Here is a 57671-nt window from a genome sequence, read left to right as displayed (position 1 = left end):
TTTTGAGCTTGAAATTTTACCAAGGCTTTTAAATCAAGTTTATTATCTTGAACAAATTCTTTAAATTCTTTTTTAGCAAATTCTAAAATTTCTCCATCTATTTCATAATTTTTAGCACAAATTCCAGGTAAAATAAAAAGATGAAATTTATTCTTATCTAAATGTGAATTTTGCATAGTAATTTGATCAACGCATTCTTTTAGGATATTTTCAAAGCTTCCTTTTCTACCTGAATGCAAAGCTGCTATAATGCCACTTTCATGATATAAGATCAAAGGCAGACAATCCGCACTTAAGACACAAAGAGCAGTATTTTTTTCTTTACTTATAAGTCCATCACAACTGAGATTTTTTAAATTTTCATCATAAATGATAACTTTATGAGAGTGAATTTGATCCATAAAAACACATTTTTCAATATCTTTAAAACCTAAATGAGAAAATAAATTCTCATTATGAATTTTAGCCCTAAAAACATTATAATCCTTATCAAAAGCACAAAAAATACCGACTTTATCATTTTCTAATAAAGATAAGAAATTCTTTCCACTTCTTCCCATGATAATCCTTTGTTTTTACCTTGCAATTGTGCATAAATATAACGAGCAAGCAAATCGCTTTCTATATTTATTTTTCTACCTACTTGATAGTCCTTAAAAAGCGTTTCTTTAAAAGTAATAGGAATAATAGTAAGCCTAATACCATTTTTTAAAATTTCATTGATAGTAAGGCTTACCCCATCAACAGCTATACTTCCTTTTTCTGCCATAAATTTCATAGCTTCTTTAGGTAAAGTTATATGAAAATCCACTCCATTTTCATCCTTTTGAATCTTTTCAAGTATACCAATAAAATCAATATGCCCTTGCATAAGATGTCCATCGATTCTATCGCCATATCTTAAAGCAGGTTCTATATGAACTTTATCTTTTAAATTCTCTATAGCTATATGAGTGCGACTTTCGCGAGAAAGTTCCACTTCAAAACCTCCCTCATAAAGTTTTGTCACACTCAAACAAGCTCCATTTACAGCTATACTATCGCCAAGATTTGGACGATGCTTAGCTGTTAAACTTAAAGTATTGTTTTGATAAGATTGAACTTTGGCAATTTCTCTTATGAGTCCATTAAACATTTTTTACCTTAGAAAATCTTATTTAATAATTTATTTACCGCTTTATCCACTTTATTGCCTGTATTTTTAGCACCATCACTCACGCCGCCACCTACTACATTTTTAATAGAATTTAAAACACTTCCTGCATTTAAATTTACTTTAGGATTTTCTGTAGTTCCTGTAATACTTCCTTTAAAATTAGCTCTATCGAGTTTAATATCAAAAGGCAAATTTAAAGCTCCACTTTTAGAATTTAAAGCTCCTGATTGTACTAAAATATAAGAACGATCTGCTTGCATATTAAGATCAAGCTTGATATTTTCTTTTTTAATCAAAGCTTTAGCATTAGCAGTACGATAAACATCATCTGTAATATCTTTTAATGTTAAAATTTTTAAAGCATTGGTAATAAGATTTGGTTTTAATTTACCCTCTTTCATATCCAAATTAACCTCGCCTTCTTCGCTTAAAAGATTGTAATTTGCCTTCATGTCCGCCTTACCTTGATAAATATCCATAAAATCCAAACCCTGAGCTAGACTACTTAAATCCACTCCGTTTAAATCAGCAAGCAAAAGGTTATCTTTAAATGTGCTTTGAAGTTTTCCTTCAAATAAATTTGGACTATTTACAACAAAATTTAAACTCTTATCAAAACCTACCTTTCCATTAAATTCTGCCTTACCTTTAAGTTTTCTATCTAACAAAAAGCCTAGTTTTGAAAAATCATTTATCTTTAAATTAAAATCCGAATTTAAAAGCATCTTACTTATATCAAAACTTCCTTGTAGTTTTGTAAGATCAGCTAAAGATGAATTTAAAACAGAATCAAATTGAGCGATATTGTTTTTAAAATTAATTTTGGTATTTAAATCATAACTTGTATTGTTTGGAAAATTTTTATTTAAAATTTTACTTAAAGTTGCAGCATTTAAAATGCCTTTAGCCTCTAAATTTGCTTTACCATTAAGGTTGTTAAAATCGATATTATCTAAATTAACTTTTGCATTAACAACCCCACTGGCATAATTTGGCATACCTGCTATAACAAAAAGTTTAGATAAATCAAGTTTATCAATGTTCAAATCAAGTTTTTTACCATTTGAATCAGCTTTGATTACGCCATCTGCCAAATTTGCATTTGCATTTAAATTTTGTATTTGAGTACCTATAATATGAGCTTTTGCATTAAGATCTGCCTTACCTTGTAATTTTTGTCCCGCTATAGCACTAAACTGAGACAAATCATCAATAAAAGCATTTAAATCTGTATTTAACTCACTATTTTTTAAATTATAAGTTCCTTGAAGTTTTTTGATATTAAGTAAATTTGAAGCAAGTAAAGCATTGTAAGAAATATTACTATTTTTTGCATTTGCTTTAGCATCAAGACTAAAAATTGTATTTGGAAGTTCTATTTTAGCAATTTTTTTAAGCTCATTGGTGTTAATCTTTGCATTGTTTATTTTTGCCTCAAGATCGAAATTAGAAAAATCCAAATCCGCATTTAAAAGTTTAGCATTTAAATTTCCAGAAACTAAGGCTCCATATCCTGCAAGAGCTAATAATTTTTCCAAACTTGCTTCATTAATATCTGCAAAAATTTTATTATTTTTCAAACTTGCCTTTACCTCTCCACCAAGTCCGATAACTTGAGCATTTAAACTTGATAAGGCATTATTTACAACACTTGTTTCGCCTATCACGCCCAAACTACCATTTAATCTAGTTTTTGTAAGTTTTTCAAGCTTTGCAAGAGAAGGAATATTTAAATTAAAATCAGTACTTAAAATATTCTTACTCATATCATAAAGAGTTTTTTGGGTTTGTAAGTTAAGATAATCATTGTAAATTTTACTTACAGCATAAATCTTATCTTCTTTAACATTGGCTAAAATTTCTGCTTTAGGATTAGAATTTAAAGGCAAGTCTAAAGAAAAATCTTTTTTTATCGCCTCGTAGTTTATATAGCTTGTATCAAGTTTTATGATAATATTTCCATCAGGTTTTAAATTCTGTGCTGAAATTTTTGCCTGAGCATTTAAAAAACCTTTAGCATAACTAGGATAAGATAAAAGATGAAGTATTTCTTCTATCTTAAGATTTTTTGCATCTAAATTTAAAGCGATAGGGCTGTAATTATACATTCTCGCATTTAAAAATACATTTGAACCTAGTAAGTAACCCCTTCCATCTAAAGTAAAATCACTTGCCTTGCCTTGAATTTTACCGCCAAAAGAAAGGTTTTGATTTAAATTTAAACCTAAATTTTTAGCATAATTTTGCTTTAAAGAAATAAGATAGTCAAGATCAAATCCAAGCTTAAAAGGACTCAAAGCTCCCTTGAGATTGAAATCTGCCATATTTGCAATATTTGCTTGCAGTTCAAGACTTGAAAAACGCAAATTAAAACGCGTGATATTTACATCTAATCCCGCATTTTCTTTAATCTTTTTTTGTACTATATTTGCCACTATATTATTACCAAAACTTGTAAAAAGTATGGTACAAAGAGCGATTAAAAGCACAACAACAAAAGCTACAATGCCATAAAAAATCTTTTTCATTTTTATCCTTTAGTTTATTTTATAAAATAACTTTAGTCTATAAAACTAAACTTTTATAAATATTTTAATTTAAAGTATTGACAAAATTCATTTTTTATAGTATGATATTATCACTCTAAATTAAAGAGTGCTAAAATCAATATTTTTAAGGATGGACAAAAATGAATTTTCAACCTTTAGGAAAGCGTGTTCTAGTTAAACGCGTAGAAGAAACTAAAACAACAGCCTCAGGCATAATTATACCAGATAATGCTAAAGAAAAGCCTTTAATGGGTGAAGTAGTAGCAGTAAGTAAAGAAATCACTGATATTGCAAATGGTGATAAAATCGTGTTTGCTAAATACGGTGGAACAGAAATTAAACTTGATAATAATGAATATTTAGTTTTAAATTTAGATGATATCTTAGGAATTTTAAAATAATTTATAAAAAAGGATAAAAAATGGCAAAAGAAATTATTTTTTCAGATGAAGCAAGAAATAAACTTTACGAGGGCGTTAAAAAACTTAATGACGCAGTAAAAGTAACTATGGGGCCAAGAGGACGCAATGTTTTAATCCAAAAAAGCTTTGGTGCTCCAAGCATTACTAAAGATGGCGTAAGTGTTGCTAAAGAAGTAGAGCTTAAAGATAGTCTTGAAAATATGGGTGCTTCACTCGTAAGAGAAGTAGCGAGTAAAACAGCTGATCAAGCAGGCGATGGAACAACTACTGCAACGGTTTTAGCTCATGCAATTTTCAAAGAAGGTTTAAGAAATATCACAGCAGGTGCAAATCCTATCGAGGTAAAACGCGGTATGGATAAAGCTTGCGAAGCTATAGTAGCAGAACTTAAAAAACTTTCTCGCGAAGTAAAAGATAAAAAAGAAATTGCACAAGTTGCTACAATCTCAGCCAACTCTGATGAAAAAATCGGAAATTTAATCGCTGATGCTATGGAAAAAGTGGGCAAAGATGGTGTTATCACTGTTGAAGAGGCAAAATCAATCAATGATGAATTAAATGTAGTTGAAGGTATGCAATTTGACAGAGGTTATTTAAGCCCTTATTTTATCACTAATGCAGAAAAAATGACAGTAGAGCTTTCAAGCCCTTATATCCTGCTTTTTGATAAAAAAATTGCAAATTTAAAAGATTTATTACCGGTTTTAGAACAAATTCAAAAAACAGGCAAACCACTTTTAATTATCGCTGAAGATATTGAAGGCGAAGCGCTTGCAACTTTGGTTGTAAATAAACTTCGCGGTGTTCTTAATATTTCAGCAGTAAAAGCTCCAGGTTTTGGCGATAGAAGAAAAGCTATGCTTGAAGATATAGCGATTTTAACAGGTGGAGAAGTGATTTCTGAAGAACTTGGAAGAACTCTTGAAAGTGCGACTATACAAGATCTTGGACAAGCTTCTAGTGTAATCATCGATAAAGACAATACAACCATAGTAAATGGTGCAGGCGAAAAAGCAAATATCGATGCAAGAGTCAATCAAATCAAAGCACAAATTGCTGAAACAACTTCAGATTATGACAGAGAAAAATTACAAGAAAGACTTGCAAAATTAAGTGGTGGTGTTGCAGTTATTAAAGTAGGTGCAGCAACTGAAACTGAAATGAAAGAGAAAAAAGATCGTGTTGATGATGCTTTAAGCGCTACTAAAGCAGCAGTTGAAGAAGGTATAGTAATCGGTGGTGGTGCAGCGCTTATCAAAGCAAAAGCTAAAATCAAACTTGATCTACAGGGTGATGAAGCAATTGGCGCAGCTATCGTTGAAAGAGCTTTAAGAGCACCTTTAAGACAAATTGCTGAAAATGCAGGATTTGATGCAGGTGTGGTTGTAAATAGCGTAGAAAATGCTAAAGATGAAAACACAGGATTTGATGCTGCAAAAGGTGAATATGTTAATATGCTTGAAAGTGGAATTATCGATCCTGTTAAAGTAGAAAGAGTAGCTTTACTCAATGCAGTTTCTGTAGCTAGTATGCTTTTAACCACAGAAGCAACAATTAGTGAAATTAAAGAAGATAAGCCTACTATGCCAGATATGAGCGGTATGGGAGGAATGGGTGGCATGGGCGGAATGATGTAATATCTGCTCTAACCTCTTATCAGCAAGGATTTTCCTTGCTGATTACCAATTTAATTTAAAAACACTCCCTTGATTTTCTACAGATTCGCAAATAATCTTAATATCATTATCATCACAAACTTTTTTTACCAAAGAAAGCCCTATACCAAATCCTCCTTGATCGGTATTAAATCTTGTATATCTATCAAAAATATGATTTAAATTTGACTTTGAAATTCCACAACCTGTATCCGCAATACTTAAAAAATTGGCTTTTAAAATTATAGAAATTACTCCACCTTTTTTATTGTATTTAATAGCATTGCTTATAAGATTATCAATCAATTTAGAAATTTGACTTTTAGGAGCAAAAATATTTGCTTGATTTAAATCAAGCTTTAGTGTAATTTTTTTTTGCTCAAAAAATACTTTAAAATATTCCAATCTTTCTTCAAGTAGTATTCTTAAATCAAATTTTTGTTTTTCTGTTTCTAAGGTATTAGGGAAATTATAAAAAACAAGATCAGAGTACACTTGAGACAAACTTTTTGCAGCAAGCTTAATCCTTGTAAATTTAGTATTATCTCCTAAATTTTGATGCTCAAGTTGTTCTATACTCATCAAAATAACACTTAATGGGGTATTGAGTTCATGAGTTGAATCTTTAATAAAACGATTTAGTGTGCTGATTTTATCCTCCAAAGGCTTTAGAGCAATTTTTACTAAAATATAAGATATTAAACCCAATATGCAAAAAGCCATAATAGCAAAACCAAAAACTTTCGTTCTAATCCAAAAAAGATCTTTGCCAACATCTTCACCCTGTATTAAAATTTGCAAACCATCGTTAGTATTTACTTCTTCATTGCTAGCATGTCTTAAAAAATAATGATCTGCACTCATAGGAGCAAGGAAAAAAACCTTATTATCACAAATACCTCTACCTTTAAGCTCTATCTTTGCCTTTCTTAAATCAAAATCTATATTACTAAAAACAATCTTTTTAGCATCAAATATAGCAAATTTTAGTGCTGTGCTTTGAGCAATATTTTTTGCACTTATATCTATAGGGGTAAAACGAGAATTTAAGATGCTTATAACAATGTTTCTATGATTTTCTCTCAAAGTGGCACCCTTCAAAACAACTAATTCTTCATATAATTTTTGATACCATAATGCAAAAAAAATAGTTAAAAAAATACCTGTAGTTGTTAGGTAGATTAATAAAATTTGCCTAATGACTTTTTTAGCCATAGCAATATCCCCTGCCTCTTTGATTTATAATTTTTTCTTTTCCTAAAATTTTACGTAAATTTTTTACATAAGCTCTTAAACTTAGCTCACTAGGCTCCTCATCATAATCCCAGAGTTCTTCAAAAATTCTCTCTGTGCTTAAAAAGTTGTTTTTATTTTTAAGTAATAAAGACAAAAGCTTAATTTCTTTACTCGGTAAAGTCAAGGCTTTATTATTATGGTAAAGAATTTGTGTAGTAAATTCAAATCTAAATCCATCTCCTAAATCTTCAAAATCTTCATTTTTATGTGAAAAAGCTCTTTTAAGCAAAGCTTTAACCCTGATAGATAACTCGGCAAGTTCAAAAGGTTTTTTTATATAATCATCACAACCTGCGTCAAAGCCTTGTTTTAAATCGTTTGTTGTGTTTAAAGAAGTCATGAAAATTGCTGGAGTTTGCTTTCCGCTTTTTCTTAATTCTTTAAGTAATGAAAATCCATCTCCTAAAGGAACTTTTACATCTAAAATCCAAAGATCAAAATATCTTTCATAAGCCATATCTAAAGCTTCTCGTGCATTATCGCATAAAAATACTTCATATCCTTCATCGTTTAAAAACTCTTCAATGATCTCACTCAAGCTCAAATCATCTTCTAAAAGTAAAATTTTAGCAGCCATAATTTAAATCTTTCTAACTTCAAATCTCTTAAATATATATCATTGTATCAAAATTCTTATCAATTATTTAATAAAATTTCATTTTTATTTAATTTATTTTTATCTATAATCCTTTCATACAAATAAATTTTTCCTTAAGGAGTTAAAATGCTTCCAAAATGGGATAACAGCTATAGTGTGCACAATGCTAAAATTGATGAGCAGCATAAAAAGCTTTTTAAACTTGCTACAAAAGTTGAAGTTGTATCAGATAGATCTGTAAGTAAAAATGAAGTCAAAGAACTTTTGGCTGAATTTTTTAATTATATGAAAGATCACTTTAATGATGAAGAAAAATACATGCAGCTAATAGGCTATCCAAATTTAGAAGAACATCGAAAAATACATAAAGAAATCATCCAAACCATGATTAATTTAATCAAAAATATCAAATCAACCAATGATCTTAAAGAAAAACTTTATATAGTGGCTAAAAAGTGGCTTTTAGAACACATACTATATGAAGACATGAAAGTTGAAAAATGGAGAAGTTCTTCTTTGTCTACAGATGATGGTGGCGATGTTAGCTTTGAAGCAGCAGAAGATGAAGATAATGAGTATCCACAATTTTATCTTTATACCTGTAATTGTCCTGGTAAAATTCACGATGTTCCTTATAGCATTCATCAAAAAATAGAATTACAAGGTCATAAATTTACTTGTAAAACTTGTAAACAAGCTATAAAATTTTACAAAAAATATTCTTAAGGAGGATAAAATGAAACGCAATGTAAAAACTTATTCTTTTAGAATGCCTTTAGAGCTTAAGGAGCGTTTGGATAATTTAAGTAAAAATCTTTCTAAACCAAAATCAACCATAGTAAAAGAAGCTATAGAGGCTTATCTTAATGAAGTTGAAGATTTTTCTTTTGCTGTTAATGCCCTAGAAGAACTTAAAGATGGGGATTATCAAAAGGCGAGTAAAAAAATAGATAAAATTGTCAAAAATCTTAAACAAACAAAATAAAAACTTTATCACAATTTTTTGTGATAAAGACTTATTATTTTTTTATATTAAAATACATTTATGAATATTAAAAATGGAGTTAAAAAAGTGGCTCCGGATGTAGGATTCGAACCTACGACCAATCGGTTAACAGCCGACTACTCTACCGCTGAGCTAATCCGGAATATTTAAAAGTAAAATGTGATTATAGTGAAATTAAAAAACTTTGTCAAGGATTTTTTCACAAAAATGCATTTTTTATGTAAAAAAATTAATTTACTCCTTAACAATAACACTTTTTAAATTTCTAAAATAAAACAAATTTACCCCATCTTCATATAAATAATCAAGCTTCATTCCATGTGTTTCTAAAATAGTATTTACAATATAAAGCCCTAATCCAAAACTTGATTTTTGTTTTGATCCTTGAGTAAAAGCTTGAGTATAGTATTCTAAAGTATTGTTAAGCTCAGGACCACGATTTTTAAAACAAATATAATCATCTATAATATCAATTTGCACAAACCCATCTTCAGAATGTTTAATACCATTATCTATCATATTTTTAATCGCCGTAGTAAAAAGTTTAAAATCCACATTTACAAAAAAACTTTCTTCCATAAAAATACGTATATTGCTATCATCTCGCATTGCAATTTCTTTGGCTTCATCTAAAACATCTAAAATATTGTATTTTTTTCTATTTATAAAAGCAGCCCCTGAAGTAATTTGCTCAATAGCAGCAAATTCATTAATTAAAATTTCAAGTCTAGTAAAAACCCCATTTAAGCGCTCTTTATATTTATTATCTTCTATCATTTCTAAAGTTAAGAGCCCTTTAGTAATAGGAGTTTTGAGTTCATGCATAATATTTCTTAAAAAAAACTGACGAGATTGGTTTAACTTTCGAATTTGAACAATGGCTTGATAAAAAGCTTCACTTACTTGTGAAATTTCATCCACCCCAGTGCTTACATCTTCTATATCACCAAGCTTTCCTTGGGCAAATTTATCAATTTGTTTTTTAAGTCTTTTAAGTGGTTTTAATTTTTTAAATATATAAATATAAAGCAATACAAGAATACAAATCACAGCTACAGCTATAGCTTTGATAATAAAATACCTATAGGTTTGATAATCTTGATCCTTATAAAGATAAACCTTTCCATCATAAATAATATTTAAATACACCTGTCTATTATAAGAAATAATCTCGATTAAGCCATTGTTAACCTCAACCCTAGCTAAAACATCACCTCTAAAAAGAATTTTACGGATCTGCTTTGCTTCTGTTATCTCATCCATTTTATTATAATTTTTTGTCTGCTCTTCAAATTCTTTTTCACTGATAACTCCTGCAAAATTTAAGAGCCTTGCATTAGCTATCAAAGAATATTTTGTGTTTAATTCTCTAGTATAATTTTGCTGATCATATTCTATAAGCCACAAAAAGCCAAGTATAACACTAACCCCAGCAAAAATAAAAATAAAAGTTATAGTATAAAAAATCGAAGATTTATTCATTGAGTAAGCTTATAACCTATTCCACGTATAGAGTGAATATATTTTGGAGTTTTTGGATCATCTCCCATCTTTTGACGAATTCTACTGATAATAACATCTATACTTTTATTACTAGAATCCTCACTAATAGAAGAACAATTATAAACAAGCTCTTCACGACTTACCACTCCACCCTCTTTTTTAATCAAATAGCTTAAAATATCAAATTCAGCATTAGTTAAAGTAAGCTCTTGTCCTTTCATGGTAATAATATGCTTATATTGATCATAAACAAGATCTTTTACACTTTTTGCTATGGCGCTTTTTGTATTTGAAATACGTCTTAAATGACTTTTAATGCGTGCTTGTAATTCTTTTGGATTATAAGGTTTTGGTAGGTAATCATCTGCTCCAAGCTCTAAAGCATTAACCTTATCTGTAATATCATGTCTTGCGCTTGAAACAATAATAGGTGTATCATACTTTTTACGAATCTCTTCACACACTTCAAGCCCATCAAGCCCTGGCAAAGAAAGGTCTAAAATGATAAGCTGATATTCTTTTAATGCAAGCTTAGAAAGACCTATATAAGGCTCATGAGCTATATCAACTTTCATATCAAATTTTTCCAAATATTCAGCTGTAATTTCTGCTAATTCTAAATCGTCTTCTATCATAAGAATATTTGTCATAGTTTTCCTTTATTTTAAACTTAATTTTAATTTTAAACTAAAATTTATAACAAAAGGAAAATCCTTCCGTTATTTTTATTTAAGCACAAGCAAAGTCGCAAAACCATTGCGATATACCCAAACTTTGGTAAATTCTTTTTTATTAACTTGTTTTAAAGCTTGTTCTAAATCTTTTAAATTTTTAATTTCACTTTGTCCAACACCTATGATAATATCACCCTCTTGGAAACCAGAATTTTTTCCTTTGCTCTTTTCTTTAACACTATCAACCAAAACACCATTAACATCTTTTGGAATTTGCAAACGATCCTTAAGTCTTGGATCTAAATTTCTCAAACTCAAACCATCAATCAAATCACTTTGTACGCCTTTAGGATTTTCTTTTTCACCTTTAAGAGTAAAACTTGTTTGCTTATTTACTCCATCTCTTTCGTAACTTAATGAAATTTTTTGACCAATCTCTAAAGTTCCTATATAATTTTTAAGATCAATAGGACTTTTTATAACCTTATCATTAACTTTAGTAACTAAATCTCCACGCTTAATCCCTGCTTCATCAGCACTTGAACCTTTTTGAACATCAGTGATTAAAGCTCCTTCTTGATTTTTGTAAGCTTTTTTAGTATCACCTTGCAAAGCTGAAATAGTCACACCTAAAAATCCTCTATCGATCTTGCCTTTTTCAATAAGTTTTTTAGCTATATCCTTTACCATATTTGAAGGTATAGCAAAACCTATACCGTTATTTCCACCTCCACGAGAAAGAATAGCTGAATTAATACCTACTAAATATCCACGACTATCTACCAAAGCTCCGCCTGAATTTCCTGGATTGATAGAAGTATCTGTTTGTATAAAATTTTCATATTGATTTAAACCTATATTGTCTTTGTTTAAAGCAGATATTATCCCACTTGTAACACTAAAACCAACTCCAAAAGGATTTCCAAGTGCAAAAACAACATCTCCTTCCATTAAATCATCAGAATTTGTAAAAGTAATAGCTGAAAGATTATTAGCCTCTATTTTTATAACAGCCAAATCTGTTTTTGGATCTTTGCCTATAAGTTTTGCTTTATATTCTGTGTCGCTTCCTGGCAAATTCACTGTAATCGTATCAGCATCATCTACAACGTGATTATTTGTTACTATATAACCATCTTTTGAAATAATCACTCCCGATCCCAAAGAACTTACCACTTCTTTATCATTCTTTCCTTTTCTTTGAGGAAAATCAAAATCAAAAAATTGTTTAAAATAAGGATCATTAAAAAAATCATCCAAAGGACTTGGACGATTCGATCTTGTAATAGTTTTTGAGGTGGAAATATTAACCACTGATTTTTTTGCATCTTTAATAGAATCATGATAAGAAAGCACTGCATTTCCAGCAGCAGGATTCACACGATTAGCCGTTGTAGTTGATTCGTTAAAATTAATACTTGCAGCAAATAAAGCACTTGCTAAACTTAATGATAAAAAAATCTTTTTCATCTCATTTCCTTTTGTCTTTAAAAATAAATCATCTCGTAAAATATTTTACTGTCTTCATAGTATAAAACCGAAAATTTACAAAATTGTAAATAAAACCTTGAGTGATAAAAATTTATAAAACTTGATTGACTTAGGCTAAAGTTTATGTTATAATTTAATCCTTTATATAATCAAGTAAAAATTTTTAAGGAAATATAACATGAATAGTTTATACGAAACTCTTGAAGTTAGCAAAAACGCTAGTGCAGATGAAATAAAAAAAGCTTACCGTCGCCTAGCTAGAAAATATCATCCTGATATCAACAAAGAAAAAGGCGCGGAAGAAAAATTTAAAGAAATTAATGCTGCTTATGAAATTTTAAGTGACGAAAAAAAACGAGCTCAGTATGACCAATACGGCGATTCTATGTTTGGTGGACAAAGTTTTCATGATTTTTCAAGAAATACTGGTGGGGTAAATTTAGACGATATTTTAAAAGATCTCTTTGGAGGAGGCTTTGGTGGACGCTCAAGAGGGGATTTTAACGGCTTTTCTTCAAAAGGCTTTAGCAGTGGTTTTGGAGGATTTGGAGGTTTTGAAGAAGAAAATTTAGACAGTAATCTAGAGCTTCATATTCCTTTCGAAAAAGCTGTTAAAGGCGGGGAACATAGTTTTAATTTTCAAGGCGAAACCATTAAATTTAAAATTCCACACGGTATAAAAGAAGGCGAGAAACTAAGAATTCGCTCTAAAGGAAAACAAAGCAGAAATGGAGCTAGAGGCGATTTAATCATTATTGTAAAAATAGAAGAAAGTCCTATTTACACAAGAGAAGATGATGATTTATATCAAAAGGTTGATATTTCTTTAAAAACTGCACTTTTTGGTGGAAAAATAAATATAAAAACACTCAAAGAAGGCAAGGAAGAAGCGACAATTAACATAACGCCTAATTCAAAAAATAATCAAAAAATTCGTTTAAAAGGTTATGGAGTGCAAAATAGAAAAAGTGATATTTATGGGGATATGTATTTGATTTTAAATGTTGTTTTGCCAAATTTAGATACTCTTGATGAAAAATTTATAAAACTCTTAAAAGAAAAATTACCTTAAAAAAAGGAATAAAATATGGAACACCATTATGATGAACCTGTATATTTAATCAGTGTTGTAGCTAAAGTTTTAAGCATACATCCACAAACCTTAAGGCAATACGAAAGAGAAGGATTGATAGAGCCAAGTAGAACCGATGGCAAAATAAGACTTTATTCTCAAAGAGATATTGACCGTATTAAACTTATATTGCGTTTAACAAGAGATATGGGAATCAATCTTGCTGGGGTAGATGTTATCTTAAAATTGAAAAACCAACTTCACGAATTTGAAAATTTAATTGATGAACTACGCTTAGAATTAAGCAAACAACAAGATAAAGAAGCGGCTAGTAAAGCCGTTGTCAAGCATAAAAATAGCTTTGATTTGATTTTTTATAAGAAAAAATAAAAAATAATGGATAATTTTTTAGAAATTTTTTTAATCACCGTTGCTATAGCTATAGTTTTAAATGTCATATTTAAAAAATTTGAAATTCCAACTATCATTGGATATATAGCTGCTGGAGAAATCATTTCTGAAATTTATCATTTAAGTGGCAAAGGCGAAATCACCCATATAGCCGAATTTGGTATAGTGTTTTTAATGTTTACCATAGGGCTTGAATTTTCTTTTAAGCATTTAATGGCAATGAAACAAGAAGTTTTTTTAAACGGCTCTTTGCAGATGCTTACTTGTGGCTTTGTTTTTATGCTACTTGCTATAGGAATTTTAGGACTTGGAGATAAAAGTGCTACCATAGTAGGCTTTGCACTAGCACTTTCTTCAACCGCAGTGGTACTTAAAATTTTAAATGATAATGGCGATATAAATGAGCAATATGGCAGAAAAGCATTGGGAATTTTGCTTTTTCAAGATATAGCTGTTATTCCTTTGCTTTTGCTTGTAGATATTTTTTCATCCAACAATCAAAACATAGAAAAACTCCTTTTTACCACTTTAATTTCAGCACTTATTTTAATCACTTTATTATTTTTCATAGGTAAATATCTAGTGGATAGAATTTTTAGACTCATTATCCATACTTCTTCTCAGGAAATTTTTATTAGTACTGTTTTATTTATGGTTATTGGAGCAAGTTTTTTAGCAAATTATTTTGGATTTTCTTATTCTTTGGGTGCTTTTATAGCAGGTGCTTTGATAGCAGAAACAAAATATAAACACAAAATAGAAGCAGACTTAATCCCATTTAGAGATTTGCTTTTAGGGCTTTTTTTCATAACTGTAGGCATGCAAATTCAACTTGATGTAGTGGCGCAAAATTGGTTTTTAATCATAGTTTTAACCCTTCTTGTAATGGCTTTAAAATTTGGCATAGTTTTTGGCTTTTTATTTCTTTACACCAAAAAAAGAGTAGCGCTTAAAACAGCTTTTGCCATAGCTCAAATTGGCGAATTCGCCCTAGCAATTTTTTCTCTTTTACAAGCAAAAAATATGCTTGATACCAAAACTTCACAAATTTTAATTGTTGTTTCTATTTTAACCATGATTATCACGCCTTTTATTTTAAACAATATAAGAAAAATTACCAATGTTGTAGAAGATATAGCACTTAATACCAACGCTGTGCAAAATATTGACAGCAATATCAAGCTTAAAAATCATCTTGTTGTTTTTGGCTATGGACGCTTAGGACAAGAAGTCGTACAAAAAATCAAAAACACAGGCGTACCTTATCTTGTTTTAGAAAGTGATTTAAATTTAGTAGAACTTGGAGTTAGTCGGGGTGAAAATGTCGTTTTTGCCAATGCTGCTCAAGAAGAAACCTTAAAAATTGCCAATATAGAAGAATGTGCCGTAGCTATTATCACAGTTACAAATGAAGCTAAACTTGAAATTTTATGTCAAGTGCTAGCTAATTATCCAAAACCTATAGATACTATCATTCATGTAAATGGAACTTTGAAAAAGATGCTTTTTTCTAGCATAGATGAAAATATACGCATCATTCGCTCTGAAAAAGTAATCGCTAGAAATTTAGTTCAAGAAGCACTAGAATGCCGCATTCATAAAAATACCTAAGGAAGAATTTTGACAAAAAATGAAGAAAAAGCCTTACGCGTAAAATACCTAAGAAATCTTGAAAAATTTTTCAATGGTGCTATATCTGCACTTAAAAAAGAAGATTTTGATAAAACTAAATTTGAAGAAAGAATGTTAAAAAATGCTAAATTTTTTGAAAAAAATCCCGCGGTAAATCTTAACTCAACCTATGCAAAAAATCTTGAATTTTTTGTCAATGCTTGTTTAGATTTTTCCAAAGAAAAAAACGAGCTTTTAAATCTTGCCAATGCTTTAGATAAGCAAAAAAAACAAGGTGAGAAAAAAGAAAAACATAAAAATTATTTAAAGGATTATGAATGATTAATGTATTTTTTGATATGGATGGAACTTTAATCGATAGTGCAAATGCCATTTCTTGTGCAGTCAATGAAATAAGACAGGATTTAAACCTAGCCCCACTTTCAAGAGAAATCATTATGCAAACCATCAATACTCCCAATATTGACTGGGCAAAAGAACTTTACAATATAGAAAATTTCCATCATTCTAGTTTTAAAGAAGGCTATGAAAAATATTTTGTCAAGCACTATGAACAAAGCGTGGTGCTTTTTGAAGGAGTAAAAGAACTTTTAGAATTTTTAAAAAGCAAAAATTGTTTTTTAGCTATTGCTACTAACGCCCCGCAAAGCTCACTTTCAAACATACTTAAAAAACACGATATCATTCCTTATTTTGATAAAATTTTAGGCGTAAGTTTAGGCATAGAACCCAAACCTCATCCTATGATGCTAGAGCTTTTAAAAAGCGAGGCTCCATATAAAACAAGCGTTTTTATAGGAGATAGTCAAAAAGATAAAGAATGTGCTAAAAATGCTAATTTGCCTTATTTTCATGCCAAATGGTATCAAAAAAATTTAAAAGAAAATGAATTTAGCAACGCTAGTGAACTTAAAGGCTTTTTGCAAAAGTATTTATAAGTTTTTTAATGAAATTTTAGTTAAAATTAGAAATAAATTTTAAAAAGAGTAAATTATGAGTGAATTATTAATAGAAATTGGTACAGAAGAATTACCTGCTATTCCTTTGCTAAAAGAATTAGCTAATATAGAAAAAAAATGGAGCAATGTTTTAGAAGAATACCGCTTGGTAAGTGATTTTAAATTTTATTATACTCCGCGTCGTTTAGTTTTTTTTCATGAAAATTTTGCAGACAAACAAGAAGATAGCTTTGCTGAATTTATAGGAGCACCTAAAAATGTTGCTTATAAAGATGGAGTTTTAACTCCTGCGGGACAAAGCTTCCTGCAAAAAGCAAGGATCAGTGAAAATGAACTCTCTTTTAAAGAAATCAAAGGCAAGGAAGTTTTGTACCATCAAAAAGCTATTAAAGGTTTGCAAAGTCAAGAAATTTTAGGAGAAATGGTAGAAAAATTTCTAAAAAGTCTTAGTTTTGGCAAAAGTATGCGCTGGGGTGCAAATTCTTTTGAATTCATCCGTGCGATCCGTTCTATAGCTTGCATTTTAAATGATGAACTTGTTAATTTTCAAAGCTATGGAGTAAAAAGTACTAAAAAAACTTTCATTCACAGAAGCGTAAGTTATGATTTGCAAGATTTTAACAATGCAAAAGAATATTTTGAACTACTAGAAAAAAACTATATCATCCTTGATCCAATCAAAAGAAAGGAAAAAATACTTGAGCAATTTAAACTCATAGAAAGTCAAAAAAATATACAAATTGGAGAAGATGAAGAGCTTTTAGCTGAAGTAGTTGCTATCACAGAATATCCTAATGCACTTTTAGGAAGTTTTGAAGAAGAATTTTTAGAAATTCCTAGCGAAGTAATCATCACTTCAATGAGAGAAAATCAACGTTATTTTGCAGTTTTTAACGATAAAGGCTTAAGTAATCATTTTATAGTAGTAAGTAATGCAGTATGTAAGGATTATTCAAAAATCATACATGGAAATGAAAGAGTTTTGCGTGCAAGACTTAGCGATGCAATGTTTTTTTATCAAAATGATTTACAAAATGGCTTAAAACCTGAAAAACTTGCCAAAATGACCTATCTTGAAGGTTTAGGCACAATGCAAGATAAAAGTTTAAGAGAGATTAAAATTGCTGAAATTTTATGTCAAATGCTCCATAATGATAAAATCGAAAATATCAGCACAGCACTAAAATACGCCAAAGCAGACTTAGCCACACAAATGGTTTATGAATTTACTGATTTGCAAGGCATTATGGGAAGTTATTATGCGCAAAAAATGGGCTTAGATTATCAAATTTGCTTAGCCATCAAAGAACAATATCTTCCTAATTCCGAACAAGCTCCACTTCCAAGTACAGAATTTTCAAGCATAGTAGCCCTTGCAAACAAGCTTGATACCCTTATAGGACTTTTTAGCATAGGAAAAATTCCAAGCGGAACAAAGGATCCTTATGCCTTAAGAAGAGCTGCCAATGGGATCATTAAAATTGCTTTAAATTTAAATAAAGAATTTGATATCCAAATTTTATTAGAAAAACTTTCAAATCATTATAAAAGCTTTGATATGCAAATTTTAAAAGATTTTATTTTTGAAAGACTTTATACTTTTTATACAGTCAATGCTTCTTTTGTAAAAGCGGTTTTAAGCTCACACAATACAGATCTTATCCATATCAATCAAAGCGTAAATGCTCTTATAAAACTTAGCAAAAAAGATAATTTTAATGAAAATTTTGCAACCTTTAAAAGACTAGCCAATATCGCCACTAAAAATCCTCATAAAGTTGATGAAAGTCTTTTTGTTCAAGAAGCAGAAAGTAAACTTTACAAAGCTTTTCAAGAAAAAACTAAAGCCAACTCTTTACAAGAAAAACTTGAAAATCTTTTTGCACTTAAGCCTTTTATTGATGAGTTTTTTAATCAAGTGATGATTAATGCTGAAGATGAAAAACTTAAAAATAATCGCCAAGCTTTGGTTTATGAAATTTATGCGGAGTTTTTAAAAATCGCCGATCTTAAAGAGTTAAGCCTATGAAAGCCTTATGGCTTTTTTTAAGCCTTACTCTTTGGCTTTTTGGAGCTCAAAATTTAGAACTCATCAAAGGTCAAGCTTTATTTTTGGAGCTAGATAAGAAAGATTTTTTATCTTTAAAAAATAATGGTAAAAATATTCCCACTTTTACACATCCTAAAAATCAAGAAAAAGTTCTAGCTATTTTTTCCTTACCTTACAAAAATCCCCCGCAAAATACAAAACTTATCGCATTTTATAAAGATAAAAAAGAAGAAATTTTCATAAAAACTTTAGAAGGTAATTATAAAAGTGAAAAATTGCAAGTTGAAAACAAAAAGATTTTTCCACCAAAAACCATACAAGAACGCATCACTAAAGAATTAAAAGAAGCCAATGCGATTTATAGTTCTTATACTCCAAAAGCTTTATTTAACGGTGCTTTTAATATACCTTTAAATTCTTTTATCACAAGTGATTTTGGCAAAGCAAGAACTTTTAATGAAAAAGTAGCAAGTTATCATAGCGGAACGGACTTTAGAGCTGCCACAGGAACACCTATTTATGCAGCCAACTCAGGCATAGTAAAAATTGCAAAAGATCGTTATTTCGCAGGAAATTCAGTAGTCATTGATCATGGTTTTGGAATTTATTCACAATATTATCATCTTTCTAAAATCGATGTTAAAATAGGACAAAAGATAAAAAAAGGTGAATTTATAGGACTTAGCGGGGCTACAGGTAGGGTAAGTGGGCCGCATTTGCATTTTGGAATTTTAGCTGGAGGCAAACAAGTTGATCCTTTGGATTTTGTATCCAAATTTAATGCTATTTTTCAATGAAATTTAGTGACTTTTTCCATGCTTGGCTCCATGAAAGCTATTATAAAAATGCTGTAAGTATAGGAAAAAACGGAGATTTTTTTACTGCTGTAAGCGTAGGAAATCTTTTTGGCACACTTTTAGCCAAGCATTTTTTAAATTTAATAGATAAAAAAATTTTACAACTCCCTTTAGAACTTGTAGAAATAGGCGCTAATGAAGGATATTTAAGTCGTGATTTTTTAGCCGCTTTGCTTGAATTAAGACCTGAAATTTTTTCTCAAATTTCTTTTTTCGTCATAGAACCGCATGAAAAATTAAGAACTTTACAAAAAAAGACTTTAGAAGGAGTGGAATTTACTCACAAAAATAGTCTTAAAGAATGCCATTTTAAGAACGCTTTTTTCTTTTGCAATGAACTTTTTGATAGTTTTGCTTGCGAACTTATAGATCATGATAAAATGGCATTTGTAGAAAATTTTAAACTTATTTTTAAAAATATGGATGAAAATTTAATCACAAAATGCAAAGCTTTAAATCTTAAAAAAGGTGAACTCAGTTTAGAGCTTGAAAATTTTTTTAAAGATTTAAACCAAACTTGTGAGAGATTTATATTTGCGGGATTTGACTATGGAACTTTAAATCCACAAAGTTTTAGCTTAAGAATCTATCAAAAGCACGAAGTTTTTAGCCCTTTTAAAGTATCTTTAAAAAATTTTTTCTGCAAAAGCGATCTAACTTATAATGTCAATTTTACTCATCTTCAAAAACTCATCAAAGAATATGATTTTAAACCTTTAGCTTTTAAAAAACAAAGTCTTGCTTTAATGGATTTTGGTTTTGAAGATTTATTAGAATACACAAAAAATAAAAACATTAAAACTTACGAAAGTTTTTTATCTCAAGCTAAAATTTTATTTTTTAATTTTGATGAAAAATTTCATTTTTTCGAATTTCAAAAAAACTAAAATTTTATATTTTTCATACTCGCTAAACAAACCCCCTCCCTTAAACCCTCATCAATGACTAGAAGTTTATGTTTATCAAACAAAGCATAAAACAGCAAACAACCTGCACTCAAATAATTTTTTCTCATCGCGCCTACTTCTTTTATAGCCTTTTTTTCTTCCATATGAAAAAGTTTAATAGCATAATTTAAAAAATCCTTATGGTAAAGTTTTTTACCATTTACTTTAGTTGCTTCATACTTTTCATAGCTTATATTTTGTTTTAATGCGCTAAGTGTGGTAGGAACTCCGGAATTTAAAACCACCGTTTTAGCCCCTAAAGAACGAAGTTCCTTTTTAATCATAGCCACCTCATCAAAAGCCCTAAAAGCTAGATGCTTTAAATAGGGATTTGCAATTAAAAAATGAATTTTAAGTTTTTTATCTTTAATATTTATGATAAATTTAGGATATTTTTTTATTAATTTTTTATAAGAAATACAAGATTTATAATAAGAATGGTAATTTTTTTCATAAAAACTAATAATACCAAAATCAAAACTTTTAAAACTTTTTCCAAAAGAAAGCTCACAAGAAGCCCCTCCTAAATCACAATACGCAAACTCTCCCCAAATTTTAAGCCTTCTTAAACCTGATTGCATACCTAAAACACTGATCTTAGCTTCACTTTTGGCATCTATAAGCTTAAAATCAATCCCAAATTCTTTTTTTAAATGGGCAAAAATTTCATTTGTATTGCTTGCCTTTCTAAAAGCTGCAGTCGCTACAGCTCTCGCTTTGCTTAAATCTTGCTCTTTAGCTAAAATACTCAAAGTATTTTTTAATCTTTGTATGGCTTCTTTAGAAATTTCTCCACTTTGATTTAGATTTTTCGCTGCCCCAATAACAAATTCATATTCTTTTAATTTATTTAATTTTTCATCCATTTGTACTGCTCTTAAAGTATTTGAACCAAGATCTATACCTAACATGACTTTCCTTATTTGATTTTATAGTATAATAGCAAAAAAGTTCTAAAGGAAAAATATGCTTTTAGGTGTAAATATCGATCATATTGCAGTGTTAAGACAAGCTAGAATGGTAAATGATCCTGATCTTTTAGAAGCTGCTTTTATAGTAGCTAGACACGGAGATCAAATCACTTTGCATGTAAGAGAAGATCGCCGTCATGCTCAGGATTTTGACTTGGAAAATATTATAAAATTTTGCAAAAGCCCTATCAATTTAGAATGTGCTTTAAATGATGAAATTTTAAATTTAGCTCTTAAACTCAAACCTCACCGCGTTACTTTAGTGCCTGAAAAAAGAGAAGAGCTTACTACAGAAGGGGGGCTTTGTTTAAATCATGCTAAATTAAGACAAAGCATAGAAAAACTTCAAAATGCAAACATTGAAGTTTCACTTTTTATTAATCCTAGTTTAGAAGATATAGAAAAATCAAAAATTTTAAAAGCCCAATTCATAGAGCTTCATACAGGACATTATGCGAATTTGCACAACGCACTTTTTAGTAATATTTCTCATACTGCTTTTGCCTTAAAAGAACTCAATCAAGATAAAAAAACCTTGCAAGCTCAATTTGAAAAAGAATTACAAAATTTAGAACTCTGTGCCAAAAAAGGCCTAGAACTTGGCTTAAAAGTAGCCGCGGGACATGGTTTAAATTACAAAAATGTAAAACCCGTAGTAAAAATTAAAGAAATTTGCGAGCTAAATATAGGACAAAGCATTGTAGCAAGATCTGTATTTACAGGACTTCAAAACGCTATTTTGGAAATGAAAGAACTTATTAAAAGATGAAAAAACTAGCCATTAGTATAGGCGATATAAACGGCATAGGACTTGAAATTTTAGTGCGTTCTCATGAAGAACTAAGCAAAATCTGCACACCTTTTTATTTTATCCACGAAAGCTTGCTTGATAAAGCTTCAAAACTTTTAAATTTAAAACTTTTTAATGCAAAAATCGTAGCTTTTAAAGATGGAAAAGACTATGAGTTTAATTTTGTAAAAAAAGAAAATTCTCTTGAAATTTACTCTTTCTACCTTCCTTTAGGCTTTAAAGTGGATGAAAATTTTGAAATCAAAGCCGGAGAAATAGATACAAAAAGTGGACTTTATGGTTTTTTAAGTTTTAAGGCGGCAAGTTATTTTGTCTATGAAAAACACGCCCATGCCTTGCTTACTCTACCTATACACAAAAAAGCTTGGGAAGATGCAGGACTTAAATACAAAGGACACACCGATGCTTTAAGGGATTTTTTTAAAAAAAATGCCATTATGATGTTAGGTTGCAAAGAACTTTTTGTAGGGCTTTTTAGCGAACATATACCTTTAGCTAAGGTGAGTAAAAAAATCACTTTTAAAAATTTAAGTATCTTTTTAAAAGATTTTTACAAAGAAACACATTTTAAAAAAATGGGGCTTTTAGGTTTTAATCCTCACGCTGGAGATTATGGAGTTATAGGTGGAGAAGAAGAAAAGATCATGGAAAAAGCTATAGCCTTTGTTAATGCCTTTTTACACTCTAAAAAAGATGAAAAATTTTTCAAAAAAGCCTTAAAAGATGAAAATTTACAAAAAGAATTGCTTTTAAATTTTAAAGGCAGGGGCGTTTATCTACCCTATCCTTTAGTGGCTGATACAGCTTTTACTAAGACTGGTTTAAAAAACTGCAATCGTTTAGTGGCTATGTATCACGATCTTGCCCTTGCTCCTTTAAAGGCCTTGTATTTTGATAAAAGCATCAATGTAAGTTTAAATTTACCTATCATACGCGTTAGCGTTGATCATGGCACGGCCTTTGATAAGGCCTATAAAAATGCTAAAATCAACACTAAAAGTTATTTTGAAGCGGCTAAATTTGCAATCAATTTACATTCTAAAGCTTAAATTTAGCCCTAGAATCAATCAAATCTTCTTTAGCTAAGCTGTCTATAAAATCTTGCAAATCTTTATTGGTATTTAAACTTTGAGTGAGTAAATTTTCATATTTATCAACTTTATTTTTAAAAATTTGCTCTAAAACTTCTTTAGTCTTTGTATCTTTTTTTGCTCTTTGCATAAGTTCTAATAAAACCTTAATATAAGCTTCTTGCATGCAATCACTTGCATTGAGTAAAGATAAAATAGGATTTTCCCCTGCTTTTGTATTTTGCATATTTTTTATACAAATTTTTCTTTCTTTAAGCATCTTTTTTGAAATGGCTTTAAAATCTTTTTTCATCTTTTTATCTGCTTTTTTTGAAATATTTTGATATAAACTACTATAGATGTTATCTACTAAAGCAAGTTTTTTATTATCAAATTCATTACGCACACCAATTTTATTGCATATCATAAGTTCATCATCACTTTTGCCATCATATTTGATTTTAGAGCAATCAAAACTAGGTTTTACTTCATCTTTATAAATAAGCTCATCAAAACTCAAAGCCCCTAAACTCGCCAAACTTAAACCAAGCAATAAAATAATTTTTTTCATTATTTACCTTTAAAATTTTTATTTTATTTTAACAAAAATATTTTGAATTTTTTAAGGAAATTAAGCCTTTATTTTATTATAATGCGTTTTTATTTTTTATAAGGAACTTAAAATGCAAAATTACAAAAAAGCTCTTTTTGCACTAGCTCTTAGTGCTTTTTGTATGGGCGTAACTGAATTTGTTATGGCAGGAGTTTTGGTTGATGTTGAAGCGTATTTTAGCGTAGATGCAAAAACCGCGGGCTATCTTACAACCTTATATGCTATAGGTGTTGTTATAGGTGCTCCTCTTATCACCATACCTTTAAGTCGTTTTCATAGACATACACAACTTTTAATCAATCTTGGAATTTTTGCTTTAGCAAATTTCATCATCTTTTTTAGCCAAAATTTCTATCTTACTGCTTTTGCACGCTTTATAGCAGGAACACAACATGGGGTATTTTTTGTCATTGCCACCTTAGCTGTAAGTGCTATAACTCCAGATGATAAAAAATCAAGTGCTCTAGCTATAATGGTCACAGGGCTTACTGTAGCCTTAGTTACTGGAGTGCCGCTTGGAACTTTTATAGGGCATTATTTTGGCTTTAAATTTATCTTTTTACTCATTTTTATCATTACAAGTCTAGCATTTTTTGGAGTATGGCATATGATGCCCAAAAATTTACATCCTAGCCCAACCAGTCTTAAAAATCTAATCCCTGCTTTTTCTCATCAAAATTTGTTAAAAACTTATACTATAACCATTTGTAGTTGTGGGGCTCAATTTGTTCTTTATACTTATTTGCAAAAAATACTTGTAGAAATAAGCGGTTTTAAAGTCCAAGATACAGCTTATATCTTGCTTTTATATGGAATTTGTGCAATTTGTGGGAATTTATGGGGCGGAAAAATAGTAGATAAAAAAGGTGCTATTTTTTCTTTGCGTCTTATTTTAAGCATACAAGTTCTAGTATTTTTAAGTGTATTTCTCACCATGCATTCTAAAATTTTAATCATTTTTAGCGTAGCTTTGATAGGATTTTTTGCCTTTTCAACCATACCTGCACTAAAAATGCTTAGCATTACTAAAGCTAAACGCCATACTTATAAAGTCATAGACAGTACAGTAAGTGTGAATGAAGCAGCTTTTAATGTAGGCATAGCTTTAGCAAGTTTTTTAGGTGGGATTGTTTTAGCAAGATTGGGTATAGAATTTAATGCTTTATTTTCAGCACTTTTTGTAAGCCCTGCTTTGATTTTTGCCTTGCTTTTTGCCAAAGATAAATTAAATTATAAAAAATTTCAAAGAAAAAGTTTTACAAAGGTATAAATTGGAATAGAAATTGCTTGCTTATTTAATGTAAAGTTAAATAAAGGAGGAGAAAATGGTAGTAGATAATACTCAAAAAACATCAAATGCTATCTTTAGCACCACAACTAAAGTTAAAGAAAAAAATACTTCGGCAGATGAATTTCAAGCCACATTAAATGAAGTAAAAAACAAAGAAGAAAAGGAAGATAAAAAAACAAACTCAAGCAAATTTACTAACGAAGACATTGATCTTGGTGCTGTTAGAGAAGATTTTAGATCTTATGCTTGGCAAAAAATGAGAGAAGATCAATACAAAAAAAATGAGGAGACTTTGCTAAATAAGCTTTTTACTACAATTGACGCAGGAAATGCCACAAACAATACAAAGGCTTAATATACAAATCAATCAAAACTCAAACTACATAAACGAGAATTCCAATAATTCTCGTAAAATTTCTAATAACTCTGGATAAAATGAAAAAATTTATTATTTCCTCTATATGAAGAAAATATAGAAAAATTGACCAATTTAATTTATCAAATTCTGTTATAATTTTGCTAAAAACAAAGGAAAATAATGATTTTTATCGATGCTTGCTTTAAAAAACCTACACCCTACACCCCTATTTGGATGATGCGTCAAGCAGGAAGGTATTTGCCAGAATATATGGAAGTAAGAAAACAAGCGGGTGATTTTCTCTCTTTATGCAAAGACTATAAAAAAGCTTCTGAAGTTTCTTTACAGCCTATTGATATTTTAGATGTAGATGCAGCAATCATTTTTTCAGATATCTTAGTTGTTCCTCTTGAAATGGGTATGAATTTACGTTTTGAAAAAGGAGAAGGGCCTGTTTTTGATAATCCTATTTCAACCCTAGAAGATTTAGAAAAACTTGACGATCAAAATGCACATAAAAAATTAAATTATGTCTATGATGCCTTAAAGCTTACAAGAGAAAAATTATCTCAAAACAAGGCTTTAATAGGATTTTGCGGAAGCCCTTGGACTATAGCTACCTATATGATAGAAGGAAGTGGAAGTAAAAATTATGCAAAGTGTAAAAAAATGCTTTATCAAAACCCAGAACTTTTACATAAAATTCTAAACAAACTAACTCAAGTTTTAAAACTTTATTTAGAAGAGCAAATTAAAGCAGGTGCTAATGCTATACAAATTTTTGATAGCTGGGCAAGTGCTTTAGAATATGATAAGTTTTTTGAATTCTCTTTTAATTATATGCTTGAAATTTCAAATTTTATTAAAAGCAAATACCCAAATATACCTGTAATTTTATTCCCTAAAGGCATTAGCGGTTATTTGGATAGAATCGATGGTAATTTTGATGTTTTTGGAGTTGATTGGAGCACTCCGCTTGATTTAGCACGTGATAAACTATCGCACAAATACACTCTTCAAGGCAACATGGAACCTTGTAGACTTTATGATAAAAATGCCATCAAAGAAGGAGTCGGAAAAATACTAAAAACCATGCAAAATAAAGCTCATATTTTCAACTTAGGACATGGGATCTTGCCTGATATTCCTGTTGAAAATGCAAAATATTTTATCAAGCTTGTACAAGAAAGTTCAGCTAAATGAAAATACTCTTTGGTCCTGTTAGCTCAAGGCGTTTTGGAAGATCTTTGGGTATAGATTTAAGCCCTAGTAAAAAACAATGCAATTTTGATTGTGTTTATTGCGAGCTTGATCCAAAAAAAGCCCAAGAAAAACAGGATGAAATTATCAGCATAGATAAAATTATCTCCGAAGTTAAAGTTATGCTTGAAAAAAATGTTGAATTTGATTTTCTTACCCTTACTGCCAACGGAGAGCCTAGTCTTTATCCTTATTTAAATGAGCTTATTTTATCTTTACGCAGCATTGCTAAAGATAAAAAATTGCTTATTTTAAGCAATGGTACAGCTGTATTAGATGAAGACAAATTTAATGCTTTGCTAAAACTAGATGTGGTCAAATTTAGCCTGGATAGTGCAGTTGCTAAAACTTTTTATCGTATTGATAGAGCTTTAAAAAACATTGACTTAGAAAAAATGATAGAAAAAATGGCAGATTTTAGAGCTAGGTTTAATGGAGATTTGATTATGGAAATTCTAGTTGTTAAAGATCTTAATGACAACGAAGAAGAATTTGAAGCACTTAATCAAGCTTTAAAAAAAATCATGCCTTTAAGAGTTGATCTAAGCACCATAGATAGACCTCCTGCTTATGCTGTTAAAAAAGTAAGCGAAGAAAAACTTTTAGAACTTTCTAAACTTATAGATTCTACTCCCGTACTCTTAGCCAAAAGACATTATGAAGGTGAAAAACTAAGCTTCAATGAAGAAGAATTATTAAAAATGCTTCATTTGCGCTCACAAAGCGAAATAGACATTGAAGTGAAATTTGATGAACAATCCAAAACTCTCTTAAATCAACTTATCAAAGAAAAAAAGGTAAAAATTCTCGATTTAGCTGGAGTTAAATTTTATAAAGTTTAGGCCTTTGGCAAATACTTTCTAAGTAAAGTTATAAGATCATTTCTACTTACATCACTTAAAACTTCGCTCACACAATCAAAATCCCTAACTTTTTCCTTTGAAAAAAAGATGATATGGCTTTGTGGATGCTGTTTTTTATAAGCACTTAGCAAATTTCTCATTTGCTCAAGATCAAATTTAATTAATTCATAATCAAGTAAAATCAAACGATAAGTCTCCTTGCTTAATTCTTGTTTTAATTGACTAAAAGAATTTATACATATATTTTTATCACATTGTTTTTCTATTATATTAAAAAACAAGGTTGCATCAAAATCATTTTGTTTAAAAAGCAATACATTATTTTGATAAGGGGTTTTAAATTTTAAAGTGCAAACCTTATCAAGCTTGTTTTGCAAAATATTTTCAAGATCTTTTTTTTCAAAAGGTAAAGTTAAAAAATACTCATAATGTGTATTTTTATGCCGACCCATCACTATAAAATCATAATTTTTCTTTACATTTTTATTGAAAATTTTATCCTTGATAAAAATCAAATGAAAGTCATTAACATCAAAACTTAAATTTTTAAAACAAGTGCTTTCTATGCCAAAATACGAAAGTAAATTTGCAAGTAAAAAATTCTCAAGCTCATCATTATTAACTATGGCCACACTTGCTTCAAATTGCAAAACCTTTCCATGAGATGTTCCTATAATGCTTTTATGATGCTCTAAAGCCTCATTTAATTCTAATCTAATTTGATCTTTTTGAGAATTTAAGGCATTTAAAATCAAAGAATTAATTTCTTTATTATACCCTTCATTTAAGCAACGCATTGCATTAGATATATTTACAAGCTGATATAAATTTTCCTCCAATAAATGCAAATATCTATCTTTTTCATGGGATATTTTAGTTAAATTTTGGCTCGTAGTTTCAAATTTTTCCTTTAACAAATCAAGCGCACTATCAACATCAATCTTTTTTTGAAAATTTAAAAAATCATTTTGCATGCAAAAAATTTTTTGATATATTTTGTTTATATTTCTATTTTGCCTAAAAGCAAAAATAAAAAGTGTTAAAGATAAAACAAAAATGCTAGAAAACATACCTATTTTCAGTTGTTCAGTAACACTATCAAGCTTTGAGATATCAATACTTAAATACGCTAAAATTAGATTAAAAATAAAAATTATCCCTGCTAATATCAAATCAATTTTCCTTTATCTTTTGCGCCGCTTTCCTGCCTACAAGCATTGTAAGATCTTTAAAATCAGCCTTATATATAGATTCAAAATTTCCATAATACGCTAAAAGTTTTTGTATAACCCCTGAACTAAGTCCTAAATTTGCAAGCTTAGAACTTTTCAAGTCCTGTTTTTTCTTAGTATTTTGATGAAAGCTGATAGCAAAACGGTGTGCTTCATCTCTTAATTTCTGTAAGAATTGTAGTTTTTTATCGTTAATGCTTAGACTAAATTCTCCTTTTAAGGAATGAATTTTATCCTTAGCACCCCCTTTAGCTCTATGTGCTTTTGCATCGATTTTTTCTTTTGAAATAGCTAAAATATCGACATTTGCCCCACTACTTACAATGATTTCTTTAGCCAAATCAAGCAAAGCCTTTCCCCCATCTATAAGCCATAAATCAGGAGGAGGTATTTTATCAAAGTCCAAAGCCCTACGCGTTAAAACTTCACGCATTTGATCATAGTCATTTTTATGTTTTAAATGAAATTTTCTATATTTTGACTTATCCCAAGAATTTATTCTATAAGTTACCATAGCTCCAACATTTGCCACGCCTTGCAAATGAGAATTGTCAAAAATTTCTATATCATTTGGTAAATTTTCAAGCTCAAAATAAAACTTTAATTCTTTTTGTATAGTAAAATCATGATTTTTTTGCTCTTTTTCTATATTTAAAAGGGCATTTTGAAAAGCCAAATCACAAATTCTTCTTTTTTCTCCTATTTTAGGGATTTTAATACTGATTTTTTTATCAAACCTTTGGCTTAAAATTTCTTCTAAAAGCACTCTATCTTCAAATTCTTCATAAACATAAATAACATTTGCAAGCAAAGGAATATCCATGCTAAAATTTTCTAAAATCAGTTGCTTATAAATTTCATTTTGATCCCATTGTATATCATTTCTTATAGGAGTAATCTTAGAATTTGCACTGATAATTTTTCCATTTTGCACCACAAAACGCAAGGTTGAAAGCACGGAATTTTTAAAAGCTAAAGCAAATACTTCAAAATCTTCTAATTTCGCAATATCTATTTCAACCTTAACTTCCAAATCTTTAATCATTGCAATCTGATCTCTTACTTTAGCTGCTTCTTCGTAATTTTCATTTTGTGCTAAAACAAGCATTTGTTTTTCTAAGTTTTTAAGCAAAACACTAGGATTTAAAAGTGCGTGTATAGCCTCATCTAAAATTTCAAGGTATTTTTCCCTGCTGATGAGTTTATCACAAGGTGCAAGACAACGAGAAATTTGATAAAAAATACAAGGGGATTTACAACTTGCTTTTTGCTTTAAAGGATAGTATAAATAAAGCGCATCTAAAAGCTCTCTAGCGCCTTTAAAAAAAGGGCCAAAATATTTAATTTTGCTTTTTTTTACTAATTTTCTAGTGATCTCAAAGCGTGGAAATTCTTCTTCAAAATCCACATAAATATAAGGATAAGTTTTATCATCTCTTAGCAAAATATTATATTTTGGATGCAGTTGTTTGATAAAAGAATTTTCTAAAATCAAAGCATCAGCCTCTGAATTAGTAGCAATAAATTCCAAATGCACTGTTTCTTCAATCATTTTTTGAATTCTTAAAGAATTTCTTGGATTTGCATGTAAATTTGGAGTAAAGGCAAAATAAGATTTGACACGATTTTTAAGATTTTTAGCCTTGCCTACATATAAAAGCTTTCCTTCTTGATTAAAATATTGATACACTCCAGCACTATTGGGAAGAGTTTTTAACTCATTTTCTAAATTCTCTTTAATCAAGATTAGAACCTTTTTTTATAAGCTCTCTTAAATCTTCAAATTTCTTAAATAATTTTTTATCTTCAAAGCAATTTTTAAATTCACCCTTAGAAAGCTCCAAATAAGAATTTTTAGAGAGTTTTTCATCATTTTTGTTTTTATTTGCCGCATAAGTGTATTTTTGAGAAAAGATTTTTATATCTTTTATATCAACAAATCCACTTAAAGGATATTTCTGTCCATATGCTTTTATGAGAAATTTAATATAAATTTTGCTATCATCATGATTTAATTCTTGATAAGCTGCTGGATGTAAGGTTATTATATTTAAAATATGATTTTTTACATAAATTTTAGCAATCAAACGTTGCTTAGCAAGCGGAAAAGAACTTAAAAAATCTTTGCAAAAAAATAAGGTTTTTAAAGGCTTATAATGAGGTTTATCCATCAATTCATTAATAACAGCACTAGCGTTTTTAGTCATCTTAATATTATTTCTTTTTCCCATAAGATGATTTTAGCATTTCTTTTCTTAATTTTCTTCTGTGCTTGCGGATATAAAGGCAACCCTCAATACACAAGCTATGAACAAAATGGTTCGGTAAAAACCATTAAAAAATACGAACAATTACATAGGTGGTAAATAATGAAAAAAGCAGATATTTTAGTTTTAGACTTTGGCTCTCAATACACTCAGCTTATAGCAAGACGCTTAAGGGAACAAGGAGTTTATGCAGAAATTTTACCTTTTAATGTAAGCTTGGCTGATATTAAGGCGAAAGAACCAAAAGGTATTATTTTAAGCGGAGGTCCAGCAAGCGTATATGCAACTGATGCGTATTTTTGCGATAAAGGCATATTTGACTTAAATCTACCTATTCTTGGAATTTGTTATGGTATGCAACTCATGGCACATCATTACAAAGCTACAGTAGCACCTGCAGGACATAAAGAATACGGCAAAGCAAACATAGAAGTTAAAAAAGATAGCGCTTTATTTAAAAATCTTCCAAAAAAACAAACCGTTTGGATGAGTCATTCTGATAAAGTAGAAAATTTACCTCAAGGTTTTGAAGTTTTAGCCACAAGTGAAAATAGCCCTTTTTGTGTTTTTGGAAATGAGGATAAAAAATTCTTTGCTCTACAATTTCACCCAGAAGTACAACACAGCGAATTTGGCAAAAATATCTTAAAAAATTTTGCTAAATACGCTTGCAATTGTGAAAGTGTTTGGAATATGGGTTCTTTTGCAAAAACTCAAGCAGAAAAAATCCGCGAAGAAGTAGGCAATGATAAAGTGCTTTGTGCTGTAAGTGGCGGAGTAGATAGTAGCGTAGTTGCTGCACTTTTAGCTAGCGCTATAAAAGAGCAAGTTATAGTAGTTTTTGTAGATAATGGACTTTTAAGAAGTGAAGAAAAAGAACAAGTTGAATTTATGTTTAAAAACACTTTAGGCATCGATCTCATCAGCATTGATGCAAGTGAAATTTTCTTAAGTCGCTTAGCTAATGTCACAGATCCTGAACAAAAAAGAAAAATCATAGGAAATACCTTTATAGAAGTTTTTGAAGAAGAAGCAAAAAAACATAAAGATGTAAAATATCTCGCTCAAGGCACACTTTATACTGATATCATAGAAAGTTCTGTTGTAGGTGCAAGCAAAACCATTAAAAGCCATCATAATGTAGGGGGCTTACCTGAAAAAATGAATCTTAAACTCATAGAGCCTTTAAAAGAAATTTTTAAAGATGAAGTGCGTGCCTTAGGACTTGAGCTTGGACTTAGTAAAGAAGTAGTTTATCGTCATCCTTTCCCTGGACCAGGTCTTGCTATACGTATTATGGGAGAAGTAAATCGCCCTGGCTTAGAACTATTGCGCAAGGCTGATGTAATTTTACTTGAAGAACTTAAAAGTACAGGTTGGTATGATAAAACTTGGCAAGCATTTTGCGTACTTTTAAATGTTAAAAGCGTTGGAGTTATGGGGGATAATCGCACTTATGATAATGCAGTTTGCATACGCGTTGTAGATGCAAGCGATGGCATGACAGCTACTTTCTCGCATTTACCTTACGAAGTTTTAGAAAACATAAGTCGCCGTATCATCAATGAAGTAGAAGGTATAAACCGCGTTGTTTATGATATCTCAAGCAAACCACCTGCAACCATAGAATGGGAATGATCCATTTTTTCTAGCACTTATTTTTATTATAAAATTTTTATAAAAATAAGGCTAGAATTTATTCAAGAAATTTCAAGGAAGAAATATGCATGGAAAAATAGCTATTTATATGGATTCTACAGGACGTGGAACCGTTACAAACTCAGCAAATACCTTTTTTGACTTCAATCGCCAAATTTGGAATGATAAAAAAAGTATGCCAAGTGTTGGTATGCTTGTGGAATTTAGAACTCTTTCTAGCGAAAAAAAAGCAGAAGACGGCAAGCCCGTTCAAACAAGCAAAACCATAACAGGTATAAAACCTTCAAAATTTCAAGAATTTAAAGAAGGGGATTTTATCACTGAGCATGATTTTTGGAAAACTGACAATGATGATGAATTAGAAGACTTGCAAAACTCAAGAAGAAGTGCTTATATAACAGAACTTTATAGAACAACAGACTTTGACACTATAGAAAAAATTCCTCTTTCTTTTACTATACCTCAAGCTATACAAAAATATTTTGCCCATGAAATTTTATCCGTAGAAACGCTTCAAGCCAATCTACAAGATGAAAAGGAAATTCCTTGTATACTTGATTATCTTATACTTAAAAGATTTTTATTTAAAGCTTATGATACTTTAATTTTTATGGATAATAGCATAGACCAAACCCAATTTAGCGCATTAAAAAGCATCATGATGCATTTAGAGAATTCGTATAAGCAAATGATGGCTGATCAAAAACCAAATATCACTAAAATTTTTAACGAAACTTTTTTATCTTTGCAGTGTCATTACCAAGCTTTAGTAGCCACCATAGATACAAGAAAAAATCGTCTAGCCTCACTTGAAGCACAAATGAAAACTTTACAATCTGAAATAAATCTTAAAAGCAATGCGACCGATGCAGACCCTGAAAAACTTAAAGCACGACAAGAAATATTGGCTAAACTACAAAAAGAAGCAGAATACTACAGAACAACACTAAAAAGACTTGATGCTATAAGGGAAGATTTTTATAAGAAAAATTACAATATTTTCGAAAATGCTTTTAAACTTTCACGAGAAAAGCTCTTTAAAAAAATTGTCACAGGTTTAAATCTATGCGCAACCATAATGGATGTTAAAATTTGGCACTTGTCTTTAAAATCATCAGGGGTTAAAAATTCTTATTTTACTATGAGTAATATAGAAAATTCTTTCTGTTCTCTTTCTTTTGCAGAACATTACTTAAGTCGCTTAAATAAATCCGCTCTAAATCCTTTTGATCAAAAACTTTTAGTGTATATTCAAAAAATCACAAAAGAACAAAGAAAAAAATTTTTAGTTGTCACATCGGATTTAGATTTATTATGCAAATTAAAAATTGAAAACTTTTCACAAAATCCGTATTATTTAGTAAAATACGCACCTAAAAAAGTGAATTATCAGTCTTTAATGCGTGATAACACCTTTGATATAGTCTATATTGATGAAAAACATGTTTGGGAAAATGTTGCCGATATTATTTTACAAGGAAAGCATTTTGACAAATCAGGAAAAACCAAATTTAAACTGATTTAAGACATAGAAATTTAAGCTAAATTAAGTTATAATTTCCTTGCCTAAACAGTTTGTGGTATTTAAAGTGATCCAACACATTTTTATTAACTGCGATTGTGTGATTTACCGTGTTCTGTGGCATCGTTTGAGCTTTGAAAAAAGTGAGAAGTTGCAGCCTTTAAAAATTACCTAGCGGTTTTCTTTGACTTTTTGGGGTCAATCTTTGTTAAACGGCTGTTTGGGTTTAAAAGGAGATATAAATGAAAATAATGATTTTGGGTAGTGGTGCAAGAGAATATTCTATTGCTTTAGCCTTAAGAAGAGTAGACAAAAATTTAGAGTTTTATTTTGCTCCTGGAAATGGCGCTACCGAAAGTCTTGGAACAAATTTAAACCTAAAAGATCCAGTAGTTTTAGCAACCTATGCAAAAGAAAAAGGTTTTGATCTTTGTATAGTAGGAAGTGAAAGTTTTTTAGCTGAAGGGGTTGTAGATATTTTTAAACAACAAGGACTTGCTATTTTTGGGCCAAGTAAAGCTGCTGCAATGCTTGAAACCTCAAAATCTTTTATGAAAAGCTTTCTTAAAAAATACCGTATCAAAACAGCCAAATTTTTAAACACAAATGACATTGAAAAAGCAAAAAATTTTATATATAGTTTAACCCCTCCTATAGTAGTAAAAGCCGATGGACTTTGCGCAGGAAAAGGTGTTATCATAGCTAAAACTCATGAAGAAGCCATAGAAGAAACAGCTAAAATGCTGAGCGGAGAAAGCTTTGGAGATGCTGGAAAACTCGTTGTAATTGAAGAATTTTTAGATGGTTATGAATTAAGCATTTTTGCAGTATGTGATGGCAATGATTTTGTTTTACTTCCTGCAGCACAAGATCACAAAAAATTACTCGATAATGATCAAGGGCCAAATACTGGTGGAATGGGTGCTTACGCTCCTAGCTCTTTGGCGAATGAAAGCTTGCTTAGAAAAGTTCAAAAAGATATTATTTTACCAACTTTAGCAGGTATGAAAAAAGAAGGAGCGGAATTTTGTGGTGTTTTATTTATAGGTGCTATGATCGTTGGAAATAAACCTTACGTATTAGAATTTAACGTTCGCTTTGGCGATCCTGAATGTGAAGTTTTAATGCCTTTAATCGAAGATCCTTTAGAGCTTATTTTAGCTGCTACTCAAAGACGCTTAAGACACTCAAAAATCAAAATCAAAAAAGAATTTGCAGTAGGGGTTGTATGCGCAAGTGAAAATTATCCTTACAAAAGTTCACCAAAAAGTGAAATTACCGTAAATAACATTCCTGAAAACTCTCATATTTCTTATGCTGGAGTAAGCCTAGAAGATGGCAAATTAATGGCTGATGGTGGAAGAGTTTTAGTTTGCGTTGGCACAGGAAAAAGTATAGAAGAAGCGCAAAAAAATGCTTATAAACTTTGTGATAATGTAAATTTCAAAGGAAAACAATACAGAAAAGACATCGCTCATCAGGTTCTGAAATGAAAGAAAATTTACAAGACCGCTTAGAGCGTGAAAATCTAAAAATAGCAAGTTTTGGAAAAAGAGTTCTAGCTTTTTTAATCGATGATATGGTTATTTCTTTGATTGTGTTTATCATTTTTTATGATCGTCTAATCCAAGCAAAAGATTTATTTGAAACAACTCAAATTGTAGGAAATTTTTACCTTGGCTTCATCTTGCTTCATTTTAGTTATCAAGCAATTTTTACTTATCTTTATGGAGCAAGTTTGGGAAAAATATTATGCAAAATTATCATCTTGGATGAAAATCTTCTTGACAAACCCAATCTCATTCAAAGTTGCATCAGGTCTGCCGTAAGACAAGTTAGTGCTATGGCGTTTATGCTTGGATTTGCTTGGGCTTTAAGCAATGATTTACGCAAAGCTTGGGAGGATTATCTAGCAAGGACAATAGTAGTCGATGTGGCGTAAATTTTCCCTATTGCTAGGAACTAGCATAGCTTTAAATGCAGCACAAGTTGATATTTACGCTCTTGATGCAAAAAAAGAAGGTGATATTCTTACTGCGAACAATGATGTTATTATTTTTTCTGATTTTTATTTCATCACTGCCAATAAAGCAATTTACAATGAAAAAACCGGAGATGTTGAGCTTTTTGGCGATGTTAACATCCTAAGGGGACAAAACGAAAGATCACATTCTGATTATGCTAAAATCAACCTAAATTCCAATCAAGCCGATTTTAGTAATTTTTTCTTTTCCAATAACAATCTTGAAGTATGGTTTCAAAGCAAAACAAGCCATCTAAATGATAAAGTCTTTGAAAGCAAAGTTTCAGCAGTTTCAAGCTGCAATGTTGAAGATCCTGATTGGGAAATTCGTTTTTCAAAAGGCTGGCTTAACCGGGAAACCAATTTTGTTCATCTTTACAATGCAAGATTATATGTTAAAAATACCCCAGTTTTTTATCTACCTTATTTTGGATTTAGCGCTGATACTCATAGACAAAGCGGGCTTTTAATCCCAAAAATCGTTTTAAAAAGTAGCGAAGGCTTATACTATGAACAACCTATTTATATAGCCACTCAAGAAAATTGGGATTTAGAACTTGATCCACAAATTCGAACAAACCGTGGTTTTGGACTTTATTCTACTTTAAGATTTCTTGATTCTCCATATTCAACAGGAGAATTAAATTTTGGTGCTTTTAGGGAAAATAGCTCCTATTTTCACGATGAAAATTTGAAAAATCAAACCCACTATGGAATAGAACTAAAATACTCAAGAGATGATTTAATCAAATCTTTACTCAGTGATAATTTTCAAGAAGGCCTATGGATAGATGCAACCTATCTCAACGATGTGGATTATTTAAATTTAGGAAGTAGGGATTATCGAGATCTTAACTCGCTTGTAACCTCCAAAATCAATTATTTTTTAGCTGATGAAAACAATTTTTATGGAGCTTATGCAAGATATTATATCGACACATCTAAACTTAGCAACAATACAACCTTGCAAGAATATCCAAGCTTTCAATATCATAGATTTTTAAATAACCTTTTTGATGAACGCCTGCGTTATTCATTTGATGCTTCATTTCATAATTTTTACCGACCTGCTGGTTCTTATGCAAATGAGCTAAATTTAGACTTGCCTATCTCGTATCACAACGCTTTTTTTGGAGACTTTTTACACTTTACTTTTACAGAAAGATTTTATGCTTCTTTTGTAAATTATAGCAACGATCCCGAAAGAAACCATGAGCATTATTTCAGAAACACTCATGATTTTAATCTCTACACCGATCTTTCAAAAGCTTATGAAAATTTCTTTCATACTTTAAATTTAGGGGTGAATTACATTTTACCAGGAGCAAAATCAGGTAAAATCACGCAAGATTATCTTGAAGAATACGACAAAGAAAACGAACATACAAGTCTTTATACTGTGCAATATTTCTATAACAACGAAGGACAAAAAAAACTCAAACACAGAATTTCACTTGACTATCTCAATAAACAAAATGAATTCTATGAACTTGAAAATCTTTTAACTTATTATTTTAATGAAAACATCAATCTCAACAGCGAAGTGCTTTACTCTTATGAGCAAAGTCGCTTTACCAATGTCATCAGCCAAATAGAAGTCAATACAAATTCAAAATTTAATTGGATGTTTTCTCATGCTTATCAAAACGATGAGTATGGAAAATATAGCTTTATTGGTACAAGAGCAAATTATATTGCCACACCTAATTACAATTTATTTGGTGGAATTTGGTTTGATACTCAAAGAGCTCATGCAAACATGTGGGAACTTGGCTATACCTACCAAAGAAAATGTTGGAACTATTCTTTAATGTATAGAGAAAGAATCGATCCACAACTCACAAGTGGTGGCATCACAGCTAAAAATCAAAGCGGAGTTTATTTTATTTTCAACTTCTATCCTTTAGGAGGAGTAAAATACGATTTCTCTTTAGTAGAAAGTGAAAACAAAATTTAAAAAGGATGAAATTTGCTAAATATTTTAAAAAATTTTACGAATTTATTATCTGGTAAAAAAGGAAAAATAATGCAATACAGCATAGAAATTAACAAAAATACAGAAATATTTGATATAGACAAAGTCGCCAAACAAGCTGCCGGTGCTGTTTTAATGAGACAAGGCAAAAGCGTTGTTCTAGCTACAGTTGCAAGAGAAGAAAAACAAGTTGAAGAAGATTTTTTACCTCTAACCGTCCAATACATCGAAAAAGCTTATGCCGCAGGAAAAATCCCTGGTGGTTATGTCAAAAGAGAAACCAAGCCAAGCGATGCAGAAACCTTAACAGCACGCATTATTGATAGAAGCTTACGCCCTCTTTTTCCAAAAGGCTATGCTTATCCGACTCAAATCGTTGTGATGGTTCTCTCAGCTGATCCTAAAGTAGATTTGCAAGTAATGAGCTTAAATGCCGCAAGCGTGGCACTTTATCTTAGTGATATACCTATGAAAGCTCCAGTATGTGGTGTGCGTATAGGAAAGATAGATGGAAATTTCATACTCAATCCAAACAATGAAGAGCTTCAAAATAGTACCCTAGATCTCTATGTAGCAGGTGTAAAAGATGAGCTTTTGATGATAGAAATGAGAGCCTTACCTGATCAAAAAGAAAATGAAATCTTTATCGAAGCTCCTTATGCTGATGTTTTAACTCAAACCACTTCACAAAATATGAATGAACTTAGCGAAGATGAAATTTTAGAAGCTCTAAATTTAGCTCAAAAAGCTATATTAAATGGTTCAAATGCTTATGAAGAAGCCTTTAGCAAACACGAAAAAAATTCTCAAATCGAACTAAAAAATGAGATTGAATATCCTGAAATTTTAGCTTTTATAGAAAATAATTTCCAAAAACAAATCAAAGAAGCCATCAACCAAATGGCAAAAAGCGAAAGAGCAAGCGAACTAAATAAAATCGCTAAAGAAATTTCAAATCTTGAAATCGCTAAAGAGTGGAGCGAAGAAAGTGTCTTAAATACCTTAGCTAAAGTCAAACGCAAACTTATTCGTGAGCAAATTTTAAATGAAGGCAAAAGAGCTGATGGTAGAAGTTTAAACGAAGTGCGTCCTATTAATATAGAAACCAACATCTTACCAAACGCTCATGGTTCTTGTCTTTTCACTCGTGGACAAACTCAAGCCCTAGTGGTTGCAACCTTAGGCGGAGAAAACGATGCTCAAATGATAGACTTGCTTACAGAAAAAAATCCTATAAGCGAACGCTTTATGGTAAATTATAATTTTCCAGGTTTTTCAGTAGGCGAAGCAAGTCCTATCAAAGCTCCAGGAAGAAGAGAACTAGGACATGGAAATTTAGCCAAAAGAGCACTTTATCCAAGTGTGGATGAAAACTATCCTTATGTAATCCGCTTAGTCAGTGAAATTTTAGAAAGCAATGGCTCAAGTTCTATGGCAACGGTTTGCGGCGGATCTTTAGCCTTAAAAGCAGCAGGAGTGCCAAGCTTAAAACTTGTTGCAGGAGTAGCCATGGGGCTTATCTTTGAAGATAACAAGTATGCTGTTTTAACAGATATCATGGGACTTGAAGATCATGATGGGGATATGGACTTTAAAGTAGCAGGAAGCAAAGACGGCGTTACTGCTCTTCAAATGGATATAAAACTAGGTGGAATCGATCAAGAAACACTAAAACAAGCTTTATACCAAGCCAAAGAAGGAAGAATTCACATTCTAAATATCATGGAAGAAGCCGCCAAAAAAATCATAGTCAATGAAGAAGTTTTACCTAAACTTGAGCTTTTTAGCGTTGATCCTTCAAAAATCGTTGATATTATAGGACAAGCCGGAAAAACCATCAAAGAAATCGTAGAAAAATTTGGCGTTTCTATAGACTTAGATCGCGAAAAAGGTGAAGTAAAAATAGCAGGTAGTCAAAATGAGCAAATCAAAGCCGCAAAAGACTACATCATAAACATCACAAGCTCTCAAAAAGGAACTAAAAAAGGCTCTAAAGACAAAGATATATCAGGCTTTGAACTTGGGCAAGAATTTCAAGGTATTGTTAAAAAAATCGCTCCTTTTGGAGCCTTTGTGGAACTTAAAAATGGTGTTGATGGTTTATTGCATAGTTCAAAAAGCAAGCATCTTAATTTAAGCGAAAACCAAAGCTTAAAAGTTAAAATCAGCGAAATTAAAAACGGAAAAATTTCTGTGGATTTGTGTGAGTGAGCGAATTTCTAACTCATCCTTTTGAGCCTTTTTTTGACAAAGATTCTAAAATCTTAATTTTAGGATCTTTTCCTTCGGTAAAATCAAGACAAGATGGCTTTTATTATCAACACCCAAGAAATCGTTTTTGGCCTATACTAGAAACACTTTTTGATGTAAGATTAGAAAATATCACAGAACAACAAGCCTTTTTAAGAAAAAAACATATCGCTCTTTGGGATGTACTTCAAAGTTGCAAGATAAAAAATTCAGATGATAAAACTATAAGTTATGCAAAAGCCAATGATTTAAGCCCGATCCTTTCTCAAACCAAAATCCAAGCCATTTTTACTACTGGACAAAGTGCTTATAAATTTTTTATTAAATTCCACCCTCGCTTAAAAGCCATAGCTCTACCCTCAACTTCTCCTGCAAATTTAAATTTTTCTTTTGAACAGCTTTTACAAAACTATGAAATAATCAAAAAATTTACAAAATAACAAACTAAGCATTACCCCCCCCCAAGTAAAACAAGAAAAAAGCTAGTTAATATCTAGCTTTTGCGTGTTATCCTTGAATTCAAATTCCACTCTCTTAGCTCCAAAACCTTTAGCAATAGCTTCTAAAGTATCCTTAGCACTTTTATGAATTTTACTTTCTAAATTTTGGATAAGATTTAAAGACAAGTCTTTAACCTCATCTTTGGCTTCTTTTATGAGTTTGTTTTTATCACTTTCGCTAAAACTAATCCCCGTACTATTGATAGAATCAGGCAGTAAAAAAGGTAAAAATTTAGCATTTTTTTCATCATAAAATTTCATATCTATGATGCTGTGTTTGTATCTACACTCTGGCATGATGATCTTATAAGCATCGTCCCCTAAAGGCAAAATATCAAAGTTTTTATCCCTTAAATCATACAAGAAAGTGATCTCAAATTCAAAAATCAAAGCAATCTGTCTTTCACTCAAAGACCATCCTAAAAGATTTTTCCAAATTCCATTAAAAGCGCTATCTTTTTTAGTGACAATCTCTTTACTAAAAACTTGAAAAACACTTAATTCTCCTATGGATTTAAGCTGCATGATATCGCTAAAACTTTGCGTGCTTTTTTCTTCTATTTTAGGGCTTTTATACTGCCTAAAAAGCACTACAAACAAAAGTACAAGTAAAATCATCACTAAAACAAATAAAATCATTTCCATTTTAAACCTTTCTAAATTTATAAACCTTGATTTGAAAAGATATATTTTTTCTCAAACGCTAAGAAAATAAAAGCATTAATGATAAAAATCAAACACACAAAAGTAAAAACAAATTCCACTCTAAAATGTGAAGCCATAATCCCTCCGCCAAAAGCTCCACAAAAATTTCCCAAAAATTGACAAGTTTGATTAAAACCAAAAATCACACTTAAATTTTTAGCACTCACACTTTTTTTAAGCAAGGCATTCACACAAGGCAAAAGCCCTCCAAGTCCTACACCTATAAGTAAACGCACGAAAATAAGTGTATAAACATTACTTACTACAGCCTGCAAATAAAAGCAAATTCCACAAAATATCAAAGCTCCAAAAATAATCTTACTAGGCCCTATCTTATCGGCGATTTTTCCAAGTTTTGGTGCGAAAAAAAGATTGCTAATCCCACTTGCAGCCACTACTATACCCGCCCAAAGAGCCAAATTTCCACCTTGATGAATTTGCTCAACATAGATACTTAAAATCGGCATCACTCCAAAAGTACCAAATTGTATCACAAAAGTAGTGATAAAAAGAACGATAATAAGGGTTTTGTTTTCTTTCACTTTTTGAGTATTTTTCTTCGCCTCTTTTTGAATTTTTCTCTCATGGATGAAAAAATAAATCGTCACAAAAGAACAAGCGATCAAAAAAGCCACCATATCAAAAACCGTACTAATACTAAAAAATTCAGTCACAAAGCCACCAAACAAAGGCCCAAGCAAACTTCCACTTATAGAAGCCGTAGAAAGAGTTCCTAAAGCATAAGCGACTTTTTCTTTAGGTGCTATCACAGCAATAAACACAACAGCAGCAGAAGTAAAACCCGAAATTATCCCTGTTAAACCCCGCACAAAAACTACTTCTAAAGCACTATGAGCAAAGCTAAGCCATAAAGTTAAAACCGACATCCCAAAACTTGCACGAAGAAGCATATTTTTATAACCATACTTTGCACCCAAAAAAGCCCACAAAGGTGAAAAAACAGCCATAAAAAGTGGAGTGATCCCAAAAGCAAGCCCTGAGTAAAACGCTATTTCACTCGTATCAACATGTCCTAGTTCTTTGATATAAAAAGGCAAAATCGGAGCGATTTGACTAAGCCCCATACTTGTGGTAAAAACACCAAACCAACACACAAGCAAAGTTCTATTGAAATTTTCCATGGATTTATTGTATGATATTTTTTATAATTTTTAATTAAAACTCAAGGATAAAAATGAAAAAAATACTCTTTATATGCTTAGGCAATATATGCCGTTCTCCTATGGCAGAATTTATCATGAAAGATCTTGTCAAAAAAGCAAATTTAGAAAAAGAATTTTTTATAAGCAGTGCTGGAACTTCAGGAGAACACGATGGAGAAGGTATGCACTATGGCACCAAAAACAAACTTGCTCAACTTAACATAGAACACAAAAACTTCACAAGCAAAAAACTCACTCAAAAGCTTTGCGATGAAAGCGATTTTTTAATCACCATGGACAATTCTAACTTCAAAAATGTTTTAAAAAACTTCACCAACACCCAAAACAAAGTTTTAAAAATCACTGATTTTAGTCCTAGTCTAAACTACGATGAAGTCCCTGATCCTTGGTATAGTGGGAATTTTGATGAAACTTATAAAATTTTATCCCTAGCTTGTAAAAATTTACTTGTTTTTTTATCAAAATAATTTAAAACAACATATATTACTTCTCGTTTACTTTTTAGGCTTATACTTCTAAACGAACCGAAAAACATTCATAAGAAAAACTCCTTAAAATTACACGCCTAGCTTAAATCCCTTTAGCTAGGCTTTTCTTTAGATGTTTTTATCCTTCGGATTTAAAATTTTTACTATTTTAAGTGCTTCTTAAGAAAAAACTCCAAATTTATGTGCTACAATTACGATGTTTTATTAATTTTTGACAAGGAGAATTCTCATGAAACTAGTTAAACTTAGTTTAGTTGCAGCTCTTGCTGCAGGTGCTTTTTCAGCAGCTAACGCTACTCCACTTGAAGAAGCGATCAAAGATGTTGATGTATCAGGTGTATTAAGATACAGATACGATACAGGTAATTTTGATAAAAATTTCGTTGACAACTTAAATTTAAACAACAGCAAACAAGATCACAAATATAGAGCACAAGTTAACTTCAGTGCTGCTATAGCTGATAACTTCAAAGCTTTTGTTCAATTTGACTATAATGCTGCTGATGGTGGTTATGGTGCTAATGGAATAAAAAATGATCAAAAAGGACTTTTTGTTCGTCAATTATACTTAACTTATACAAATGAAGATGTTGCTACAAGTGTAATCGCTGGTAAACAACAATTAAACCTTATCTGGACGGATAACGCTATTGATGGTTTAGTTGGCACAGGTGTTAAAGTAGTAAATAACAGCATCGATGGTTTAACTCTAGCTGCTTTTGCTGTAGATAGCTTCATGGCTGCAGAACAAGGTTCAGATTTAGCAGGAGCAAACGGTGGTGCATTTAAAGTAGATTCAATTGGAAATCTTTACGGTGCTGCTGCTGTAGGTTCTTATGATCTTGCTGGCGGACAATTCAACCCACAATTATGGTTAGCTTACTGGGATCAAGTAGCATTCTTCTATGCTTTAGATGCATCTTATAGCACAACTATCTTTGATGGAATCAACTGGACACTTGAAGGTGCTTACTTAGGAAATAGCCTTGATAGCGAACTTGATAAAACATACGCTAATGGCAATTTATTTGCTTTAAAAGGTAGCATTGAAGTAAATGGTTGGGATGCTAGCCTTGGTGGTTTATACTACGGTGATAAAGAAAAAGCTTCTACAGTTGCAATCGAAGATCAAGGCAATATTGGTTCTTTACTTGCAGGTGAGGAAATTTTCTATACTACTGGTTCAAGACTAAATGGTGATACTGGTAGAAATATCTTCGGTTATGTAACTGGTGGATATACTTTCAACGAAACAGTTCGCGTTGGTGCTGACTTCGTATATGGTGGAACAAAAACAGAAGCTGCTAATCATTTAGGTGGTGGTAAAAAACTTGAAGCTGTTGCAAGAGTAGATTACAAATACTCTCCAAAACTTAACTTCTCAGCATTCTATTCTTATGTGAACCTAGATCAAGGTAAAAACACTAATGAAAGTGCTGATCATAGCACTGTAAGACTTCAAGCTCTTTACAAATTCTAAGAAGTTTTCAAGTCTAACTTCAAGGCGGAGTTTTGCTCCGCCTTTTTTTATGCCTGATTTTTAAAACTTAAATTTATATAAAAAGATTTTCCCAAGCTAAAAAGCTTTAGGAAAATTAAGACTTAAACCAATTAGCGATTTTTTCAAAAAGTCCTTTTTGCTCTTGATGCATACCATCTTTGATACCAAAACTTTCACTTAGTTTTTCTAAAAGTTCTTTTTGTTCATCGTTTAAAGAAGTTGGAAATTTGATAGAAATTTGAACGATTTGATTTCCTATGCGAGAACTATGAACATCTTTTACCCCTTCTTTTTCAAGTACAAATCTTTGTCCATCTTTAGCACCCTTTGGTAAATTTAAAGTCGCTTCACCGCGTATGGTAGGTACTTTTATACTTTGTCCTAAGATAGCCTGGGTAAAAAACACTGGAAATTCTATATATATATCATCATCATCTCTTATAAAAGTATCGTCTTCAGCAGCGATGATCTTAACATACATATCCCCTCTAGTGCCATTTTTTAAGATATTGCCTTTAGCATTGATACGAAGCTTCATACCTGTATCTACACCTTCTGGGATATTAAGCTCGACACTATCTTTGCTTTCATTATAACCCAAACCTTTACAATCACTACATTTTTCACTAGCTTTTTCTCCAATTCCTTGACAATCAGGGCAAGTTTGTGCAAAAGTGATAAAACCTTGAGAAACCCCAACCTGTCCTCTACCTTGACACTTTGGACAAGTTTGAAGCTTTCCATCTTTAGCCCCTGTTCCATTACAAGTTTTACAAGAGCATTTATAAGTAAAGTCTATATTTTTCTTACAACCAAAAACCGCTTCTTTAAAACTTAATTTTAAATTAACGATAAAATCTGAAGGGATTTTCTCATCATTTGAACTTTTTCTACGACGTGATGAGCCAAAGCCTTCTCCAAAAAAACTAGAAAATATATCTCCTAAATCCTCAAAACCACCAAAACCTGAGCTACTAGAACCAAATCCACCGCCTTTTAAAGCATCTTTTCCGTATCTATCATAAATAGCTCGCTTTTCATCATTGCTTAAAACTTCATAGGCTTCATTAACAAGCTTGAATTTATCTTCTGCTTCTTTATCACCTTGGTTTCTATCAGGATGATATTTTAAAGCCATTTTTCTATAGGCTTTTTTTATGGTTTCTTTATCAGCATTTTGCGTGATTTCAAGAATTTCATAATAACTTATTTCCACATTATTCCTTTAAAAAATTTAAAATTTTACTAGAATTTTAATTTTAAAAATTCAAAAATATAATTTTAGCAAAAATAAAATCAATAATTTATCAAATTTTAAATAAAATTATGTAAAGATTTTAAAGACTACATAAAAATTTACAAGGACACTAGAATGATTAATGTGTTGATGATAGAAGATGATCCTGACTTTGCACAATTATTATCTGAATATTTAGCGCAATTTAATATTAAAATCACAAATTTTGAAAATCCTAAAAGTGCTTTAAATGTGGGTATTCAAGGCTATGATTGTCTGATTTTAGATTTAACTTTACCTGGAATTGATGGTCTTGAAGTTTGTAGAGAAATCCGACAAAAAAGCAATATTCCTATTATCATCTCATCGGCTAGAGGTGACTTAAGCGATAAAGTTGTGGGGCTTCAAATCGGTGCTGATGATTATCTACCAAAGCCTTACGATCCAAAAGAAATGTATGCAAGGATTATGAGTCTTATTCGTCGCACAAAAAGAGTTGAACACACTAATAATGAAAATATTAACTCTGCTTTCAAAATTGATGAAAGAAGACATGAGATCACCTATGAAGATAAGGTTTTAACACTTACTCCTGCTGAATTTGAAATTTTAGAATACCTTATCCAACAACACGGATATAGTGTTTCAAGAGAACAGCTTGTAAGTCGCTGTAAAAATCTAAAAGATAAAGATTCTAAAAGCCTTGATGTTATCATCGGTCGCTTAAGGGTAAAAATAGGAGATAGTTCAAAATCTCCAAAACATATTTTTTCTGTTAGAGGTATAGGATATAAACTGATAGGATGACAAAAAATTATTCTATTCATACCAAACTGATTATTTTATTTGTTGTTACTTTTTTCTTGGTTTGTGTGCTTTTTATCGTTCTTTTAAAAATAGAAGGGAATACCTATAATGAAGAAGAAAGTTTAAAACAAGAAAATCTTATAAAAAATTTACTCATCTCCTATGAAAACACTTCAGGTGTTGAAATAGGAGCTTATCTTGGAAACAGCGGTTTTAACGCTATACAAAATCCCAATCTTGTAAAAGCTATAAGAAATAATGGACAATCACTTTTTAAAGCAGGCGGAGAGCTTTGTACTCTTTCTTCTTTAAAATATCATAGCAATCTTTATTTTGATGTTCAATGTAAAGATTTTGATGGCTTGTATGAAGAAAATACTAGTGATAGGGTTTATAATCTTTTATTGATAGGATTTTTCTCTTTTTCTTTGTTGGTTGTTTTTATGTATTTTTCTGTATTAAAATCCTTAGAACCTTTAAAAAAATTAAGAAGACAAGTTGCCGAAGTTGCAAATGGGGAACAACCTGATTTTCTAGACTATCAAGAAGATGAAGTAGGCAAGATCGCCTTTGAATTTCAAAAAGCTTTCAAGAAAAACCAAGAATTAATCCAATCAAGACAACTTTTCCTAAGAACAATCATGCATGAGTTAAAAACCCCTATAGGAAAAGGGAGAATCATTTCTGAAATGATCAAAGAAGACAGACAAAAAGAAAGACTTATCGCTATATTTTTACGCATGGATTCTTTGATCAATGAATTTGCCAAAATCGAAAATTTATTTTCAAAAAACTACAACTTACACTTTAAACCTAGTCGTTTTAGCGCTATACTTGAAGAAGCTAAAGAACACCTTATGATAGATGATTTTAATAAAGTTGTAAAAGTCGATATAAGATATGACGCTTTAATCAATGTTGATATGGAAATTTTCTCTGTAATTTTAAAAAATCTTATCGATAATGCCTTAAAATACTCAAACAATGGCACTTGTGAGCTTTTTTGTTGTAAAGAATGTTTTACCATTAAAAATCCAGGCAAACCTTTAGCAGAACCTATAGAGCATTATCTTGAAGCTTTTACAAGAGAAAAACACAATCAAGTCAAAGGTATGGGACTAGGACTTTATATAGTTTCAGAGGTATGTAAACTGCATAATTTTGATTTGATTTATTTTTATGATGATGGAAAGCATTGCTTTAAAATTTTCTTTGGAGATAAAGAAAAATAATGGTAAAAGGCCTGGAAAAATTCAATGAACTTGTTGAAAGTTTTGCAAATTTACCTACCATAGGAAAAAAAACCGCCATAAGGCTTGCTTATCACCTTTGTATAAATAATCAAATCGATGGTATGAAACTCGCACACAATATAGAAAATGCTATCCGCTTTATAAAACCTTGTGAGCAATGCGGTGCTTTAAGCGAAAATGAGCTTTGCGAAATTTGTAGCGATGAAGAAAGAAATAAAAACATTTTATGTATAGTTGAAAGCCCAAAAGATATACTAACACTCGAAGAGAGTCAAAGTTACAATGGGCTATATTTTGTTTTAGATGAGTTAAATGAAGAAAAACTTGAAAAACTAAAGCAAATCATACTTAAGCTAAATATCTCTGAGCTCATTTTTGCATTGACACATAGCATTAATTCTGATGCAACTATCTTTTTTATAGAGGATAAATTTAAAGGCTTAAACCTAACTTTTAGTAAAATCGCTCAAGGAATTCCAAGTGGTGTAAATTTAGAAAATGTGGATTTAATCTCTTTAAATAAAGCTATGAATTTTAGAACAAAAATTTAGTAATTTTTATAAGAAATATCGGCTAATTCTTGCAAAGAAAAATCCGCAATCTTTTCATAAGTAAAACCTTCCTTGCTTAAAAAGTCAAGTAAAGTTTTTTCCATGATTTTAGCTCCTTGTATAAGCTCATCTGAGAGCTTAAAACTCATCGCTTCAATACGCTTTGGCACACAAGCTAAGATATGTGTTTTAGGCAAATCTCCTGCAAGTTCCATGTATTGTAAGGTTTGAAGCATTTCTATTTCATGGGCACTTCCACTCCAGCTAATTTTATTGGGCATAGCATCATAAGGAAAGAAAAATACATCTCCTATACTCGCACCTTGCGCTTCTATACAGTCTAAAACGATAAGTCTATCGTACCTAGCAATGATATAGCTAAGCTGCAAAGCCAAAGTTCCACCATCAACAAAATCTAAAGTAAATTCAGAATGAGTGAATTTGTAGTTTTTTTCAAGTTGTTTGCAAAGATGAACGCCTAAGCCTTCATCCGCAAACATGATATTACCTATTCCAAGGACTAAGAATTTCAATGCTTTTCTTCTTTTACAAATTTATATCCGCTAATAATAGCATCCATAGCACCATCTTTACCTTTTACTGCGTTAAAAATCGCCATGTAAATATGTACTGGCACAAAAATCATAATTACCCACATCAAAATTCTATGATAAGTTCTTACATCGGCCAAACCGCCCATTGCAGCTTCAAGCGGTCTTAAAATATGATATAAAAGCCCACCTAAGCCCTCATGGTAAGTATGAGTATAAAGAATAAGCCCTGTAAGAATGATACCTAATATCACAAGATAAAAGAAAAAATAAGTTACAAATTGCAAAGGATTATAAACCCCTTTTAAATGCGGATGTTTTCCTAAGAAAATGTAAAATTTTACTTGTTCTATCCATAATTTGATATTAAAAATATCCCATACACTTCTGCGTTCTTTTGCGCTTACCTTATCGCAGAAAAACAAATATACTTTAAAAATAATACAAGCGATTAAAACAAAACCCACCGCTTGATGTACTAAGCGGTATTTTGCTTGCATAAAATTTACGGGTTCACCGTTACTAATAGGGCTTTGGAACACATAGGAAAGATAATACCCTGTGCCAATAAGAATCACTATAGCAATAGCTCTTACCCAGTGCGTTAAACGCAAACCTATGCTAAATTCATATTCAGCTTTTCTTTGCAATTTTTCTTCTTTGTTTTGCATGAAAGCCTCCTTATAAATTGACATTCACTTTATATTCACTTAGATTATTGCCCTTAGTATCCATTACATGCACCGCACAAGCAATACAAGGATCATAAGAGTGAATTTTTCTAATGATTTCAAGTGGTTGTTTTACATCAGCGATTTTAAGTCCTATCAAACATTGCTCATAACTTCCGCCTACGCCATTTGCGTCTTTTGGACTTGCATTCCAAGTAGAAGGCACCACAGCTTGCCAATTTTCAATAACACCATTTTTAATTCTACACCAATGGCTTAATGTTCCGCGTGGCACATGCCCCATATAGCGTCCTTTGTATTCTTTAGAATTATCGATCACATAAGGAGCACAAGTACTCTGGTCTACTTTTAAATTTTCAACTAAATTATTAAACGCTTTTAAAGCATTGTTTGCAACGATTTTTGCTTCAATACAACGAGCAGCTGTTCTTCCAAGTGTACTAAATACAGCATTTAAAGGAAGTCCTGTTTCTTTTAAGAACTCATCTACTACAGGAACAACATTTTGATTACCTTTAGCATAATTTACAACGATATTTGCTAAAGGTCCTACTTGCATAGGGTTTCCTTCATAGCGTGGAGCTTTAATCCAACTATATTTACCCTTAGTATCAAACACTTTAGAATGAACATGATTTCCATGATGATCTACGCTTTCCCCATCTACAAGTCCTGTATAATTTGGATTTGTTTTGCCGTCATAAGGATGTAAAGGTTCATTGTCTGCATACCAAGAATGAGTTGCCTCTTCAGTAATCTTATCTTCTTCTACTTCATAAACCTTGCTTAAATCTCCATTTTTGATAATACCACTTTCAAAAAGCCATTCATCTCTTCCGATTTGAAATTCTTTAAAGGTGTAAAGATTATTTACCCCTATATCATTTAAAACACTTGCTTCATGTGCATAAGCTTTTCCTGCCATCACAAGATCAGGATAATACGCACGATTAACAAAGTCTTGCACTTCTTGGAATTTAACCATATATTCACCCATTCTTGCAGGATCAAGTAAATCCATAACGCAAGTTACACCACCAACGGTTAAGCTTTGTGGATGTGGGTTTTTAGCTCCAAAAATCGCCATACATTGAGCAATGATTCTTTGAATTCTTAAACATTCTAGATAGTGAGAAAGAACGATTAAATTTTGCTCAGGAGTTAAACGATAAGTTGGATGACCATAGTACGCATTAGCAAAAGGTCCTAAATTTCCTTTATCTACAAAAGTTTTAAGTCTTTGTTGCACTTCAAGAAGTTTATCTGCACCTGTTGCATAAGGATTTGAAGTGTATTTAAAAGCTTCATCGCTTGCTTTTTTAACATCAGCACTTAAAGCACTTACCACATCAGCCCAATCAAGCCCATGAAGTTGATAAAAATGCACAATATGATCGTGTAAAAATAAAGCCGCATTCATTAAAGTTCTTGTTAAAAGCGCATTTAAAGGCGGAGTAATACCTAAAGCATTTTCAACAGCAACTATACCTGCTTTATAATGTGAAAAAGTACAAACTCCGCAAATTCTTTGCGTCATAAAACCCGCATCTCTTGGATCACGCCCTTTTACTATGGTTTCAATACCACGCCACAAAGTAGAGCCCGCATAAGCTTCTTTTACCACATTGTTATCATCAACAACAACCTCAACTCTTAAATGCCCTTCAATTCTTGTAATAGGATCTACGATTATTTTTTGACTCATTTTTATTCCTTATCTTTTTGCATGGAAGATATAACTGCGTGTGCTGCTATAGCAACGCCTGTGAGTGTAAGCACACCTATACCAATTTTATCTGAAACACTATCCGCACCCAAACCAAAAACAGTATCAAATTTACGACTAGCCATAGGCTCTTCAAAAGGTCCCATAGTATCCCAAAAATTAGGCTCAGAACAACCTATACAACCATGCCCTGCTTGAATAGGCCAAGAAGTGTGCTGGTTAAATCTCTCTCTTGAGCAGTTATTAAAAGTATAAGGTCCTTTACAACCTACTTTATAAAGACAAAAACCTTGTTTTGCTCCTTCATCTCCAAAAGCATGTACAAATTCACCCGCATCAAAATGTCCGCGTCTTTCACAAAGATCATGAATTCTTAAACCATAAGCCCATTTTGGTCTATTATACACATCAAGTGCTGGTAACTCACCAAATAATAAATAATGAAGTACATTACCCACTATATTTTTTTCACTTGGAGGACAGCCTGGAACATTGATCACAGTTTTACTTGTTACTTTGCTTAAAGGCTGCGCGTTGCTAGGATTTGGTCTTGCGGCTTGAATTCCTCCAAAGCTAGAACAGGTTCCTATAGCAAAAATCGCCAAAGCATTTTCACTTGCCATTTTTGAAAGCTCATAGCCTGTTTTTCCATGTGCACCTATGGTTAAAAAATGCTCCGTATCACCCATAGGGATACCACCTTCAACCATTAAAATGTATTTATTTTTATGCTTTTGAATGGCATTTTCTAAATTTTCTTCAGCTTGCCAACCTGCTGCAGCCATCACTGTTTCGTGATATTCTAAAGAAATATAATCAAAAATCAAACTATCAATCGTTGGAGTATCACTTCTTAACAAACTCTCACTACAGCCTGTACACTCAGCCATATGAAGCCACACAACAGGAAGCCTATCAGCAAGCTCAGCAGCTTTTGCCACCATAGGAGTAAAACTCGCTGGCAAAGCCAAAAATGCCGTCATAGCACCTGCCCATTTCATAAAATCCCTTCTAGAAAAACCTGACTTTTCTAATGCTTTTGTAATACTATCATTGTCTTTCAAAGAAGGAAGTTTTTCAAGAGTCGATAAACGCGACTCTATTTGATGATAATCAATCATTATATTTCCTTTGTAACATGAAATTTATTCTCTATAATAATAAAATAAAGGAAGTTAAAATAAAGTTAAAAACTTACTATCATAAGCAAATATTAGCATCACTCTTAATTAAAGCTTAATCATAAGCCTTTTTTAAGTTTGCGAATCAAAAATCTTGCAGGATGAATAGCGTGGATGTATTTTTTTTCTAAACACAAGGGTTCATTATTTATCAATGCACACAAATACCTTGCCGCTAAAACACTTGTACTAAAACCCCTTGACCCATGAGCAAAATTAAAATACAAATTACAAGACATTTTAGCTGGTTTTTGCTCCTTATTTTTTGTCCATAATAAAGCTTTATATTTTTCTTTATAAAACGCTTCATCATAAGCATTTCCAACTATCATAAAGCGATCACTCGAATAAGATCTAAAACCTACTTTAGAACCTATGATTTCTAATTTTGTATTTTTATCCATAAAATCGGCTATATTTTCTATATTTTGTTTATCATCTTCTTCTTTTGATTCTAAACTTGCATTAAGCCTATCATAACTTGCACCAATTACTTGCAAATCATCTTTTACAGGGCAAATATAAGCCTTAGAAGATAAAGGAAATGGGGTATCTAAAAAAGGTTTTAGATGTGTAACTTGACCTCTTACTTTGCTTAATTTCATCTCATCATAAAAAACAAAGTCTTTTGCATCTGCACCCATAGCATAAATCAAAACCGCATAATCACTTTTAACAACATCATTTTTAAATTTTAAACTAAAACACCCATTTTCAAATTTATAAGCTTGAAATTCATGATTAAAATATATACAAGCTTTGCTTTTTTCAAAAAGATTTTTAACCAATTTTTTTGGAAAAATCACTCCACCCTCTTCTAAAAAAGCTTGATTTTTTGAAATTTTAAACAAAACATTTTCTCTTTGCGTGTCAAATCTTTCTTGCATTAAATCATTATGTGCAAACTCCACCACACCCTTAAATTCTAAATCTAAAATTTGTCTATAAAAACGACTTGCCTCTATAAAAGAAAGCTCTGAAAACTCCCCTAAATTTACCTTAGGCTTTAAGATTAAAGAGCTTAAAATTCCACTTTCATTTCCACTTGCACCCTTGCCTAATTCTAAATGTTTTTCAAAAATATCTATTTCAAAACCTCTTAAACTAAGCTCATAAGCTAAAACAGCACTTGATATACCTGCACCAATAATAGCTACTTTTTTATTTTTTAAAGATGAAAATGTTCTTGAAAAATACGCTTCTTTGTCTTTAAACTCAAGCTCATTTTCCAAATAAGCTTTAATCATTTCTCTTTTTCTAAAACCTTTGGTTTTTTCTACTCTAAAACCATATTTTTTTAAATTTTTTTGCAAAAAACTTGCCGAAGAAAAGGTGCAAATTTGTGTATTTTTTTTAGAAAGTCTTGCCACTTCAAAGATTAAATTTTCATCAAACATTTGCAAGTTTTTATTTGGAGAAAATCCATCTAAATACCAAACATCAGCTTTAAAATCCAATTCTTTTAAAACAGCTATATCTTCAAAAACAAGATCTAAAAAACAATCTTCAAAATAAAAACGATAAATTCCTTCTTTAGCCTTAGGATAAAATTTTAAAAATTGTTCTAAAAGCTCTTTAAACTCTTCATAAAATTCTAGTTTTTGATAAATTTCTCTTAATTGTTCTTTTTCGATATAAAAAGCTTCTACGCTAATATAAAAAAGTTTTTTAGGACGCTTAGAAGGGATAGTTTCTAAAAAGCGTTTCAAAGTAAGAAAAAAATTTAAACCTATACCAAAACCACTCTCTGCGATAATAAAATTTTCTTGATTTTTCCATTCAAAAGAATGAGTGTAAACAAATTTGCTTTCATTTAAGCCATCTTTGGAATTAAAATAAAAATCATCAAAATCCAAAGAAAAAGGAGTATTATCCTTAAAAATTAGCTTAGCTTTTTTCATCGGTTGTTATAAAAATAACTCTCAACTCCATCGGCAATACCCTTAACCAATAAATCTTGAAAAGCTTTATTGGCGATTCTTTTGCCTTCATTTGGATGTGTAATATAGCCAATTTCAATCAAAATTGCAGGCATTTGCGCACCTACTAAAACCCAAAAAGGTGCTTCTCTTACACCGCCATCTACAATTTTATACTTTTTGCGTGTTTGAGTGAGTATATTTTTTTGTACATCAATGGCTAGTTTATTTGAAGCAACGATTTTTTCACGATTTAAGAAATTTAAAATACTTTGTTTTGAGAAATAATTAATCTCTTCAAAATCCCCTTGATTTTCTTTTTCTGCTGCCTTTTTACTTCTTTCACTTCTTGCAGGACTTAAAAAGAAAGTTTCCACGCCTTCGCTACTTTTGGCTTTTGTGGCATTTGGTGCTGCGTTAGCATGTATAGAAATAAACAAATCCGCTCTTTTATCATTGGCATATTTGGTTCTATCACGAAGATTGATAAATTTATCCGAACTTCTAGTATAAAGCACTTTATAACCGCGTTTTTTAAGTTCATTTCCAAGTTTTAAAGCCGTACTTAAAACTATATCTTTTTCTTTTAAACTTCCTTTTTTATCACTTAAAGCACCGCTATCTTTTCCACCATGCCCCGCATCGATAACCACAAGCTTTCCTGATTTGTAATTTGTATTTAAAGTTTTACTAGAACTTTGAGTTGCTTTTTTGTTTGCATTTTGATTTGTAGTTTGTATATAAAAACCTAAAGTGAGATTATTATTATCCAACTCCTTTAAAAGTTTAAATTCTTTAGGAGCACTCAAAACCACACGAACGGTTTTTGGATTGTATTGAGTAACTGTAATCACATTTTGTCCAAAAGTAAAGCTTTTTCTATTACCTTCTAACACACCCTTAAAACTTACAACATATCGGAATTTTTGATCTTTGGTATCAAATACTGCTATTTCTTTTTCATCTAAATCATCGCTTAAATTTAACACCACAGCATTAGAAATTTTATCCACATCTAAAACATATAAAGGTTCTTGATTTTCTTTTTCATTATTGGTTTTTTTATCTTGTTTTTTTGTTTCTAAAACTTTGGTTTTAATTTCTGTTTTTTGATCTTGCTTTTTCTCTGAAATTTTACTAACTTGCCCAGTCTTTTTTTGGCTAGTAGTTTCTTTTGAAAAAATTATTTTTTCTTCTTTAAAAGATATATCAATAGGAATTTTTTCTTTAGCATAAACCACTATGCGTATGGTTTTGGGATTAAATTGTGAAATCACTAAACGATAGTCATCAAATTTAAACTCTTTTTTACTCCCTTCTAAAACCCCATCAAAATCACTAATAAAACGATAGTTTCCTTTTTCGTCTAAAGCAAAACTTTTTAATTGATCCTTATCCAAATCTGCATTTAGTTCAAACTCTACACCTTGGTTTGTTTTACTTGACTTTAAAACATAAATTTTATCATCGCTTTTTGCTTTAGAAACGATACTGCTCTTTGGTGCTTGCGAAGTTTTAGAATTTGTTTTTTCTGTATTTTTTATTTGTTCGTTAGATGATTTTTTTTCATTTTTTTGAACTGTTTTTATAGGTTCAAAAGTTGATTTTTCAGTGTCTTGAGAAATATTTTGAACCTTAATATCTTTAATAACAGCCTTTCTTAAAGCATTAATACTTGCTTCACTTATACCACTTTCTTTTAACTCATTAGCATATGACTTGTCATCTAAATTTAAAGTATTTGAACTGATGATCAATCTTTTTAAAATTTCAATTTTAGTTTTTTCATCTTCATGAATAACACTTTGTATATAAAGGCTTTTGAGCTGATGGTGAAATTTTACTTGCACTTCACTTTTAGAACCGATAAAATTTTTATCAAAATTTGCAAGTTCATTTTCATAAGCTCCAAAAAGAGTTGTGAAAGCAAACACTAAAAATACAAAAATTTTAGCCATTATTCACCATTAACCAATTTTTCCATAAGTTCTTTAACACTGATAAGCTTATCTAAACGATATCCATTTGCACCTGTAAAGAAAAGTCCTGTTTCTTTTTTGCCTGACCACGCATCAAAAAGCCTATCTGCTATACAATACCCTACTTTAGTCGCCTCTTTTCCACGTCCACAAGGCGCTACACAATTGCTTATACAATTAATCTTTGGACCCATTCTTTTATCTACCAAATTTAAAAGATTGGTTCTAACTCCACGAGCAGGATAGCCCACAGGAGATTTAATAAGCTCTATATCTTCTTCTTTAGAAGCTAGCAAAACGCTTTTAAACTCTTCACTCGCATCACATTCAAAAGTTCCTATGAAACGCGTTCCCATTTGAACACCACTAGCCCCTAAAGAAATAGCATTTTCTATATCTTTTTTATCCCAAATTCCACCTGCAGCAATCACGGGAAAAGACCCCCAATTTTTAGCCTCTTCTACCACAGGAGCGATTAATTTTTCTAGCTGATAATTTGGATCTAAACACTGCTCATAAGTAAAACCTTGATGACCTCCACTTTTTGGCCCTTCTAAAACCACTGCATCAGGCAAGCGATTGTAACGGCTTTGCCATCTTTTGCAAATAATTTTTAAAGCCTTTGCAGATGAAATGATAGGCACTAAAGCCACATCAGGAAAATCTGCAGTAAATTCAGGTAAATTTGTAGGAAGTCCAGCACCTGAAACAATCACATTAAAACCAACCTCACAAGCATCGCGTGCTATTCTTGCATAATCATTACTTGCACATAAGATATTACACCCCAAAGGTGCATCGCCACAAACTTTTCTTGCATTATTAATCAAAGCTTGCAAACCCTTGCGTGAGTAAAAATTTTCACTTCCATAAGGCTTAGCATTTAATTCTTTACTTGCATACTTTCTTTCTTCATAATATCCTGTTCCCACAGAAGAAATAATCCCAAGTCCA

53 protein-coding genes and 1 tRNA gene (2 of these 54 cut by a window edge) are annotated in these 57671 nt (G+C 31.0%); 30 read left to right on the top strand and 24 right to left on the bottom strand.

Annotated features, from left to right (window positions below; genetic code table 11):
* The 3 genes in view from FBF15_RS03425 to FBF15_RS03415 are tightly spaced (at most 8 nt apart) and all read right to left on the bottom strand, a layout consistent with a single transcriptional unit that may run on beyond the window.
* Positions 1-560 carry the 5' portion of a polyphenol oxidase family protein gene (locus FBF15_RS03425; RefSeq protein WP_002859288.1) on the bottom strand. 121 nt of this gene lie to the left of the window's left edge, so 560 of the gene's 681 nt are visible here — the first part of the coding sequence; it begins with the start codon at positions 558-560; its stop codon lies off the left edge, out of view.
* Complete coding sequence (locus FBF15_RS03420; protein ID WP_002859289.1) at positions 524-1135, bottom strand: riboflavin synthase; 612 nt, start codon at positions 1133-1135, stop codon at positions 524-526. The genes FBF15_RS03425 and FBF15_RS03420 overlap by 37 nt, the downstream gene beginning before the upstream one ends.
* Before the next feature lie 8 nt (positions 1136-1143).
* Entirely contained in the window at positions 1144-3684 is a 2541-nt protein-coding gene (locus FBF15_RS03415) for a hypothetical protein (RefSeq protein WP_165434561.1), read from the bottom strand.
* A 161-nt stretch (positions 3685-3845) separates the two neighbouring features.
* On the opposite strand from FBF15_RS03415, the gene groES reads away from it, so the two are divergent.
* Both groES and groL read left to right on the top strand, forming a co-directional pair.
* Positions 3846-4106 carry a co-chaperone GroES gene (gene groES / locus FBF15_RS03410; RefSeq protein ID WP_002825273.1) on the top strand — a complete coding sequence of 87 codons (261 nt, stop codon included), beginning with the start codon at positions 3846-3848 and terminating at the stop codon, positions 4104-4106.
* A gap of 20 nt (positions 4107-4126) precedes the next feature.
* Positions 4127-5764, top strand: coding sequence for a chaperonin GroEL (gene groL, locus FBF15_RS03405; protein WP_002860445.1), 1638 nt, complete (start codon positions 4127-4129; stop codon positions 5762-5764).
* A 42-nt stretch (positions 5765-5806) separates the two neighbouring features.
* Here the strand turns inward: groL and dccS are convergent, their stop codons facing one another.
* Positions 5807-6997, bottom strand: a complete 1191-nt coding sequence (dccS, locus tag FBF15_RS03400) for a two-component system sensor histidine kinase DccS (protein ID WP_165434560.1) — start codon at positions 6995-6997, stop codon at positions 5807-5809.
* Positions 6990-7655 carry a two-component system response regulator DccR gene (dccR, locus tag FBF15_RS03395; RefSeq protein ID WP_038816727.1) on the bottom strand — a complete coding sequence of 222 codons (666 nt, stop codon included), beginning with the start codon at positions 7653-7655 and terminating at the stop codon, positions 6990-6992. Before dccR ends, dccS begins: the two co-directional genes overlap by 8 nt.
* 147 nt (positions 7656-7802) lie before the next feature.
* Here dccR and FBF15_RS03390 point away from each other — a divergent pair, with 147 nt between their 5' ends.
* Together FBF15_RS03390 and FBF15_RS03385 are read left to right on the top strand one after the other, a co-directional pair.
* Positions 7803-8402: a bacteriohemerythrin gene (locus FBF15_RS03390; RefSeq protein WP_038816726.1), complete on the top strand. Its 600-nt coding sequence runs from the start codon at positions 7803-7805 to the stop codon at positions 8400-8402.
* 10 nt (positions 8403-8412) lie between these two features.
* Complete coding sequence (locus tag FBF15_RS03385) at positions 8413-8661, top strand: ribbon-helix-helix domain-containing protein (protein ID WP_002853192.1); 249 nt, start codon at positions 8413-8415, stop codon at positions 8659-8661.
* Between the two features lie 88 nt (positions 8662-8749).
* On the opposite strand, the gene FBF15_RS03380 is transcribed toward FBF15_RS03385, so the two are convergent.
* The 4 genes from FBF15_RS03380 to htrA form a co-directional block, all read right to left on the bottom strand.
* Positions 8750-8824 (bottom strand) — tRNA-Asn (locus tag FBF15_RS03380).
* 92 nt (positions 8825-8916) lie between these two features.
* Positions 8917-10164 (bottom strand): ArsS family sensor histidine kinase, encoded by a 1248-nt coding sequence (locus FBF15_RS03375; RefSeq protein ID WP_002853241.1) that lies wholly within the window; start codon positions 10162-10164, stop codon positions 8917-8919.
* Positions 10161-10835 carry a response regulator transcription factor gene (locus FBF15_RS03370; protein WP_002853196.1) on the bottom strand — a complete coding sequence of 225 codons (675 nt, stop codon included), beginning with the start codon at positions 10833-10835 and terminating at the stop codon, positions 10161-10163. Before FBF15_RS03370 ends, FBF15_RS03375 begins: the two co-directional genes overlap by 4 nt.
* A 75-nt stretch (positions 10836-10910) precedes the next feature.
* Positions 10911-12329, bottom strand: coding sequence for a serine protease HtrA (htrA, locus tag FBF15_RS03365; RefSeq protein ID WP_165434559.1), 1419 nt, complete (start codon positions 12327-12329; stop codon positions 10911-10913).
* Positions 12330-12528: 199 nt separating this feature from the next.
* Here htrA and FBF15_RS03360 point away from each other — a divergent pair, with 199 nt between their 5' ends.
* From FBF15_RS03360 to FBF15_RS03325, 8 genes are read left to right on the top strand one after another with little or no spacing between them, the layout of a single operon-like run.
* Complete coding sequence (locus tag FBF15_RS03360; protein WP_165434558.1) at positions 12529-13422, top strand: J domain-containing protein; 894 nt, start codon at positions 12529-12531, stop codon at positions 13420-13422.
* A gap of 15 nt (positions 13423-13437) precedes the next feature.
* The gene (gene hspR / locus FBF15_RS03355) at positions 13438-13812 is read left to right on the top strand and encodes a heat shock transcriptional regulator HspR (protein ID WP_002853935.1); all 375 of its coding nucleotides are present in this window, start codon (positions 13438-13440) and stop codon (positions 13810-13812) included.
* Positions 13813-13818: 6 nt separating this feature from the next.
* The gene (locus tag FBF15_RS03350; protein WP_032591427.1) at positions 13819-15444 is read left to right on the top strand and encodes a cation:proton antiporter; all 1626 of its coding nucleotides are present in this window, start codon (positions 13819-13821) and stop codon (positions 15442-15444) included.
* A 9-nt stretch (positions 15445-15453) separates the two neighbouring features.
* The gene (locus FBF15_RS03345) at positions 15454-15786 is read left to right on the top strand and encodes a hypothetical protein (protein ID WP_002867367.1); all 333 of its coding nucleotides are present in this window, start codon (positions 15454-15456) and stop codon (positions 15784-15786) included.
* A complete protein-coding gene (locus tag FBF15_RS03340; RefSeq protein ID WP_002853160.1) occupies positions 15783-16403 on the top strand; it encodes an HAD family hydrolase in 621 nt (206 codons plus the stop codon). Before FBF15_RS03345 ends, FBF15_RS03340 begins: the two co-directional genes overlap by 4 nt.
* Before the next feature lie 55 nt (positions 16404-16458).
* The gene (gene glyS / locus FBF15_RS03335) at positions 16459-18453 is read left to right on the top strand and encodes a glycine--tRNA ligase subunit beta (protein WP_038816723.1); all 1995 of its coding nucleotides are present in this window, start codon (positions 16459-16461) and stop codon (positions 18451-18453) included.
* Entirely contained in the window at positions 18450-19271 is an 822-nt protein-coding gene (locus FBF15_RS03330; RefSeq protein ID WP_038816722.1) for a M23 family metallopeptidase, read from the top strand. The genes glyS and FBF15_RS03330 overlap by 4 nt, the downstream gene beginning before the upstream one ends.
* Positions 19268-20218 carry an SAM-dependent methyltransferase gene (locus FBF15_RS03325; protein ID WP_020247061.1) on the top strand — a complete coding sequence of 317 codons (951 nt, stop codon included), beginning with the start codon at positions 19268-19270 and terminating at the stop codon, positions 20216-20218. The genes FBF15_RS03330 and FBF15_RS03325 overlap by 4 nt, the downstream gene beginning before the upstream one ends.
* Here the strand turns inward: FBF15_RS03325 and FBF15_RS03320 are convergent.
* The gene (locus FBF15_RS03320) at positions 20215-21189 is read right to left on the bottom strand and encodes a Ppx/GppA phosphatase family protein (protein ID WP_020247062.1); all 975 of its coding nucleotides are present in this window, start codon (positions 21187-21189) and stop codon (positions 20215-20217) included. The genes FBF15_RS03325 and FBF15_RS03320 overlap by 4 nt on opposite strands.
* A 55-nt stretch (positions 21190-21244) precedes the next feature.
* Between FBF15_RS03320 and FBF15_RS03315 the strand changes: the two genes are divergently transcribed.
* Together FBF15_RS03315 and pdxA are read left to right on the top strand one after the other, a co-directional pair.
* Positions 21245-22018 (top strand): pyridoxine 5'-phosphate synthase, encoded by a 774-nt coding sequence (locus FBF15_RS03315; RefSeq protein WP_002868556.1) that lies wholly within the window; start codon positions 21245-21247, stop codon positions 22016-22018.
* Positions 22015-23109, top strand: coding sequence for a 4-hydroxythreonine-4-phosphate dehydrogenase (gene pdxA / locus FBF15_RS03310; RefSeq protein ID WP_020247063.1), 1095 nt, complete (start codon positions 22015-22017; stop codon positions 23107-23109). The genes FBF15_RS03315 and pdxA overlap by 4 nt, the downstream gene beginning before the upstream one ends.
* Here pdxA and FBF15_RS03305 read toward each other — a convergent pair.
* Positions 23099-23701 (bottom strand): hypothetical protein, encoded by a 603-nt coding sequence (locus tag FBF15_RS03305; RefSeq protein ID WP_002853942.1) that lies wholly within the window; start codon positions 23699-23701, stop codon positions 23099-23101. The genes pdxA and FBF15_RS03305 overlap by 11 nt on opposite strands.
* Before the next feature lie 112 nt (positions 23702-23813).
* On the opposite strand from FBF15_RS03305, the gene FBF15_RS03300 reads away from it, so the two are divergent.
* From FBF15_RS03300 to FBF15_RS03285, 4 genes are all read left to right on the top strand, one after another.
* Positions 23814-25013, top strand: coding sequence for an MFS transporter (locus tag FBF15_RS03300; protein WP_002853994.1), 1200 nt, complete (start codon positions 23814-23816; stop codon positions 25011-25013).
* Between the two features lie 55 nt (positions 25014-25068).
* Positions 25069-25389 carry an invasion antigen CiaC gene (gene ciaC / locus FBF15_RS03295; protein ID WP_002853224.1) on the top strand — a complete coding sequence of 107 codons (321 nt, stop codon included), beginning with the start codon at positions 25069-25071 and terminating at the stop codon, positions 25387-25389.
* A 183-nt stretch (positions 25390-25572) separates the two neighbouring features.
* Positions 25573-26595: a uroporphyrinogen decarboxylase gene (gene hemE, locus FBF15_RS03290; protein ID WP_002859305.1), complete on the top strand. Its 1023-nt coding sequence runs from the start codon at positions 25573-25575 to the stop codon at positions 26593-26595.
* The gene (locus tag FBF15_RS03285) at positions 26592-27494 is read left to right on the top strand and encodes a radical SAM protein (RefSeq protein ID WP_002853556.1); all 903 of its coding nucleotides are present in this window, start codon (positions 26592-26594) and stop codon (positions 27492-27494) included. Before hemE ends, FBF15_RS03285 begins: the two co-directional genes overlap by 4 nt.
* On the opposite strand, the gene FBF15_RS03280 is transcribed toward FBF15_RS03285, so the two are convergent.
* Genes FBF15_RS03280 through FBF15_RS03270 form a run of 3 tightly spaced genes read right to left on the bottom strand, consistent with a single transcriptional unit; the run spans position 27491 to position 30978 of the window.
* Complete coding sequence (locus tag FBF15_RS03280) at positions 27491-28687, bottom strand: hypothetical protein (RefSeq protein ID WP_002854153.1); 1197 nt, start codon at positions 28685-28687, stop codon at positions 27491-27493. The genes FBF15_RS03285 and FBF15_RS03280 overlap by 4 nt on opposite strands.
* A gap of 1 nt (position 28688) precedes the next feature.
* Positions 28689-30491, bottom strand: a complete 1803-nt coding sequence (gene uvrC / locus FBF15_RS03275; RefSeq protein ID WP_002898461.1) for an excinuclease ABC subunit UvrC — start codon at positions 30489-30491, stop codon at positions 28689-28691.
* Complete coding sequence (locus tag FBF15_RS03270; RefSeq protein WP_002898460.1) at positions 30484-30978, bottom strand: hypothetical protein; 495 nt, start codon at positions 30976-30978, stop codon at positions 30484-30486. Before FBF15_RS03270 ends, uvrC begins: the two co-directional genes overlap by 8 nt.
* A 138-nt stretch (positions 30979-31116) precedes the next feature.
* Between FBF15_RS03270 and guaA the strand changes: the two genes are divergently transcribed.
* From guaA to FBF15_RS03235, 7 genes are all read left to right on the top strand, one after another.
* Entirely contained in the window at positions 31117-32652 is a 1536-nt protein-coding gene (gene guaA / locus FBF15_RS03265; RefSeq protein ID WP_038816721.1) for a glutamine-hydrolyzing GMP synthase, read from the top strand.
* Between the two features lie 85 nt (positions 32653-32737).
* Positions 32738-34198, top strand: a complete 1461-nt coding sequence (locus FBF15_RS03260) for a hypothetical protein (protein WP_038816720.1) — start codon at positions 32738-32740, stop codon at positions 34196-34198.
* Positions 34199-34437: 239 nt separating this feature from the next.
* Positions 34438-35688 carry a phosphoribosylamine--glycine ligase gene (purD, locus tag FBF15_RS03255; protein ID WP_002853212.1) on the top strand — a complete coding sequence of 417 codons (1251 nt, stop codon included), beginning with the start codon at positions 34438-34440 and terminating at the stop codon, positions 35686-35688.
* Positions 35685-36137 (top strand): RDD family protein, encoded by a 453-nt coding sequence (locus FBF15_RS03250; RefSeq protein WP_002853161.1) that lies wholly within the window; start codon positions 35685-35687, stop codon positions 36135-36137. The genes purD and FBF15_RS03250 overlap by 4 nt, the downstream gene beginning before the upstream one ends.
* Positions 36127-38175 carry an LPS-assembly protein LptD gene (locus tag FBF15_RS03245; RefSeq protein WP_165434557.1) on the top strand — a complete coding sequence of 683 codons (2049 nt, stop codon included), beginning with the start codon at positions 36127-36129 and terminating at the stop codon, positions 38173-38175. The genes FBF15_RS03250 and FBF15_RS03245 overlap by 11 nt, the downstream gene beginning before the upstream one ends.
* Positions 38176-38244: 69 nt before the next feature.
* Positions 38245-40404, top strand: coding sequence for a polyribonucleotide nucleotidyltransferase (locus FBF15_RS03240; RefSeq protein WP_038816729.1), 2160 nt, complete (start codon positions 38245-38247; stop codon positions 40402-40404).
* Positions 40401-40883, top strand: coding sequence for a DNA-deoxyinosine glycosylase (locus FBF15_RS03235; protein ID WP_002859314.1), 483 nt, complete (start codon positions 40401-40403; stop codon positions 40881-40883). Before FBF15_RS03240 ends, FBF15_RS03235 begins: the two co-directional genes overlap by 4 nt.
* Positions 40884-40925: 42 nt before the next feature.
* Here the strand turns inward: FBF15_RS03235 and FBF15_RS03230 are convergent, their stop codons facing one another.
* Positions 40926-41588: a DUF4230 domain-containing protein gene (locus FBF15_RS03230; protein WP_002859315.1), complete on the bottom strand. Its 663-nt coding sequence runs from the start codon at positions 41586-41588 to the stop codon at positions 40926-40928.
* A gap of 17 nt (positions 41589-41605) precedes the next feature.
* Positions 41606-42790: an MFS transporter gene (locus FBF15_RS03225; RefSeq protein ID WP_165434556.1), complete on the bottom strand. Its 1185-nt coding sequence runs from the start codon at positions 42788-42790 to the stop codon at positions 41606-41608.
* 53 nt (positions 42791-42843) lie between these two features.
* On the opposite strand from FBF15_RS03225, the gene FBF15_RS03220 reads away from it, so the two are divergent.
* The gene (locus FBF15_RS03220) at positions 42844-43299 is read left to right on the top strand and encodes a low molecular weight protein-tyrosine-phosphatase (protein WP_002853170.1); all 456 of its coding nucleotides are present in this window, start codon (positions 42844-42846) and stop codon (positions 43297-43299) included.
* A 250-nt stretch (positions 43300-43549) separates the two neighbouring features.
* The gene (locus tag FBF15_RS03215) at positions 43550-44800 is read left to right on the top strand and encodes a major outer membrane protein (RefSeq protein ID WP_165434555.1); all 1251 of its coding nucleotides are present in this window, start codon (positions 43550-43552) and stop codon (positions 44798-44800) included.
* Between the two features lie 115 nt (positions 44801-44915).
* On the opposite strand, the gene dnaJ is transcribed toward FBF15_RS03215, so the two are convergent.
* On the bottom strand, positions 44916-46037 hold the full coding sequence (gene dnaJ / locus FBF15_RS03210) for a molecular chaperone DnaJ (RefSeq protein WP_165434554.1): 1122 nt from the start codon (positions 46035-46037) through the stop codon (positions 44916-44918).
* Positions 46038-46193: 156 nt separating this feature from the next.
* Between dnaJ and FBF15_RS03205 the strand changes: the two genes are divergently transcribed.
* Genes FBF15_RS03205 through recR form a run of 3 tightly spaced genes read left to right on the top strand, consistent with a single transcriptional unit; the run spans position 46194 to position 48669 of the window.
* Positions 46194-46865 (top strand): response regulator transcription factor, encoded by a 672-nt coding sequence (locus FBF15_RS03205; RefSeq protein WP_002853168.1) that lies wholly within the window; start codon positions 46194-46196, stop codon positions 46863-46865.
* Positions 46862-48097 carry an ArsS family sensor histidine kinase gene (locus tag FBF15_RS03200; RefSeq protein ID WP_002916200.1) on the top strand — a complete coding sequence of 412 codons (1236 nt, stop codon included), beginning with the start codon at positions 46862-46864 and terminating at the stop codon, positions 48095-48097. Before FBF15_RS03205 ends, FBF15_RS03200 begins: the two co-directional genes overlap by 4 nt.
* Positions 48097-48669: a recombination mediator RecR gene (recR, locus tag FBF15_RS03195; RefSeq protein WP_002853446.1), complete on the top strand. Its 573-nt coding sequence runs from the start codon at positions 48097-48099 to the stop codon at positions 48667-48669. The genes FBF15_RS03200 and recR overlap by 1 nt, the downstream gene beginning before the upstream one ends.
* Here the strand turns inward: recR and FBF15_RS03190 are convergent.
* The 7 genes from FBF15_RS03190 to FBF15_RS03160 form a co-directional block, all read right to left on the bottom strand.
* Positions 48666-49202, bottom strand: a complete 537-nt coding sequence (locus FBF15_RS03190) for a HyaD/HybD family hydrogenase maturation endopeptidase (protein ID WP_002869666.1) — start codon at positions 49200-49202, stop codon at positions 48666-48668. The genes recR and FBF15_RS03190 overlap by 4 nt on opposite strands.
* Entirely contained in the window at positions 49199-49891 is a 693-nt protein-coding gene (gene cybH / locus FBF15_RS03185) for a Ni/Fe-hydrogenase, b-type cytochrome subunit (protein WP_002853700.1), read from the bottom strand. The genes FBF15_RS03190 and cybH overlap by 4 nt, the downstream gene beginning before the upstream one ends.
* Positions 49892-49901: 10 nt before the next feature.
* Positions 49902-51617, bottom strand: a complete 1716-nt coding sequence (locus FBF15_RS03180; RefSeq protein WP_002869667.1) for a nickel-dependent hydrogenase large subunit — start codon at positions 51615-51617, stop codon at positions 49902-49904.
* A gap of 2 nt (positions 51618-51619) precedes the next feature.
* The gene (locus FBF15_RS03175) at positions 51620-52759 is read right to left on the bottom strand and encodes a hydrogenase small subunit (protein WP_002854042.1); all 1140 of its coding nucleotides are present in this window, start codon (positions 52757-52759) and stop codon (positions 51620-51622) included.
* Between the two features lie 119 nt (positions 52760-52878).
* Positions 52879-54720: a bifunctional tRNA (5-methylaminomethyl-2-thiouridine)(34)-methyltransferase MnmD/FAD-dependent 5-carboxymethylaminomethyl-2-thiouridine(34) oxidoreductase MnmC gene (gene mnmC, locus FBF15_RS03170; RefSeq protein WP_002871659.1), complete on the bottom strand. Its 1842-nt coding sequence runs from the start codon at positions 54718-54720 to the stop codon at positions 52879-52881.
* Positions 54717-56696: an N-acetylmuramoyl-L-alanine amidase gene (locus FBF15_RS03165; protein ID WP_038816863.1), complete on the bottom strand. Its 1980-nt coding sequence runs from the start codon at positions 56694-56696 to the stop codon at positions 54717-54719. Before FBF15_RS03165 ends, mnmC begins: the two co-directional genes overlap by 4 nt.
* Positions 56696-57671: the 3' portion of a nitronate monooxygenase family protein gene (locus tag FBF15_RS03160; RefSeq protein WP_002857924.1), read on the bottom strand. Its footprint extends 116 nt past the window's final position; the window shows 976 of its 1092 coding nt (coding positions 117-1092); its start codon lies off the right edge, out of view — the gene reads right to left on this strand; it ends in the stop codon at positions 56696-56698. The genes FBF15_RS03165 and FBF15_RS03160 overlap by 1 nt, the downstream gene beginning before the upstream one ends.

This window comes from Campylobacter sp. CFSAN093233, assembly GCF_011068165.1.
Classification (GTDB): domain Bacteria; phylum Campylobacterota; class Campylobacteria; order Campylobacterales; family Campylobacteraceae; genus Campylobacter_D; species Campylobacter_D jejuni.
The sequence above is the reverse complement of the archived record's forward strand: the minus strand, read 5'-3'. Positions and strand labels throughout refer to the sequence as shown.

Coding starts and splice junctions, on each gene's coding strand:
- FBF15_RS03305 (WP_002853942.1), bottom strand. CDS start 23,701: ATGAAAAAAATTATTTTATTGCTTGGTTTAAGTTTGGCGAGTTTAGGG.
- FBF15_RS03285 (WP_002853556.1), top strand. CDS start 26,592: ATGAAAATACTCTTTGGTCCTGTTAGCTCAAGGCGTTTTGGAAGATCT.
- dccR (WP_038816727.1), bottom strand. CDS start 7,655: ATGGCTGCTAAAATTTTACTTTTAGAAGATGATTTGAGCTTGAGTGAG.
- FBF15_RS03325 (WP_020247061.1), top strand. CDS start 19,268: ATGAAATTTAGTGACTTTTTCCATGCTTGGCTCCATGAAAGCTATTAT.
- FBF15_RS03180 (WP_002869667.1), bottom strand. CDS start 51,617: ATGAGTCAAAAAATAATCGTAGATCCTATTACAAGAATTGAAGGGCAT.
- FBF15_RS03250 (WP_002853161.1), top strand. CDS start 35,685: ATGAAAGAAAATTTACAAGACCGCTTAGAGCGTGAAAATCTAAAAATA.
- dccS (WP_165434560.1), bottom strand. CDS start 6,997: ATGGCTAAAAAAGTCATTAGGCAAATTTTATTAATCTACCTAACAACT.
- FBF15_RS03390 (WP_038816726.1), top strand. CDS start 7,803: ATGCTTCCAAAATGGGATAACAGCTATAGTGTGCACAATGCTAAAATT.
- FBF15_RS03270 (WP_002898460.1), bottom strand. CDS start 30,978: ATGGGAAAAAGAAATAATATTAAGATGACTAAAAACGCTAGTGCTGTT.
- FBF15_RS03315 (WP_002868556.1), top strand. CDS start 21,245: ATGCTTTTAGGTGTAAATATCGATCATATTGCAGTGTTAAGACAAGCT.
- FBF15_RS03225 (WP_165434556.1), bottom strand. CDS start 42,790: ATGGAAAATTTCAATAGAACTTTGCTTGTGTGTTGGTTTGGTGTTTTT.
- glyS (WP_038816723.1), top strand. CDS start 16,459: ATGAGTGAATTATTAATAGAAATTGGTACAGAAGAATTACCTGCTATT.
- htrA (WP_165434559.1), bottom strand. CDS start 12,329: ATGAAAAAGATTTTTTTATCATTAAGTTTAGCAAGTGCTTTATTTGCT.
- mnmC (WP_002871659.1), bottom strand. CDS start 54,720: ATGAAAAAAGCTAAGCTAATTTTTAAGGATAATACTCCTTTTTCTTTG.
- FBF15_RS03230 (WP_002859315.1), bottom strand. CDS start 41,588: ATGGAAATGATTTTATTTGTTTTAGTGATGATTTTACTTGTACTTTTG.
- FBF15_RS03340 (WP_002853160.1), top strand. CDS start 15,783: ATGATTAATGTATTTTTTGATATGGATGGAACTTTAATCGATAGTGCA.
- FBF15_RS03205 (WP_002853168.1), top strand. CDS start 46,194: ATGATTAATGTGTTGATGATAGAAGATGATCCTGACTTTGCACAATTA.
- FBF15_RS03215 (WP_165434555.1), top strand. CDS start 43,550: ATGAAACTAGTTAAACTTAGTTTAGTTGCAGCTCTTGCTGCAGGTGCT.
- groES (WP_002825273.1), top strand. CDS start 3,846: ATGAATTTTCAACCTTTAGGAAAGCGTGTTCTAGTTAAACGCGTAGAA.
- FBF15_RS03415 (WP_165434561.1), bottom strand. CDS start 3,684: ATGAAAAAGATTTTTTATGGCATTGTAGCTTTTGTTGTTGTGCTTTTA.
- hemE (WP_002859305.1), top strand. CDS start 25,573: ATGATTTTTATCGATGCTTGCTTTAAAAAACCTACACCCTACACCCCT.
- groL (WP_002860445.1), top strand. CDS start 4,127: ATGGCAAAAGAAATTATTTTTTCAGATGAAGCAAGAAATAAACTTTAC.
- purD (WP_002853212.1), top strand. CDS start 34,438: ATGAAAATAATGATTTTGGGTAGTGGTGCAAGAGAATATTCTATTGCT.
- FBF15_RS03240 (WP_038816729.1), top strand. CDS start 38,245: ATGCAATACAGCATAGAAATTAACAAAAATACAGAAATATTTGATATA.
- guaA (WP_038816721.1), top strand. CDS start 31,117: ATGAAAAAAGCAGATATTTTAGTTTTAGACTTTGGCTCTCAATACACT.
- FBF15_RS03375 (WP_002853241.1), bottom strand. CDS start 10,164: ATGAATAAATCTTCGATTTTTTATACTATAACTTTTATTTTTATTTTT.
- FBF15_RS03420 (WP_002859289.1), bottom strand. CDS start 1,135: ATGTTTAATGGACTCATAAGAGAAATTGCCAAAGTTCAATCTTATCAA.
- FBF15_RS03320 (WP_020247062.1), bottom strand. CDS start 21,189: ATGTTAGGTATAGATCTTGGTTCAAATACTTTAAGAGCAGTACAAATG.
- hspR (WP_002853935.1), top strand. CDS start 13,438: ATGGAACACCATTATGATGAACCTGTATATTTAATCAGTGTTGTAGCT.
- cybH (WP_002853700.1), bottom strand. CDS start 49,891: ATGCAAAACAAAGAAGAAAAATTGCAAAGAAAAGCTGAATATGAATTT.
- FBF15_RS03260 (WP_038816720.1), top strand. CDS start 32,738: ATGCATGGAAAAATAGCTATTTATATGGATTCTACAGGACGTGGAACC.
- FBF15_RS03370 (WP_002853196.1), bottom strand. CDS start 10,835: ATGACAAATATTCTTATGATAGAAGACGATTTAGAATTAGCAGAAATT.
- recR (WP_002853446.1), top strand. CDS start 48,097: ATGGTAAAAGGCCTGGAAAAATTCAATGAACTTGTTGAAAGTTTTGCA.
- FBF15_RS03200 (WP_002916200.1), top strand. CDS start 46,862: ATGACAAAAAATTATTCTATTCATACCAAACTGATTATTTTATTTGTT.
- FBF15_RS03245 (WP_165434557.1), top strand. CDS start 36,127: ATGTGGCGTAAATTTTCCCTATTGCTAGGAACTAGCATAGCTTTAAAT.
- ciaC (WP_002853224.1), top strand. CDS start 25,069: ATGGTAGTAGATAATACTCAAAAAACATCAAATGCTATCTTTAGCACC.
- FBF15_RS03385 (WP_002853192.1), top strand. CDS start 8,413: ATGAAACGCAATGTAAAAACTTATTCTTTTAGAATGCCTTTAGAGCTT.
- FBF15_RS03350 (WP_032591427.1), top strand. CDS start 13,819: ATGGATAATTTTTTAGAAATTTTTTTAATCACCGTTGCTATAGCTATA.
- FBF15_RS03300 (WP_002853994.1), top strand. CDS start 23,814: ATGCAAAATTACAAAAAAGCTCTTTTTGCACTAGCTCTTAGTGCTTTT.
- pdxA (WP_020247063.1), top strand. CDS start 22,015: ATGAAAAAACTAGCCATTAGTATAGGCGATATAAACGGCATAGGACTT.
- FBF15_RS03360 (WP_165434558.1), top strand. CDS start 12,529: ATGAATAGTTTATACGAAACTCTTGAAGTTAGCAAAAACGCTAGTGCA.
- FBF15_RS03220 (WP_002853170.1), top strand. CDS start 42,844: ATGAAAAAAATACTCTTTATATGCTTAGGCAATATATGCCGTTCTCCT.
- FBF15_RS03175 (WP_002854042.1), bottom strand. CDS start 52,759: ATGATTGATTATCATCAAATAGAGTCGCGTTTATCGACTCTTGAAAAA.
- FBF15_RS03330 (WP_038816722.1), top strand. CDS start 18,450: ATGAAAGCCTTATGGCTTTTTTTAAGCCTTACTCTTTGGCTTTTTGGA.
- FBF15_RS03165 (WP_038816863.1), bottom strand. CDS start 56,696: ATGGCTAAAATTTTTGTATTTTTAGTGTTTGCTTTCACAACTCTTTTT.